Below are 57475 nucleotides of genomic sequence, written 5' to 3' on the forward strand. Positions count from 1 at the left end.
GACGTCGCCGCCACGCTCGCCGAGGGCGTCGGCCCGGCTTTCGCGCCCCTGCTGGGCCGGGACCTGAAGGGGCGCTACGTCGGCACCGACGCCGTCAAGCAGGTCATGAACGTGCTGAGCCAGCTGCCGGGCGACGAGGCGTTCGGCATCCTGCTGGAGCACGCCGACGACAAGCACGCGCGGACCGCCCTGTCGGCGGCGGCCCGCCGCTTCCCCGTGCGGGCCCTGCGCATGCTGGCCGAGGCGTCCCTCGGCGAGGACGGCGGGGCCGCCGTGGCCCGGCAGCTGCTCGTCGCCCACGTCGCCGCCCACCGCGAGCTGGCCGAGGCCGTCCTGCCGTCCCTGCCCGAGGGGGCCGCCGCGGTCGTCGCGCCGCTGACCGACCCGGGCGAGCAGGTGGAGACGGCCCCCGTCGAGGCGCTGCCCGCCGTGCTGGCCGATCCGCCGTGGACGCGCAGGCGCGCCGTGGCGAAGCCGCGCGTCGTCACCGGGCTGGTGCCGGCCGGACGGCAGGGCCTCGTCTGGCTGCCGGGCGAGCGCGAGGAGTGGGGCGCCGCCCGGTCCTGGTACCTGCAGTGGGACGGCCTGAAGGACTGGGATAAGGCCGTGCAGCACCTGCGGGAGGGCCGGCTGGACACCTCCGAGGCCGTCAGGCTCTTCGCCCGGGGACCGGCCGAGCAGTTGGAGCCGCTGCTCGCCGGGTGGAGGCCCGACAACTTCTGGGACGCCGAGAACTGGCTCAGGCCGATCGTGGCCAGGTACGGCCTGCCGGCCCTGCCTCCCGTCCTGCGGGGCGCGGCCGCCCAGCCGGCCGTCCTGGGGCCCCTGCTGCTGCCCTTCCTCACCCCGGAGGCCGCCCGGCGGGCGGCCGACTGGCTGGCGCGGCTGAAGTCCGCCCGCGCCACCGCCCGCGCCTGGTTCGCCCGGCACGGTACCGACGCCGCCCGCCTCCTGGTCCCCGACGCGGTCGGTGCGCCCGGGGCCGCGCGGCGGGCGGCCGAGCAGGCGCTGCGCCTGGTCGCCGCCGACCGCGGCGCGGAGGCGGTGCGCGCGGTCGCCGCCGAGTACGGCCCCGAGGCGGCGGAGGCCGTCGACGCCCTGCTCGCGGCCGACCCGCTGGAGAGCGCCCTGCCCGCGAGGATGCCGGTGGTCGGCGACTGGGCCGACCCCGCCCTGCTGCCGCACCTGATGCTGCGGCAGGGGGGCGCGCTGCCCGCCGGGGCGGTCCGGCACGTCGTCACGATGCTGGCGCTGTCCGAGCCCGGCGACCCGTACCCGGGGGTCGCCGTCGTCAAGGAGGTCTGCGACCCGGAGAGCCTGACCGGCTTCGCCTGGGCTCTGTTCGAGGGCTGGCGGCAGGCGGGCATGCCGTCGAAGGACAGCTGGGCGCTGAACGCCCTGGGCCTGCTCGGCGACGACGGGACGGTGCGCCGGCTCGACCCGCTGGTGCGGGCCTGGCCGGGCCAGGGGGCGCACCACCGCGCCGTGCAGGCCCTGGACGTGCTGGCCGCCATAGGCACCGACACCGCCCTGCTCCACCTGCACGGGATCGCGCAGCGGGTGAAGTTCAAGGCGCTCAAGGCCCGGGCGCAGGAGAAGATCGCCCAGGTCGCCGAGGGGCTCGGGCTGACGGGCGAGCAGCTGGCCGACCGCCTGGTGCCCGACTTCGGCCTCGACGCCGACGGGAGCACGGTGATCGACTACGGGCCGCGCCGCTTCACCGTCGGCTTCGACGAGCAGCTGCGGCCCTACGTCCTCGACGAGGCCGGCAAGCGCCGCAAGTCCCTGCCCGTCCCGGGGTGCGGGACGACGCGGAGCTCGCGCCCGCCGCGCGCAAGCACTTCTCGCAGCTGAAGAAGGAGGTGCGCACCGCCGCCGCCGACCAGGTGCGCCGTTTCGAGGCCGCCATGGTGACGCAGCGCGTCTGGACGGCGGCCGAGTTCCAGGACCTGTTCGTTCGGCACCCGCTGCTGTGGCACCTGGTGCGCCGCCTGGTGTGGCTGGGCGAGTCCGCGGGGAAGGCCACGGCGTTCCGGGTGGCCGAGGACCGCACCTACGCCGACGTGGAGGACGAGACGCTGCTCCTGCCCGGGGACGCGACCGTGCGCCTGGCCCACCCGCTGCACCTGGCCGGCTCCCTGGACGCCTGGTCGGAGCTGTTCGCGGACTACGAGATCCTGCAGCCCTTCCCGCAGCTGGGCCGCCCGGTGCACGCCCTGACCGGGGAGGAGGCCGCCGGCCACCGGCTGACCCGCTTCGAGGGCGCCAAGGTGCCGACGGGCAAACTGCTGGGCCTGCAGCGGCGCGGCTGGGAGCGCGGGACCCCCGAGGACAACGGGGTCGAGCGCTGGCTGTCCCGGCGCCTCGGGCCCGACTGCTACGTGGTCGTCGCGCCGGACGAGGGCATCGCCGTCGGAATGGTCGACACGTTCCCCGAGCAGGTCCTGGAGACCGTCTGGCTGGACACCAGGCCGGGCGACTACTGGCCGTCCCGCGAACACCCCCTGCGCTTCGGGGACCTGGACCCGGTGACCGCCTCCGAGGTGCTCGCCGACCTGACCGAACTGACATCGGCCTGACACCGGCCCGGCGTCGGCCCGGCGGCCGGACGGCCGCGCGCCGTCCGGCCGCCGGGCCCCGGACCGTTCACCCCACAGCACACACCCATCACGAACCCGTCGAAGGAATCCCGTGACCGCCCGGAAGAAGAACTGCAGCGGCCCCCGGCCGAGGTCCGGTACGCCGAGGAGCTCGCCGCGCTGCGGGCGGCCGACACCGCTCCCCGCCCGCCGGGCTGGTACCTGAGCCCGCGCGCCGCCCGCCGCTTCGTCGTCGGCGACGAAACGGCCGGCATCAGCCGCAAGTTCGTCGGCGACCCCTCGCTGGTGGACCGCGCCCTGGTGACCCTGGCCACCAACCGGGGCCTGATGCTGGTGGGTGAGCCGGGCACCGCCAAGTCGCTGCTGTCGGAGCTGATCGCGGCGGCCGTCAGCGGCACCTCGACCCTGACCGTGCAGGGCGGCGCGGCCACCACCGAGGACCAGATCAAGTACTCGTGGAACTACGCGCTGCTGGTCTCCGAGGGCCCCTCGCCCGGTCCCTGGTGCCGGCGCCGATGCTGCGCGGCATGGCCGAGGGGCGCGTCGTGCGCTTCGAGGAGATCACCCGCTGCCCGCTGGAGGTGCAGGACTCCCTGCTCTCCCTGCTGTCCGAACGGGTGGTGGCGATCCCGAAACTGGGCGGGGCCGAGGGCATGGTCTTCGCCCGGCAGGGCTTCAACGTGATCGCGACCGCGAACACCGGGACCGGGGCGTGAACGAGATGAGCTCCGCCCTCAAACGTCGCTTCAACTTCGAGACGGTCTTCCCGATAGCGGACTTCGACACCGAGCTCGCCCTCGTGGAGGCCGAGGCCGGGGCCTGCTGCGCCGCTCCGGGGTGGCCGCCCCGCCGGAGAGGGACGTGCTGGAGGTGCTGGTCACGGTCTTCCGCGAACTGCGCGGCGGGACCACTCCGAGGGGGCGTCCACGGACCGCCTCTCCTCCGTGATGAGCACCGCGGAGGCCGTCTCCGTCGCGCACGCGGCCGGGCTCCGCGGCTGGTTCCTGCGCGGCGAGCCCGGGAACGCCGCCGACCTGGCCGCCTGCCTGGCCGGCACCGCCGCCAAGGACAGCCCGGAGGACCTGGCCCGGCTGCGCCGCTACCTGGAGCAGCGGGTGCCGCGCCGCCGGGGCGCGCAGTGGCAGGCCCTGTACGACGCCCGCGACCTGCTGGCCGGCTGATGCCCGCGACCTTCCTGGGGGTGCGCCACCACTCCCCCGCCTGCGCACGGCTGGTCGCCGAGGCGGTGGAGGAACTGCGGCCCGCGTTCGTCCTGGTGGAGGGGCCCGCGGACTTCAACGACCGGCTGGACGAACTGCTGCTGGGTCACGAACTGCCCGTCGCGGTGTTCAGCCACTACCGCGACGGGCAGCGCGCCGTCAGCTCCTGGACGCCGCTGTGCGACTACTCGCCGGAGTGGGTCGCGGTGAGCTCGGGCCGGGCCGCCGGCGCCGAGGTCCGGTTCATCGACCTGCCGGCGTGGCACCCGGCCTTCGCCGAGCGCACCAACCGCTACGCCGACGCGGAGGCCCGCTACGCCGAGGCGACCGCGCGGCTGTGTCGGCACTTCTCCGTGGACTCCGTCGACGCCCTGTGGGACCGCCTGTTCGAGACCGAGGACGGGGACGCGTCCGGGGACGGGGACGGTCCCGAGTCCGGGTCCGGGTCCGGGTCCGGGTCCGGGGACGGGGACGGGGCGGCGCGGCGGTTGGAGGCGTACTTCGACCTGGTGCGCGGGGAGGCGGAGGCCGACGCCGGCGACCGGGCGCGCGAGGAGTACATGGCCGCGTGGGTCCGTGCCGCCCTGCGCGAGGCCGGGGAGCGCCCCGTCCTCGTGGTGACCGGGGGCTTCCACACACCCGCGCTGCGCGCCCTGGCCGCGCTGCCGGAGCCGTGCGGCGACTCCACGGCCGAGGACGGCGGCCCCGGGCCGGAGGGCGGCGGGTGGCCCGGGGTTCCCGCGCCGCCGGAGGGCGCGCTCGCCGGCAGCTTCCTGGTCCCGTACTCGTTCCGGCGCATGGACGCGTTCACCGGCTACCAGTCGGGGATGCCCTCGCCCGGGTACTACCAGCAGGTGTGGGAGCACGGCCCGCGCGAGGCGGCGGACCGTCTGCTGCGCGCGGTCGCCGAACGGCTGCGGGCACGCAGCCTCCCGGTCTCCACCGCGGACCTGATCGCTGCCCGCACCCAGGCCCGGGGCCTGGCGGCCCTGCGCGGCCACCCGCACCCGACCCGGCTCGACGTCCTGGACGGCCTGGCCGGCGCCCTGGTCTCCGAGGCCCTGGACCAGCCGCTGCCGTGGACCCGGCGCGGGCCCCTCGCCGCCGGGACGCACCCGGTCGTCGCCGAGATGCTGGCGGTGTGCGGCGGAACGGGGGAAGGGCCGGACGGAGGCTGGGGAAGGACCGGCCGGCTGCACCCCGGCACGCCCGCGCCGCCGCTGGTGCACGACGTGGCCGCCCAGCTGGAACGCCTGGGCCTGGACGGCGGGGAGCCCGTCCGCCTGGACCTCACCGACGCCCGTGACCTGGAGCGCAGCCGGGTGCTGCACCGCCTGAGGCTGCTGGGCGTGCCCGGCGCCGTGCGCACGGCGGGCCCGGCGCACGGCGCCGACCCGGTGTTCGAGGAGCGGTGGGAGCCCGGGTCGCGGCAGGGGCGCGAGGCCGCCCTGGTCGAGGCCGGGGCGTTCGGCGCGACCCTGGAGGACGCCGCGGCGGCCGCGCTCGGCGAGCGGGCCGAGGACGCCGGACCGCAGGCGGACCGGCTCGCCGGGATCCTCTTCGACGCGGTCCTGAGCGGCGCCGGGGAACTGTCCGAACGACTGGTCGCGGTGCTGGCCGACGGTGTGCGGGAGCTGAACGACACCGCCGCGCTCGGCGAGGTGCTGGCCACGGCGCTGGGGCTGTGGCGCCACGACCGGGTGTACGGCGTCGCGCGCGGCCCGATGCTCGCCGCCGTGATCGACGGCGCCGTCTCCCGCGTGCTGTGGCTCGTCGAGGGCGTGCGCGCGGGCGCCGGAGCCGGCGCGCCCGGGATCCCGCCGGATTCGGGGACCCCGGCGGTGGCGGTGGTGGCGGCCCCAGTGGCGGCGGCCCCGGCGGCGGCGTGGACCTCGGCCGGTTGCGCGCCGTGGTCGCCGTGCGGGACGCCCTGCTGCACGCCGGGCCGTTGCCGGCCGTCACTCCGGAGGCTGCCGCGGCGAGCGCGCGGCGGATCGCCCGCGATCCGCACGCCCCCGCCGACCTGCGCGGCGCGGCGACCGGCCTGGCCCGGGTGCTGGACGGTCCCGGCGGGGCCGTCGACCACGGCGCGGCCGTCCGCGCGGCGGGCGACCCGCGCACGCTCGGCGACTGGCTCACCGGCCTGTTCGCCGTCGCCCGCGAGGAGGTGACCGCACCGGACAGCGGCGCGGGTGACGGCTCCGAGTCGCTGCTCGACGCGCTGGACGGGATCGTGACCGCCATGTCCGGGCGGACTTCCTGACGGCCTTCCCGCGCTGCGCCAGGCGTTCGCCTTCTTCCCGCCGCGCGAGCGCGAACGGGTCGCGCAGCGCCTGCTGGAGCGGCGCGGCCTGCGCGGCTCCGCGCGACCGCTGCTGCGCACCACCGCCGACCCGCTGCAGATCGCACGGGCGAAGTCCCTGGAGGAGAACGTGGTCAGGCTGCTCGACCGGTACGGCCTGCGGGGTGCGCGATGACCGCGCCCGCCCCCGGCTCCGGGCCCGAAGCCGTACACCTCCCCGAAGCCGGGCCCGCTCCCGAAGCCGGGCCCGCTCCCGAAGCCGGGCCCGCTCCCGGAGCCGTGCCCGCTCCCGGAGCCGTGCCCGTACCCGGAGCCGTGCCCGTACCCGATCCCGGCCTGGAACGCTGGCGGCTGATCCTGGGCGCGCCCGCCGAACGGTGCACCGGCCCCCTGGAGGGCGAGGCGGCCGCACGCGACGCCGCGCTGGAGTGGCTCTACGGACGCGACCCGGACCGGGACCGCCGCGGGGTGCGGCGCGGGCCGGTCACGAAGCGCGAGGGCGGCGACGGGCCGTCCGTGGTGACCGCCGTCGACTGGCTCGACGACGTCCACCGCCTCTTCCCCCGGGAGACGATCGAGCGGCTGGAGCGCGACGCCGTCGAGCACTACGGGATCGACGAGATCGTCACCGACCCCACCGTCCTGGAGCGGGTCGAGCCCAATGCCACCCTGCTGCGCGCCGTGCTGCGCACCAAGCACCTGATGAACCCGGAGGTGCTGCGGCTGGCCCGGCGCATCGTGGAGGCGGTGGTGCGGCAGTTGCTGGAGCGGCTGGAGCCGAAGGTGCGGCGGTCCTTCACCGGCACCCGTTCGCGCCGGCCGAGCAGGCTGCCCCTGGCCCGCGACTTCGACTTCCACGGCACGATCCGCGCCAACCTCGCGCACTACCGGCCCGCCGAGCGGCGCGTCCTGATCGAGCGTCCGCGCTTCCACTCCCGCACCCGCAGGCACCTCGAGCAGTGGCAGCTGGTGCTGCTGGTGGACCAGTCCGGGTCCATGGCGGGCTCCGTCATCACTCGGCGGTCACCGCAGCCTGCCTGTGGGGCCTGCCGGGCCTGAGGACGCACCTGGTCGCCTTCGACACCGACGTGGTGGACCTGACCCGGGACGTGGCCGACCCGGTGGAGCTGCTGATGCGCGTCCAGCTCGGCGGCGGCACCGACATCGCCCGGGCCGTGGACTACGGCGCGAGCCTGGTGGACAACCCGCGCCGCTGCATCGTCGCCCTGGTCACCGACTTCTACGAGGCGGCGACGCCCACCGGCTGGTGCGCACCGTGCGCGCGCTCACCGAGCAGGGCACCACCGTGCTGGGGCTCGCCGCCCTCGACGAGGAGGCCGTCCCCGCCTACGACCGCTTGCTGGCCCAGCGCCTCGCCGACGCCGGCGCGCACGTCGGCGCCATGACGCCGGGCCGGCTCGCCTCGTTCGTCGCCGAGAGGCTGGGCCGATGACCCCCCGCACCGACCTGCTCGCCCTGACCCCGGACACCCTCGCCGCGCTGGCCAACCGGGGCCTGGTCAAACGGGCCGTGAAGGAACTCGACGCGGGGCCGGCCCCGACGTGTCGGACGACGGCGACGGGACGGTGCGCGGCCGGTTCCCCGACGGCACCGAGGCGGTGCTGCCGGCCGGGGCCGACCTGGACGCCGGCAGCTGCACCTGCGGTGCGCCCGGGCTCTGCCGGCACCGCATCGGCCTGGTCCTGGCCTACCGGCGCGCCGCCGCCGGTGACGCAGCCGGTGACGCAGCCGGCACGGTTCCCGCCGTCCCGGCCACGGCAGCCCCGGACACGGCAGCCCCGGAGGTGACGCCGCAGGACGCCACACCGCCGGAGCATGCAGCACCGGCCCCGGCGGCTCAGGACCGGACCGCGCCGGACCGGACCGCGCCGGACAGGGCGGCCACGGACAGGCGGCCACGGACGGACCCGCCGCCCCCGGCGCGCCCGCCCCCGGCGCGCCCGCCCCCGGCGTGCCGTCCGCCGCGGTGGGCGACTGGTCGCCGGGGGACGTCGACGACGAGGCGCTGGCCGCCCTCGTCGGCGCCCGTGCGTTCGCCGCCGCGCGGCGCTCCTTCGACCGCGGGTACACCGCCCACGTCCACCGCCCGGGCGACGGGGAGCCCGCCGCCCGGGTCGAACTGCCCACGTGCACCGTGCGCTTCCCCGTGCCGGAGAGCTGCGGCACGCGATCGTCGACGCCGCCGCCCCGCTGCGCGGTGAGATGACGGCGCTGGCCGTCTGGGCCTTCCGGGCCGCGGACGCGCGCGGGGCGCGCGAACCGCACGCGCACGTCGAGGTGGGCGGCCGTGCCGTGCTGCGCCCGGCCGCGGCGGCGGCGTTCGGGACGGCGGCCGGGGTCGTCGACGAACTGCTCCTGGAGGGCGCCGTGCACGCGGGGCCGGTCCTGGGCGGCTCCCTGTGGCGTGTGCGCGCGGAGCTGTCCGCCGCGTCGCTGCACTGGCCGGCCGAGGCCGCGGAGGAGCTGGCCGAGCAGGTGGAGGCGTACGCCGCGCGCGACGCCCGCCACCACCCCCTGCGCCACGCCCTGCTGCTCGCCGAGCTCCACGCCCGGCACCGGGCCTGCGCCTCCCCGCTCGCCACGGGGGTGGAGGAGGCGGGCGAGACCGCGCTGCGCCGGGTGCGCCTGACCGCGCTGGGCTGCCGGATCAGCGGCAGCCGCCGCACCGGCGCGCCTCCCGTCGGGGGCCGGCCGGGAGCGTCCCCCGACGAGGGCTGGGACAGGACGGCCGAGGTGTTCCTGGCGCACGCCGACGCCCGCACCGTCCTGGTGCTGCGCCGGCGGTGGGAGTCGCCGGAGGGCCCGGCGCCCACGGGGCACGCGCTGGCGTCCCGGCGGTTGCTCGGTACGACGCTGGGCGCGCTGGCGACCGCGAACGTGGTCACCGAGAGCGCGTCGCGGACCGCGAGCCGCGTCGTCTCCCTGGCCCGCAGCCGGATCGCCCCGATGAGCGTCACCCCCGTCGGCGACTCCTGGTCCGGCCTGCCCGAGCCGCTGCTCGTGCGGGACCTGGGCGCCCGTCTCCACCGGCGGGACGGCCTGCCGCCGCGGCCGGTCCGGCCGCGCGTCGCCGCGGAGGACGTCGGCGTGGTCGAGGTCTCCGCGGTCGAGGACGTCGGGTACGACCCGGCGGAGCAGCGGCTGGAGGCCGTGGTCCGCGACGCCGCCGGCAACCGCGCGCTGGTGTCGGCCGCCCACAATCCGCTCGCGCCCGGGGCGCTGGACGCCCTCGCGCACGCGATGGAGGGCCGCAGCGGCGAGGTCCGCTTCGTCAGCGGGTCGCTGAGGCGGTCCGGCGGGCGCATCGTCGTCGAGCCGATCGCGGTGAGGACCGCCGGCACGCTGGTCGTCCCCGACCTGGCCCCCGACCCCGATCCCGCGTCCGGGGACGCCCTCACGCCCACCGGCATCACCCGCCCCCGTCCGATCCGCTCGCGGAGGCCCTGGACACCGCCCTCGCCGCCCTGGCCGACGCCGCCCACCACGGCCTGCGCCACGTCCCCCCGGCGGTGCGCGGCCGCCTGGAGGAGGCCGCCGCGCACCTGGCGCGCACCGGCCTGACGACCGCGGCCGGGCTCGTCCGCGCCTTCCTCTCCGTCCTCCACTCCCGGGGGCCCTCCGCGGCCGTCGGGCCCTGGACGGACGCCCAGCTCCACCTCCTCGTGAGCGTCGAACTCCACGAGGAGGACCTCGGGGCCGGTGGGCGCCGCTGACAGCGTGCGGTCGGTGTCCGGCCGGCCGCTGTGCTGCCGCGCTACCCGGACGTCAGCACGCAGAACTCGTTGCCGTCGGGATCTGCCATCACCACCCGGCCGGCATCGCCCGTGCCGGTGTCGCCCCGGCCGGTGTCGATCCGGGTGGCCCCGAGGGAGAGCAGGCGCTCGATCTCCGCCTGCCGGTCGCCGTGGGCGGGCGGGGCGAGGTCGAAGTGCAGCCGGTCCCGGCCCGCCCTCGGCATCAGCGGCGGACCGCCCCACGTGATCTTCGGGCCGCCGTGCGGCGAGCGGATCGCGGTCTCCTGGTCCTGGTCCCAGACCAGCGGCCAGCCCAGCGCCCGGCTCCAGAAGTACCCGACCTCCTGCGAACCGTCGCAGGCCAGCGCTCCGACGAAGCCGCAGTCGGCAAGGAAGTTGTTGCCCGGCTCGATGACGCAGAACTCGTTGCCCTCGGGGTCGGCAAGCACCACGTGGTCCTCGTCCGGGCCCTGGCCGATGTCGATGTGCCGCGCGCCGAGTGCCAGCGCCTTGTCCACCGTCCGCTGCTGGTCCTCCGGGGACGTGCTCGTCAGGTCGAAGTGCATCCGGTTCTGGCCGGCCTTCCGCTCCCGGGCCGGGGAGAAGCGGAGGCGGAACCCGGTGTCGTCGTCGGGCAGGAGCGTGACGCCGTCGTGCGGGTCCTCGGCCGTCTCCCAGCCCAGGAGCCCGGACCAGAACTGTGCGAGACGCAGCGGCCGATCCGCGGCGAAGCAGACCGCGAACAGTTGAGAAGCCATTCCCCTGTACATCTCCGATCCGCCGGCCGACCACTGTCGACATGACGATCTGTCAGTTGCGTGGGCGGGAAGCATAAGGGCGGACCGGCGTCGCCCGCAGCCGGATTTCGGCGGCAACCGGCGCGATCGGCCACGCGCGCGGCCCCACGCATCCGTTCGGGAAGGGCCGACCCCATCCCGGAGCCCCGACGGGACTTCCCACATCCGGGATAGGATCCCGAATATGGGAACATCCGAAGAAGGACCTCCCGCTCCCGAATCCGGGGGGATGGAGGCACGGCTGGCGGGGCGTCTCGCCGAGCTGCGCGGCGAACGCGACTGGTCGCTGGAGGAGCTGGCGCGGCGCACGGGCGTGAGCCGCTCGACGCTGTCGAGGCTGGAGCGCGCGGAGATCAGCCCGACGGCCGCCCTGCTGGGCAGGTTGTGCGCGGTGTACGGGCGGACGATGTCGCAACTGCTGGCCGAGGTGGAGTCGGAGCCGCCGCAGCTGGTCCGGGCCGGCCGGCAGGCGGTGTGGCGGGACGAGGCCTCGGGCTTCGTCCGGCGGTCGGTCTCCCCGCCCCACCCCGGGCTGCGCGGCGAGGTCGTCGAGGGCACCCTGCGGCCGGGCGCGGACATCTCCTACGACGGGCCGGCCGTCCCCGGCATGGAACAGCACATCTGGGTGCTGGATGGCGCGCTGGAGGTGACCGTCGGCAGCAGTGTGCACGAGCTCGGCGCGGGGGACTGCCTGCGCTTCCGCCTGTGGGACCGTTCGCGGTTCCGCTGCCCGGGGCCCGGCCCGGTCCGCTACGCCCTGGTGATCGTCCTGCCGTGAGGCTCCGGGCGCGCCCCGGCCCGCGGCCGGACCGCGCCGTCCCCAATCACCCGCTTTCCGCGCCGGCGCAAGGAGTCCCGCGTTGCACACCATCACCCGCCTGTCCGCCGACGAGTTCCGCGCCGGCGTGGAGGGCCTGGCCGGCGTCCTCGCCGACACCGTCGCCGGCGGATCCTCCGTCGGCTTCCTCTCCCCCTTCGGCCGGGACGCGGCTGCGGCCTGGTGGCGGACCCGGCAGCCCGCCGTGGACGACGGCAGCCTCGTCGTCTGGGCGGCCCACGGGCCCGGCGGCGTCGCCGACGGCATCGCCGGCACCGTCGGTCTCGCCCTGGAGCCCAAGCCCAACGGCCGGCACCGCGCCGAGGTCGTCAAGCTCATGGTCCACCGCGACGCCCGCGGCCGGGGCCTGGGCCGCGCCCTCCTCGCCACCGCCGAGCAGGCCGCCGCGCGGGCCGGAGCAGGCCTGCTGCTCCTCGACACCGAGACCGGCAGCACCGCGGAGCGCCTCTACCTCGCGTCCGGCTGGACCCGGTACGGCGTCGTCCCCGGTTACGCGACCGACCCGGCCGGCGTCCTGCGCGACTGCAGCTTCTTCTACAAGCAGCTCGCCTGAACGGACTGCGCGGCCCTCCGGACGCAAAGCCGGACGCGGGGCCGGGCGCGGGGCCGGGCGCGGGGCCGGGCGCGGGGCCCGGCGCCGCGCGGGACTACTGGAGGACGAACCGGCTCATGGCTCGGAGCTTGTCGACGACCGCGGCGGGGGCCTTCCGGGGCGAACCCGCGTCGTACGGCGGCCGGGGGTCGTACTCGGTCCCCAGCTGGACGGCCTGCGCGTGCTCGTCGCCGGCGACCTTTCCGACCAGGGTGAGGCCCATGTCGATTCCGGAGGAGACTCCGGCCGCGGTGATGAACTTGCCGTCGGTGACGACGCGTTCGCCGGTCGGTTCGGCGCCGAACGCGGCGAGTCCGTCGAGCGCCAGCCAGTGCGAGGTGGCGCGGCGGCCTCTGAGCAGCCCGGCCGCCGCGAGCAGGAGGGACCCCGTGCACACCGAAGTCGTCCAGGTGCTGGTCGCGTCGGCGGTGCGCAGCCAGTCGAGCAGCGCCCTGTTCTCCATCTGGGCGGACTGGCCCGGGCCGCCGGGCACCACCACGATGTCGGGGGCCGGCACCTCCTCGAGTCCCTTGTCCGCGACGAACGCGAGGTCGCCGCGGTCGTTGCGGACGGGGCCCGGCCGTTCGGCGACGAAGACCGTTTCGGCGCCCGGGATGCGGCAGAGCATCTCGTACGGGCCGACGGCGTCCAGTGCGGTGAGGCGTTCGAAGAGGACGATCGCGATCTGCATGGTCCGTGCCTTTCAGCGGGCGGTTTCCCGCGGTGAGTACGGGTGGAAGCGGCGGCGGTATTCGGCCGGGGACGTGTCCAGGGCTTTGACGAAGGCGCGGCGCATCGCCTCGGGGGTGCCGTAGCCGCAGGCGCGGGAGATCTGCCCCACGCCGTCGGACGTGTCCTCGAGGAGCCGCCGTGCGTGCTCCAGGCGTACGCGCTCGACGTACCTGCCCGGTGTCGTCCCGGTCTCCGACCGGAAGGCGCGGGCGAAGTGCCGGGGGGAGAGGCCGGCGCGGTCCGCGAGGTTCTCGACGGACAGGTCCGCGTCCGGGTGCTCGGTGATCCACTGCTGGACCTGGCGCAGGGGTTCCCGGCGGGCGGTCTGGGCGGCGAGCTGGGCGCTGAACTGGGCCTGGTTGCCGGGGCGCCGGAGGAAGACGACGAGGTGGCGGGCGACGGCGAGCGCGGTGTCCCTGCCGTGGTCCTCCTCGACCAGGGTGAGCGCGAGGTCGATGCCCGCGGTGACCCCGGCGGAGGTCGTGATGTTGCCGTCGCGTACGAGGATCGGCTCCGGGTCGACGTCCACGGCCGGGTGGGTCCTGGCCAGGTGGCCGCAGAGCGACCAGTGCGTCGTCGCCCGGCGGCCGTCGAGCAGCCCGGCGCCGGCCAGCAGCAGCGCGCCGCTGCACACGGACACGATGCGCTCGGCGTGCCGGGCGTGCTCCCGCAGCCAGTCGATCAGCCGGGGGTCGGGGCGGCGGGTGCCGTTGCCGCCCGGGACGAGCAGGGTGTGCGGCGTCCCGGCTTCGGTCAGCGCGCAGTCCGGGACGAGGGTGAGACCGCTGGAGGTGCGGACGGGGGCGCCGTCGAGCGAGGCGGTGCGGATCCCGTACGGATCCCCGCCGAGGCGCCCCGCCCCCGTGAACACCTCCACGGGGCCGGTCACGTCGAGGCTCTGCATGTCGTCGAAGACGACGACCAGCACGGATCGCTGCGTCATGGCGTCCATCCTTCGCCGCGGCCACGACGGCTGCAATGACGAATGTCCCACCTTTTCTGCCGTCCGGGCCCGCCCTGTCCGGGCCGGCACCCGGGCAGGGCGGCCGAGGACCGGCGGCCCCTGGGAATGCGTCCGGGCGTCAGAGCCAGGGCCAGGGTGACGGCGACGGAGAGCACCGCCGTCACCGCCATCGCCGTCGGGGGCGAGGCGTACTGGGCGACGGCCCCCGCGAGGGCGGCGCCGATCCCCTGCCAGGCGAGCATGCCGGAGGAGTGCAGCCCGAGGGCGTGACCGCTCAGTCGGTGCGGGGTCATGGCAGTCAGGCGCTCCTGGAGCAGCAGGCTCGCCGCGTACCCGACCGAGGCGAGGGTGACGGCCGCCACCGCCAGGGGCAGCGCCGGGTCGAGAGCGAAGACCGTGTACGGGGCGGCGAGCAGCAGGAGCAGGGCGGGGGCGAGCCGCTCCCGCAGCCGGCTGGGGAGGAAACGGCCGACCAGGACGTCACCGGCCAGCATCCCGAGCGCGGCGGAGGCGAGGAGGAGTCCCGCGTGCCGGGGCGAGTAGGACACGAAGAGGGCTTCGCAGCCGACGATCAGCCCGTTGGGCACCCACAGGGCGAGGTAGACGCGGCGGCGGGGCCCGGAGGACCACAGCAGCGCGTTGTTCCGCCGGGTTCCGGCGACCGACGGCCGGCCGGCGGCACGCGGCGGGTGACCGGCGAGGCCGAACCGGGCGACGGCTGCGGCGGCGAGGTGCAGGGCGGCGCCGACGAGCAGCGCGCCGCGCGGCGACAGGGCGGCCACGAGCAAGCCGCCGGCCGCGAACCCGCAGGTCTGCACGGCGCCGGCGGACATGTTGAGCACGGAGCGGCCGAGCAGGTATCCGTCCCGGCCGAGGATCTCGTTGAGCAGTCCGTAGCGCACCCCGCCGCCCGGGGAGGCGACCGTCCCCAGGACCAGAAGGACGGCGAAGACCGCCTGCACGGGCAGGCCCGGAACGGCCTGTACGGCGGTGCCGAGGCCGAGGAGCAGTCCCAGGCCCGTCAGCGCGGCGCGCGGCGGGAGCCGGTCGGCCGCCGACAGCAGCGTCAGCGCGCCGGCCACCTGGGCGAGGGAGGGGCCGAACATGGCGAGGGCGGAGAGCAGAGGTGACCCGGTCCGCTCGTGGACGAGCAGGGCCAGGGCCAGGCCGCTCACCGTCTGGGCCGCCACTTGGGCGGAGGCGTTCAGGAAGAGGGGAGTGAACTCCGGTGTCCGGAGGAGTTCCCGGTAGGTCCGCATGTCCGTAAGGCTCGGCGGGCCCGCCGAGGGGTCGTTACTGTTTCGCGGGGAGGCGAAACGATGGGGTGGTGGCTGGTCGACGCGGACACGCTCGCCGGGAGCCGGTTCGTCGTCTCCCCCCTGGCCGAGGCCACCGCGGCGCTGAAGACCCTGGACCGGGCAGCCGCCTCGCACCCGGGCGAACGCGCCTGGCTCGACGCCCACCTGCCCGCCTACCGGGAGCGCCTGGCCGGCGACCCGGTCACCGGGCTCCTCGTACGGGCCGGCCTGGGGCGCGCGTGGAACGCGGACTTCCTCACCCCCACGCCGACGGGTGACGGCGGGCCGACATTCGAGGAGGAGCTGGCGCGGGTGCGGGAGACACCGGCCGAGGAGGCCCGTGCCCACCTGGCCGTGTCGCTGGACGGCCGGTTGCCCGCCCGGCTGGACCGCTCCGACCTGCCCGAGCGCGCCGCCGAAATCCTCCGGTGGGTGTGGGCGGAGACGGTGCTCCCCCATTGGCCGCGGCGCCGGAGGATCATCGAGGCCGACATCGTCGCGCGGACGGCGCAGTTGGGCCGGGGCGGCTGGGCCGCGGCCCTGAACGGCATGCGCCCCGGGATGCGCTGGCTCGGGGAGGGCCGGTTGCAGATCAACACCCGCGACCACCCGCCGCGGGAGGCCTCCGGGGCGCGGTTGCTGTTCGTCCCGGTCACCCCGGACCGGGGCTGGGTGGCGTGGGACACTCCCCCGGCTCCCGGCCCGGGACGCCCCGGGCACCGCCGGTACGCCGTGGTGTACCCGTGCTCGGGCGCGCTGGCCGGAACGGACCGCGCGCCGGTGCCCGAGCCCCTGGGCCGGCTGCTCGGGCCCGCACGGGCGGCCGTCCTCTGCCTCCTCGGCACCCCGATGAGCACGACGCAGCTCGTGGCGCTCACCGGCCAGGGGCTGGGATCGGTCGGCCGCCACCTGAGGGTCCTGCTCGACGCCGGCCTGGTCCGGCGGCGACGCGCCGGGCGGTCCGTCCTGTACTACCGGACGGACACGGGCGAGGTCCTGGTGGGGGCCCGAGGCAACGGTTGAGGGCCCGGGCGCGGGCAGCGGCCTCCGCCACCGGTCGTGGTCGTGGAGGGCGGTGCCGCGCCCGGGCCCGGGCGTCGGGCCGTCAGGGCCCCGGGGCCTCAGTGGTCCGGGGTCCTGACGGCTGCCGTCGGGTCAGGACTTCCCGGAGAGGCGGACGGTGAAGTCGCACCACTCGGTCCACTCCGAGGTGGCGGACTCGTCCTTGACCCGGACCCGCCAGCGGTGGGCGCCGTCCGAGAGCCTGCCCTCGGGGATCTGCAGCACGGCGGTGTGGCCGGCACGGCTCCTGGTGGTCTTGCGGACGACCTGCTTGCCGGCCGGCCCGTCCACCTCGAAGGTCACCTTCCAGCCGGACCCGTTGGCGTTCCCGGGCGGCTGCTCGGGCGTCCCGGGAGGCGCCACCGACTCCAGGGTGGCGGCGAGGACCGGGTTCGCGGCCGTCACCAGCGGCTCTCCTCCCGGGCTCCCGCAGAGCTGGAACGTCTCGTACGGGCCGTCGGAGACCCGCGGGTCGCCGGGGGTCCCCAGGAGCCGGGACGGGTCGGCGGCGGGGGCCTCCTGCACGTCGGCGGCGGGCGCCGCCTGCACGGTGTCCGGACCGGTGACGGCCATGGGGGCGAGGACCGCGACGGCGGCGGCTGCCGCCGCCAGTGCGGCCGCGTGCCGGGGCCGCATCCGCGGCTTGGTGGTCAACAGGCGCATGGCTTCTGTCTCTTCCCTCGTGCGGTCGGCGGGCTACTTGACGTACAGGACGTGGTCGGTGTTCGCGGTCGTGACCCGCTCGCACCGGTAGGAGGACCAGCGGTGCTCGGCGACGAGCTTCCTGCCCACGGCCTCGCAGCCGGCCAGGTTCCGCAGGTCCTCGTACTTCGTCCAGTCCGCGGACTGGTTGGGCTTCAGCTTCGTCACCGCGACGTGCTCGGCCACCCGGTTTCCGGCCGTGACCCCGTCGGTGCCGTCCCAGGAGTAGTGCACGCCCAGCCAGACCCGGCCCTGGGCGTCCTCCGCGGCCGCGCCCGAGAAGCTGGTGAAGGTGCGGGTCACGCCGACGGCGTTGGGGTCGTCGGTGGTGGCGGTGAACGTCATGGAGTCGGTGCGGAACCACTGCTCCATGGCCTTCGCCCACGCGCCGGCGAAGGTGGCGTGGCCGGAGATGTAGGCGGGGAACGCCGGCGAGAAGTGGGCCCCGTTGTAGTCCTGGGACAGCGGCTGCCAGTCGGGGTCGGCCGTGGTGGCGGCGTTGCCGTCGCCGTCGAGCCGGATCGCGGACTCGGGCCGCCACAGGTCCACCTCGGTGCGGTACTTGGCGTCCCAGGCGGTGATGGCGGCGTCTGCCATGGAGAAGGCGGCGAGCGCGAAGAGCTTGACGTTGCCCTCGAGGGAGACGTTGTTGCGGTCGGAGACGATCCGGGTCATCTCGAACAGCTGCCCCGGCGGCTTGTAGGTGCCGTTGAGGTCGTTGGCCCAGAACAGGGCGGCCCGGGTCTGGTCGGCGGTCCGCGTCGTGGACTCCGCGCCGCCGATGTCCTTGACCTCGTTGACCTGGGTGGCGTAGGCCGAGCTGCCGAGCAGGCCGGCCATGGTGGTGTGGCCGGCGGGGCCGGCCGGCCGGAACTGCGAGCCGGAGGTGAGGGCGAACGGCTTGACCAGGCCCCAGTCGGGGGTGTCCCCGGGGGTTCCGTCGGTCGGCCGCCAGAAGCCCGGCGTCTCGCTGCCGTTGTACACGGTGCCGGAGACGGAGCCGTCGGCCTGCCGGGCGTTCAGCATCGCCGCGGCGGCCTGCTGGCCGACGGAGGTGCCGGCGGCGCGCTGCTCGGCGGTGACGGCGGCGGGGATGCTGGACCTGGCGTTCGCGATGTCGTCGTCGAAGTCGAGGTCCGGGTAGAGCGCGTCCAGCACCCCGAAGGCCGCGTGGTCGATGGCGCTGTTGATGTCGGGGACGGCCCCGGTGGAGGGGACCTTGACCAGGTAGGGGGCGCCCAGGCAGCGGGTGGCGCCCTCGGCGCAGCGGGCGGAGTTGGCGGCGTCGTAGATCGCGCCGTGCATCATCGCGCCGGCCCGGCTGAGGGGCCCGGGGGGACCGCCGACCGTGCGGTAGGTGGCCAGCAGCACGTCGTTCCAGTACTCGACGTGGTCCTTCACCGGGTCCGCCGGGGTCTGGTAGGTCACCAGCAGGGACGGGGCGTTGGCGACGTCGTCGCCGGAGGCGAAGATCTTGAACGACTCGTACTCGGTCTCGTTCGTGGCCCGCAGGCCGACGGCGTTCTGCGTCGCGTCGGTCTTCTTGGCCCACTTGCCCACCAGGTCGGTGATGTCGGAGTGGACCCACTGCACGGCGCAGTCGGCGGAGTGGCCGAGGGTCTCGGTGGAGGTGGCGACCTTGGCGCGCCACGCGGGCTGGTTGCTCCAGCGGGTCGAGGACGAGGCGAGGCCGGTGTCCCAGACCTCCCACGACTTCGGCGTGCAGGTGTCGGACCAGACCGCGTACAGGTTCAGCTCGGCGTTGAGGATCTCCTTGCCGAGGATGGCGTCGTACTGCGGGAAGTGCAGGAAGGAACGCGCCTGCTCCTTGCCGTACTCGCGTCCGACGAGCAGGGCGATGGAAGACGACAGGTCCTCGGAGAAGCCCTTGCGCACGGAGGTGTCGAAGTTGCTGCCCAGGTAGACCGCCGGGTCGACGGTGACCGGGTACGTCGTGCCGGGGTCGGCCAGGAAGTCGCGGTCCGGGGAGAGCCGCAGTTCGACTCCGTCCGCGTCGCCGGCGTCCCGCCCGGCGATCTTCAGGCCGACCGGGGCGCGGTGGCCGCCCGTGCGCTTCTTCCCGCCGGCGGAGTCCCACATGACGGGGGCCGGGATCCGGCCGACGGTCCTGTCCTCGCCGTCGGTGAGGGTGACCGAGCCGTCGGCCCCGCGGACGGCGTCCAGGCCCTTCGCCCGCAGCGGCAGCGCGACGTCCTCGACGCGCTCGGCCGCCGAGCGGTCCTTGAGCACCAGGTACTGCTCGAACCCGGTCCGGGTGGCCTCGACGACCAGGTCGGTGGCGGGCATGACGTTCACGTAGGTGGCCCGGTGGCCCTTGAGGACCGGCTCGGGCAGCTTGCCCTTCCAGCCCAGGGTGACGGTCCGCGCGCCGCTGCCGAGGGTGACCAGGTCTCCCCCGGCGGAGCCGGTGCCGCCGGAGAGCTTCAGCCCGCGCGGGTGGGCCTTCGCCCGCACCGAGCCGTCTGCGGCCTCGACCAGGGTGGCGTCGACGTCGACCCAGGCCCCGTTCCTCTTGAACCGGACGGGGCCGGCGTGGGCCTCCATCGTCATGGTGCCGTCCGGGTTGGCCCACACGGTGGTGTTCTCGGTACGGGCGCCGAGGACCTCGACCTGCCGCTCCTGCGCGGCGGCGGCGGTCCGGGCCGAGGCCTCGTCGGGCGCGGTGCCGGCCCCGGCACCCCCTGCCCGCGCCGGAGCGGCCTTCGCGGCCTTCGCGGCCTTCGCGGCCTTCGCGGCCTGTGCGGCCGGTGCGGCCGCGGCCGGCAGGGCCGCTCCCGCTGCCAGGCCGGCCTCGGCCAGCAGCAGTACCGACAGCGGTACCGCGAGGCTCCTCAGCCGCGCCCCCCTGCCGGGACTTTGTCCCGGTCTGCTTCGCGGCAGGCCTGCTTGTCTCTGCACTCTTCTCAACCCCCAGTTTCGACGACGTGCACGAACGAGCCCTTGGACTCTTGCAGGCACCACCCGAAGACTTGACAAGTTCACAACAAGAGATGATGTGACAACAGTCATGCCCGGAATGGGGAACTCCGTTAAGTAAAGGCGTATTTCCGCGCATCCACACCCATCGCGGCCCACTCCCCCGCCCCCGTCCCCACCCCCGGGCCGCACTCCGGGCCGCACTCCGGACCGCGCCCCGGATCGCACCTCCCGCTCACGCCTCCCGGCGCCACCGCTCTCCCGGCCGGAGCCCCTCGCCATGATCACCCGGACGCTCAGCTGGCGTGAGGGCCGTCACCCCGGACACCCGGAACCCCGCGGCACTGAAACCCCGAAACCCCTGGGGAACCGGCCTCGCACCTCCCCTGCCTGCACGGTTGCCCCCTTGCCCGACGGCGGCACGGCCACGGCGTTCCGCCGGGCGACACCCTCTGTGCGACCGGAAAGGCAGTTGGCTAGCATGTGAGCACCGCCTAGCTCGAAAGATGAACCTGTGACTGCGACCGTGGACTCGTTCACCAACTGGAAGAACCGCGAAGAGATCGCGGAATCGATGATCCCGATGATCGGGAAGCTGCACCGGGAGCGGGACGTCACGGTCCTGGTCCACAGCCGATCCTTGGTGAACAAGTCGGTGGTCAGCATCCTCAAGACCCACCGCTTCGCCCGCCAGATAGCGGGCGAGGAGCTCTCGGTCACCGAGACCCTGCCGTTCCTGCAGGCGCTCACCACGCTCGACCTGGGCCCGTCCCAGATCGACATCGGCATGCTCGCCGCGCTGTACAAGAGCGACGACCGCGGCCTGTCGGTGGAGGAGTTCACCACCGAGGCCGTCGCCGGCGCCCTGGGCGACAACAAGATCGAGCGCCGCGAGCCGCGCGACGTCGTCCTCTACGGCTTCGGCCGCATCGGCCGCCTCGTCGCCCGCCTGCTCATCGAGAAGGCCGGCTCCGGGAACGGCCTGCGGCTGCGCGCCATCGTCGTCCGCAAGGCCGCCGGCCAGGACCTCGTCAAGCGCGCCTCGCTGCTGCGCCGCGACTCCATCCACGGCCAGTTCCAGGGCACGATCACCGTCGACGAGGCGAACAGCACGATCCTCGCCAACGGCAACGAGATCAAGGTCATCTACTCCGACGACCCGACGTCGGTCGACTACACGGCGTACGGCATCAACAACGCCATCCTCATCGACAACACCGGCAAGTGGCGCGACCGCGAGGGCCTGTCGAAGCACCTGCGCCCCGGCATCGACAAGGTCGTCCTGACCGCGCCGGGCAAGGGCGACGTCCCCAACATCGTCCACGGCGTCAACCACGACATGATCAAGCCGGACGAGCAGATCCTGTCCTGCGCCTCCTGCACCACCAACGCGATCGTCCCGCCGCTGAAGGCCATGGCCGACGAGTACGGCGTGCTGAGCGGCCACGTGGAGACCGTCCACTCGTTCACCAACGACCAGAACCTGCTGGACAACTACCACAAGGCCGACCGCCGCGGCCGCTCGGCGCCGCTCAACATGGTCATCACCGAGACCGGTGCCGCGTCCGCCGTCGCCAAGGCGCTGCCCGGCCTCAAGGCGAAGATCACCGGCAGCTCGATCCGCGTCCCGGTGCCGGACGTCTCGATCGCGATCCTCAACCTGCGCCTCGGACGCGAGACCACCCGCGAGGAGGTCCTCGACTACCTGCGCAACGTCTCGCTGACCTCGCCGCTCAAGCGCCAGATCGACTTCACCACCGCCCCCGACGCGGTCTCCAGCGACTTCATCGGCTCGCGTCACGCCTCGATCGTCGACGCCGGCCCCACCAAGGTCGAGGGCGACAACGCGATCCTCTACCTGTGGTACGACAACGAGTTCGGCTACTCCTGCCAGGTCATCCGCGTCGTCCAGTACGTCTCCGGGGTGGAGTACCCGACCTTCCCGGCCCCGGCGGTCTGACCCTCACGGCCCGACCGCGGCGGGCCCGAACCGGCGTCCCGACAAGGCGGGGCGGCGACCGGATGCCGACAGGCACCGGTCGCCGCCCCGCCTTGTCGCGCGTTCCGGGCCCTGTGCTCCCTGCCCGTGCACGGACCGGGGGTTCCGCCGTACTGGTGTCACCTGCCCGGATACTGCCCGTACCCCTCTCCGAGGTACGGCGGCGGCGGGGCGTACCGGTGCGCGCGATCCCCCGCTGCGGCGAACCAGGCGTTCGAGCCCCGCAGGATCAGCAGGACGAAGACCGCGATGTATCCCAGGACCGCGAGGGCCGTGGTCAGGTAGACGGCCTGGGGCGCCCACTGCGGGTAGATCTCGGTGAAGCTGGGGAACGGGTCCTGGTACTGCCCCGCACCCACGCTCTCCTTCAGCCGCTGCGACTCCTCCGTGAGCCGGCTGATGGTGGCCTGTGAGACCGCGGTCAGGAGGGCCCGGCCCATGGCCAGTGCCGCGAACAGCGCCGTGGTGACGAGTACCGTGATGCGTGCCCGCGGCCGGGGCAGCCGGATGGCGAGTGCCAGGCCGATCAGGAGCGCTGCGACGGCAACCAGGGCCACGACCAGGATGACGGTCGGCCCCGCGGCAGTGGCCGGGAGCTGGGGGAAGGCCACGTCGATGCCGTACTGAGCGGTTTGCTCCTCCATGGTCCGCCGGTAGTCGTCGAGCCAGCTCAGTACGGCCTGGTACGTCCGGATCTCCACGACGGCGGCTACGAGGGTGACGACCGCGATGCCCACCAGGACCGCCATGGCCGCGGTGACGGCGACCGGCCGGCGTGCGCCCTGGAGCGGCGGTGGCGGCTGGCTGGGAGACGGCGGTAGGTGGCCGGGCGGGGGCAGGTGGCTGGGCGGAGGCAGATGCCTGGGTGGGGGCGACTGACTTATGGGGGCGGGAGGGTGACCGGGTGGTGGGGGAATCGCCGGTGGCGCGGACGGGGGACGCTCGCTCCGGCGGGCCGACGGGGCTGCGCGGAAGTACGCGTGGGAAGCGGGCAGCGCCAACAGGGTGACCGAACCGAGCGTCAGCAGCAGCATTCCGACGGCCACGGTCCGGGTCATGTCGCCGTACCAGGGAACGGAGTCGTAGAAGTCGACGGTGAGCAGAGCGACGTTGAAGCAGACGGACAGTCCGCCGACGCCCCAGGTCGTCACCCGGGCCCCCTGTCGTCCCCGTCCGTCGAGCAGGGACAGCAACAGGCAGACGCCGCCGAACACGATCGTGGACACGGCGAACCCGGTCAGCCCGTATGCGGCCAGGTCCCCTGCGGCGCCGTCGGCGGCTTCTTCGCTCCGCCGGTGGCTGAACTCGGGGACGGCGAAGAACGTGCCGACCGAGGAGACCAGGGCCAGCGCGGCCACCCCGGCGAACAGGTAGCTCGCCGCGAACACGGCGCCCGGTACCGCCGGCGCTGTCGGTGGCGTCGGTTCCGCCAGTGGCGGTTCCACCCTTGTCGTGGTCACCGGCCCGCCCCCGTCGACGAGTTCGCCCGGCGGCGCCACAACAGCGTGCCGCCCGTCACGAACCAGGCGATGAGCGGCGCGGCCCCCAGCACGTAGAACAGCGGCTTCGACGTTGCCGGTTCGGGACTGGCGAAGGCCTCGGCCGGGGGCACGGCGGTGGTCTGGCCGCCGAGCCAGACCTCGCTTCCCTCGCCGCTCGGCTCGTGCAGCGCGTTGCGCGCCGTGGCCGTCAGCCCGGGATGGTCCTCGGTGAACCTGGTCGCGCTCAACCGGTTCTGGTTGATCCGGCTGAAATCCACCCCGCCGTAGATGTAGGTACGGGTGTACACGACGTTGCCCTTGGTGGTGGTGTGCTTCACCTTGAACTCGCCGTCCTTGTACGACTTGACGTAGCGGTCGAAGACCTCACGGGGCGTCCACTTCTCCCGGGAGGCCCATCGGCTGATGTCGCCCTTGCCGATGAGGTCCGAGTACGCGGTGTGCTTGGTGGCGCTGCGCTTGCGGAACCACTCGGCGGCGACCCGGCTGGCGTAGACCCGGCGCAGGTCGGCGTACTCGGGCGCGGAGTTCACCGCTTTCTGGACCTGCGGCAGGATCGTCGTGCGGTACACCGACTCGTTGTGCCGGGTGCTGGCCTCGTCCTGCTGCCCGCAGCCGCTGTCGCCGCCGGCGCCCGGGGTCTTGACGACCTCCGACTCCATCTTCACCAGCAGCGGCGCGTCCAGGATGAACAGCTCGTTGCCGTTGTCGCGGACGGTGGCCGTGTCGGGCACGATCCACTGCCTCATGGACACGCACTTGGCCTCGCCCCGCAGGGAGTCCCAGTACTTCCTGCCGGCCTTGGTGTCGGGGTGGATGAACTTCGCCACCGACTTCTTCATCGCCAGGTCGGCCTCCAGCAGCACCCGCCCGGCGTCGGTCCTGCCGAACTTCTCGTCAATGATCCGGTCGGGCTCGTCCGGGTTGAGGTTGACGGTGAACGCGGAGGGCGGGAGCGCCAGCCAGACGAAGAACGAGTCCGAGGCGAGCTGCGCGGCGCGCCGACCGCCGAAGGACGGCTCGTCGGTCGTCAGGGCGTCGGCCTTGAACGCGTACTGCACACCGGAGCCGTTGTGGTAGGTGTCGGAGACGTAGCGCAGCTCCAGCGTCGAGAAGTCGACGCCGCCCAGGTCCTCGGCCAGCTCGGGGTGGCCGGATTCCGCGGCGAGCTGTTTGTCGACCTCGCGCAGCTCGGCGGCCTCCTCCGGGGTGTCCCCGGAGTCGGCGATCTCCGCCGGTGCCGCGGCCGGGGCCTGGTACTGCTCCGGGGCGCGCAGAATGTCGTCGGCGGAGGCGCCGCCCTGCGGCCCGCCGCCCTGCGGCCCGTCCTTGGGGGTGCCGCCGCCGTCGGGACCGCTTCCGTCGGAACCACTGCCGTCGGGACCGCCGTCGTCCGGGGTCTTGAACTGGTCGCCCGGGTCGGCCGGCGGGCCGCCCGTGTTGATCACCTTCTTCTGCGCCGGCACCACGACGTAGTCGATACCGGCCTCCTTGAGCAGTCTCTTGGACTTCGCGCTCGGCGGTACGGCGAAGAGGTACACCAGCCGCCGGGGATCGGCCTTCCCCCGCTCGGCCTCGACGAACGCCTTGTCCCGTGCCAGTTCCTTCTCACTGATGCCGCTGCCGGACTTGAGTTCGTAGTACAGGCCGAGTTCCACGTTGGCCAAGTCGTAGTAGCGGTTCACCTCGGGGACGTTCAACTCGGTCTGCCAGCCGTGGTTCGCGCCGAGCTTGAGCCGTTCCACCACATGTTGGACGAAGGCCTTGCCCTGGTTGTCGTTGCCCTGATTCGGAATGTACCTCCGGAGCCACTTGTCCCAGGGCGCCACGGGTCTCGGCCGATCGCCCACGGGATTGGCGAGGTACTTGTTCAGCTCCTTGGCCTTGTCCCGCTGGTAGTCCTGCCTTCGTTTCAGGGCGTGCTGCCAGAAACCCGAAATCGTGGCCCTCTTGTCGAGCATCGCCGCCGCGATCTCGTAGCTCTTCGGCTCGGCCCTGCCACGCAGCCACTCGGCGGGGTTCTCGTACTCGTACGTCTGCTTCTTGCCCATCGGAGCCTGGCGGGACCCGCCCGGAAGGGTTTCCGGATCCGGCGCGGGCCCGTCGAAACTGGGCAGCGGCACCGGCTTCGGCGCGGCCACTCCCGTGTCCGCCCACCCGAGCGGCCCGCACAGCGCCGCCAGCGTCACTGCGACCAACCACGTTCGAACCCGACGACGTCCGCGCACGACCAACTCCCCCTGCAGAAAAAGGCGTCGGTCAACCTAGCGCCACATGCCCAACGGGAGACAGGGTCAAGTGAGCCGATCGTAGGCGCGTCGAAGCACACCCGGCGCACGGTCGGCGAGCGCGACCTGGATCAGCAGGAACGGCACCGCCACCGTCCCGTCCGGGATCAGCTGGTCCAGGAAGGGACGCCCGACGAACATGTTGTCCCCGTCCGGCTCACCCGGGTGGTAGCACCACTGCGCGCGCATCACCGGCCGCAGCACCTCTCCGAGGTACCACGAGGCCCCGTCGGCGAACTCCGGGTGCGCCGCCAACTCGTCCGGTCCGGACACCCGTCGCCGCGCCTCCGCCTCGAGCTCGTCCAGGGATGCCTGGCTGAAGTCCCAGAGTCCGGGCCTCTCCGCGTACGTGGCGAGCCAGGCCGGCAGGCCCGCTGCGTGCTTCGCCAGCCACGCGTCCAGGTACGGCGAGTCGAACGTGGCCGTCGGGTCCTGGTCGAGGCCCGGGGTCGGCTCCTTGACCGGCGTCCAGCCGGGGGCGGCGGTCTGCTTCTCGGCGACCGCCCGCTCCAGTTCCCGCAGGCTGCGGCCGAACTCGTCGCCGTCCCGTTGCTGCCGGGCCCGTTCGACCAGCTCCGCCGGGCAGACCGCCGGCAGTCCGAGCTCGGGATCCGGCAGTACGACGGGCAGACCACGCCGCTCGTCCCAGGCCCAGCGCCCGCCGGCCACCGACAGCAGGGCTTCCCCCAGGTATCCGGCGACCCGCTCCATGAAGTCCGCCCCGGGCTCGATCCGGGCGACCAGCTCCGCCTCCAGGCGGGCCAGCGACGCCGGCGAGCGGTCCGTCAGCGAGCCGTCCGGCCACTCGAAGTCCACCAGGCCTGCCAGCCGGGGCTGCATGCCCTCCAGCCAGTCCTCCAAAGGATCCACGGCAACTCCCGCCAGTCGGCCTGCGGGGCTCCGCAGGCTCCGAACCCATCGTCCGCCGCGAACGCCGCCGCGCACAACGACCCGCCGTCGGGCCCTCGGGCATCGGCAGCAGTGCGCACCGCTGCGCGCGCCGTCAGGGACGCCCCCTCGTGGAATCCGGGCTCAGCGCCGGGCTGCGAACTCCACGAACGCCGCCCATTCCCCCGCCGCGAACGACAGCACGGGCCCCGACCGGTCCTTGGAGTCCCGCACATGAACCGCACCGGCAGAGGCGGCCACCTCGACGCACTGCCCGCCCTCGCTACCGCTGTAGCTGCTCTTGTGCCAGGCCAGTTCGCTCGCCGTCCCGGTGCTCTCGTGAACGCTCATGCCTCTCCCAGCAACTCCTCGACGAAGGCCAGTGACTCACGTGGAGTGAGAGCCTGTGCACGGATGATTCCATACCTGGCCTCGAGTTCGCGGACCGTCCTGCGCTCGGTGGTGAGGTGGCTGACGTTCTGCACCTCCACGTAGGCCACCCTGCTGTGCTCGACAGTCTCCATCAGCGTGAAGGGGCCGTCCAAGCCCGCGTGGTCCTCCCGTTCCGTCGGCATGACCTGGATCTCGACGTTCCGTTTCCGGCCGAGCATCAGCAGCTTTTCCCACTGTCCCCGCATGACATCCGGACCGCCGATGGGACGCCTCAGCACGGATGCCTCGATGACGAAGCTCAGCAGAGGAGCAGGGTTCCGAGTGAGAAGTTCCTGACGAGCCATGCGCGCGGCCACCCGTTGTTCGATGGTCTCCTCGTCCACCAAGGGCCGGCGCATGGCGAGCACGGCCCGGGAGTACTCCTCCGTCTGCAGCAGTCCGTTGACCACCTGTGTGTCATATGTGTTCAGTTCGACGGCTTCCGCCTCCAGGCGCGCGAAGTTACGGAAGAAGCCCGGGTAGCGCGTCCGCGCGACCTCGTCCTTCATCGCGCGCAGGACGCCGCCCGCCTCCAGGGCGTCGTCCGCCTTGTCGATGAACTCCGCCCTGGGGATGCGGCGGGCCCGCTCGACCGCCGCCACCAGGTCCTCGCCGTAACCGATCCGCGTGCCCAGTTGGGCCTGGGTCAGCCCCGCCCGCTCCCGGAAGAGCTTCACCTGCGCGCCGAAGCACCTCAGGAAGGCGACCGAATCGTCGCCGTCCATCCGCTCCGGTCGTTCCGTGCCGGTCAACCCCCACACCTCCACAGCCGTCGCACGGGCCGCGCCCCCGCGCGGCTCCTCATCCCCCAACGGCTGTCCGCCCCCGTCAGGACACGGCCGGCACCCCTCACAACCGGCCCGTGCACCCGTACAACGCTCCCCGGTCCGGCCGGACCGCGACCCGAGCCGCGGCAAGGGCCCCGCGCCCCCGGTCGCCCTTCGGCCCGCGGGTCCGACGCCCGAATCCCTCGTGTGCCGGAACCCCGGGCCGCCTCCTCGCCCTCCCCTGCTGCCGGCCAGCGGGGTCAGGGGCGGGCGGAGGCCGTCTCGACAGGAGGCGTTGCCTCCGATTGCCTTCGGAACCGGAAACGGGAAACAGCAGCATTCGCCTTGTTCGTCCGGTGCGCGCTGCCGCAGTCTGTCGTGCGGCCGCTCGCATTCACCCGGACGGACGGTGACGGAGGTTCATGTGCACGCGGTCCACACGTCCGCCGGGTTCGGACAGGAACTCCGCAGGAGGCGGCTCGAAGCGGGCCTGACCCTGGCGGACCTGGCCGGGACGGTCCACTACAGCAAGGCCCAACTGAGCAAGGTCGAACGGGGACTCAAAGCCCCCAGCCGCGAACTCGCCCGCCTGTGCGACGCCGCACTGGAGGCCGACGGCGCGCTCGTGGCGCTCCTCCCCGGCAGGCCCGCCGGGGCGAGAGCCCCGGAAACGAACAGCGATGACGAGGAGGTATGGGTGATGCAGCTGTCCGCGGACGGCCCGAGCTGGTTCCAGCCCGTCGGCAGGCGGCAGGTGATCGCCGCCGGAGCCGCCTCGGCGGTACGGCTGGGCCTGCCAGGCGTGCCGGGCGGCGGACCGGGCGCGCTGCCGGAGGCCGGGGGCGGGAAGCTCCTGGAAGCGGCCCGCGCACTGTTCGACCAGCACCGCCGGCTCGGCCAGACGGTCGGCCCGGAGTTCCTGCTCCCGGGGCTCATCGCGCAGACCCACTCGCTGCGGGCACTGTCCGCCCGGGCCGGTTCGCGCACCCGTCAGGGGCTGCTGGGCCTCGGCTCCCGGTACGCCGAGTACGTCGGCTGGCTGGTACAGGAAACAGGCGACGAGCAGGGCGCCCTGTGGTGGACACAGCGCGCCGTCGACCTGGCCGCGGCCGGCGGTGACCGCGACCTGGCCGGGTACGCCATGGTTCGGCGCGCCCTGGTCACCCTCTACCGCGAGGACGCCGAGCAGACCGTGGCCCTGGCCCGGCAGGCCCAGGACGGCGCGCTCCCGCCGCGGATCCGAGGGCTGGCCGCCCAGCGCGAGGCCCAGGGGCACGCGATCGCGGGCGACCGCACCGCCTGCATGCGCAGCCTGGACCGGGCGCGCGACCTCCTCGCGCGCCACACCCCGGACTCCGACGCGCCCGTCATCGGCACCATGCACCTGCCCGACCCCGTCTCCATGATCACCGGCTGGTGCCTGCACGACCTGGGACGCCCCCGGGAGGCCGCCGCCGTCATGGACGAGCAGCTGGCGAAGGTGCCGCCCCACGCCCTGCGCACCCGGGTTCGCTACGGCGTCCGCCGCGCCCTCGCCCACGCGGCGGCTGGCGAGATCGACCACGCCTGCGCACTGACCACCGAACTGCTCGACGGCGCCGCCGCCGTGAACTCCGCGACCATCACCGCCGACCTGCGCCGCCTCGCACGCGTCCTGGGCCGCCACCCGCGCAACCCGTCGGTGCGAGCTCTCGCCCCGGCGCTCGGCACGGCTTTAGAAGCCATCTCATTTGGCCCGGTAGGCTGCCGGCCGTGGTGGGAATGGTTGAGCGGCTGGTGCCGGACGAGTTGTGGGAGTTGTTCCAGCGGGTGGTGCCGGAGGCGCCGTCGCGGCCCCAAGGCGGCGGCCGGCGCCGGCACGGGGACCGTGAGGTGCTGGCCGCGATCATCTTCGTGGCGACGTCGGGCTGCACGTGGCAGCAACTGCCCGCGGCGTCGTTCGGGCCGTCCGGGGCGACGGCCCACCGCCGGTTTACCGAGTGGACCAAGGCCCGGGTGTGGGCCAAGCTGTACCGCCTGGTCCTGGACGAACTCGGCTCCCGCGGCGAGTTGGACTGGTCCCGGTGCGCGATCGACTCGGTGAACATGCGGGCGATGAAAAAGGGGACCTGACCGGTCCGAATCCTGTTGACCGGGGCAAGTACGGCTCGAAGATCCACCTGATCACCGAACGGACCGGTCTGCCCCTGTCCGTCGGGATCTCCGGTGCCAACACCCACGACAGCCAGGCCCTGATCCCGCTGGTCAAGGGCATCCCCCCGATCCGCTCCCGCCGCGGCCCGCGCCGGCGCAAGCCCGGCAAGCTCCACGCCGACAAGGGCTACGACTACCGCCACCTGCGCCAATGGCTGTCCGGGCGCGGCATCCGGCACCGCATCGCCCGCAAGGGCGTCGAGACCTCGCAGCGGCTCGGTCGGCACCGCTGGACCATCGAACGGACCATGGCCTGGCTCACCGGCTACCGGCGCCTCCACCGCCGCTACGAGCGCAAAGCCGAGCACTTCCTCGCCTTCACCAGCCTCGCCTGCACCCTCATCTGCTACCGCAGACTCGCCAAATGAGATGGCTTCTTAACCACCACCGTCCACCCCTGACACGGGGCAAGCGACACGACAAGGAGACTCCGCCATGCATGAGGTTTTCATCAACTACCGCACCGGCGACGGAGAGATGACGGCCGCCCTGATCGACCGGGCGTTGTGCGACCGCTTCGGGGAGGACAGCGTCTTCCGCGCCTCCCGCTCCCTCGGCGCCGGCAGGGTTTTCGAGGACGAACTGCTCCGCACCGTGCGGCGCAGCCGTCTGCTGCTCGCCGTAGTCGGTCCCCGGTGGGTCGGGCACCCCGGCCTCCGCAAGGACGACGACTGGGTCGGCCGGGAGATCGTCGAGGCCTTCGAGTGGAGTGTGCCGGTCGTCCCCGTCATCGAGGGGCGGAGGACGGAGCGGCTGAACCGCGCCGATCTCCCCGCCGAACTGGCCCGACTCGCCGACCTCCAGTCCCTGCGCCTGGACACCCAGAACGCCCCGGCGGACCTCGCGCGCATCGGCGACCTGGCCGTCGACATGGTGCCGTCCCTGAAAGCCGTCGACCGCACCGCCCGCCGCTCCTCCGAGCACGGTCCCGCTGCTGCCCCCGGGTCCGTGACCAACTCGATCGGGGACGTGCACGGCACCTCCGTGCAGGCCCAGGAGATCACCGGGGGCGTGAACATCGGGGGCGTGAGCACCGGGGACGGGGGCACCGTGGTCAAGGACAGCTCGGGCCCGGTCCACACCGGCAGGGGCGACATCTACCACAACTCCCGCCACGTCTCCGGGGGACGGCACATCCACGGGGACGGAACGGTGTACTTCGAGGGCGACAACCAGGGCGGCATCCACCAGAACTTCGGGAACCCCCGCCGGCGAGAGGAAGACGACCGGTGAGCGACACGCTCAACTCGCAGATCCTGGGCGCGCAGGGCCCGGTTCACGGGGGCAACGGAGACCAGTACAACTACAACTACACCTATGCGTCCGATTCCCGGGTGAAGAATCCCAGGAGCATCGCCGAGGACCAGTTGCTGTGGCTGTGGCGGCGTTTCGTTCCCCCGGAGGGATTCGGCGAGGCCCGCCGAACCCTGGAGAGCCACGGCACCGCTCTGCTGGACGGCCCTCCGGGAAGCGGCAGAACATCGGCCGCCCGTGTCCTCCTCCACGAACTGCGCCGGGAGGCGGGCTCGTTCCACGAACTGCTGCCGGACGAGGAGGACGTTTCCCTCCGGGACCCCGGTCTGGTCGGGGACGGTGATCGGCTGCTCCTGGACCTGTCGGACGCCGACGAGGCCCTGTGGGTCGGCGTGCGGCAGGATCTCTCCTCCCTCCGCAGGAACGCCCTGGAGCGCGGGGCCCGCCTCGTCGTCGTGCTGCCGCGCCGCGGAAGCCGGACCCTTCCGGAAGACCTCAACCAGTACCGGGTGCAGGTCGTACGTCCGCAGGAGCGGGACGTGCTGCTGCGGCACCTGCGCATGGACGGCGTGCCGCTGGACGACGACACCCGGACGCTTCCGGTCCTGTCCCGCTTCCTCCGCTCCGAGCCGCCGATGCGCGAGGTCGCGGGGCTCGCCGACCTCATCCGCCGGGCGCGGGACGCCGCCCGCGCCGGGGAGGGGTTCGCCGACTGGTGCGGGCGGGCCCTCGCCGCGCTGGACGACCAGGGCCCGCAGGTCGCGAAGAAGGTCGCCGGGCTCGGAAAGGGGCCGCAGCGGGCGCTGCTGCTGAGCGCCGCCATGCTGCACGGCGCCCACCCCGATGTCGTGCACTGCGGCGCCGCGTCCCTGCTGACCGAGGTCGATCACCCCGAGAGCGACCGTCCACTTCTGGAGCACCCGGACCTGGCCGCACGCCTCGAGGAGATCTCCGCAGGTCCGGACGCGAACGGCCTGGTCCGCTTCGACGAACTCGACCACGACACGGCGGTCCGCGCCCATTTCTGGGACCACATGCCCGACCTCCGCGAGCCCCTGTGCGCATGGGTGGGCCGCCTCGTGGACCTGGAGATCCCGAAGTTCACCCAGGGGGACCGCGACCGGCTGGCCGAGCGGCTCGCGGAGCAGTACCTGCGCACCGGGCACCCGGGCGGGCTGGCCTCGTTCGTGGAGCGGTGGGCCGCACCGGGCGCCGCGCCCCGGTGCCTGCGGGCGGCTGCGCGGGCGCTCCGGTGCGGCCTGCTGGACGAACGGCACGGCCGGTTCCTGCGGGGAAAGGTCTACGACTGGGCCAAGAACGGCCGGCTGGGCGAAGGCCTCGCGTCCGTCCTCGTCGGGGTGTGCACCGAGGTGGTCGCGGTGCGCCACCCGGACCAGGCCGTGGTGCGCCTGCACCACCTGGCCCGGCGGGAGCGACAGGGCCCGCGTGCCCGCGACGCGCTCCTCGGACTGGTGGAGGAGGACCACCGGCTGCGCCGGTTCCTCCTGCACCGCCTGGCCCTTGCGCTCCCCGGCGGCGCCTGGGCGACGGACCTCGACCTGTTCCTGCAGGCTGCCGACCCGCGGGTGCTGACCGATCCCGGCGCGCGCGTGCGCGCCCTCCTCGAAGAGGCCCCCGTGCGGGACTGGCTGGCCACCGGCTGGGGGGCGGTTCTGCGGCGGTGCCCGCGCCGGACGTGGGAGCCGCACGCGCAACGCTGGCTGCACACGGCCTGCACGGCCGGTGACCACGACGGTCTGCTCCTCGACGTGCTGGTCGCCGCCGCCGCCCCGCAGGGCGACCTCTTCGCCGCCCTGTACGCCACCGCCCGAAGCGGGCAGCGCTCCGCGCCCGGCGGACCGGAGCGCGGCGCCGCGGTCACCGACCGCCTGCTGGCGAAGATCTCCGCCGCGCAGGGCCTGCGGCCCGCGCCGCCACCACCGCCACGCGCACCGCACCACTCACAACAATCGTTCAGGGGGACGTATCCATGACATCCGGCACCAAGACGGTGACGGTCTTCCTCACCGTCATCTGCGGGCTGATCCTCACCGCCTTCGGGGTGGCCGCGCACTGGCCGGGCTGGCTGTGGTCGGCCATGGCCGCCATGCTCCTGGCCGTTCCCGCCCTGGCGGTCAAGGCCGCGGAGCACCGCGGCGGCCCCGTCCCCGCCGAACTCGCGCCGCACCTGACCCCGCCCCCGGTGGAGCGCTGGGAGGAACGGGTGGTCCAGGTGGCGCTGCCGAGCAGCTGGGACGACTACGACTTCCTGTTCTCCGCGACGGTCCGCTGGTGCCCCACCGGGGCCGCCGCCACCGAGCCGGTCGTCAACCCGGCCGGCCTGGCGGTCGACGCGGTCCTGGAGCGGGCCCGCCGGATCACCGAACAGCGCGACCCCGCCCGGGCCTCTCTCGTCCAGCACGAACTGAACGGCGCCCTGGGCAGGATGCGCCCCGACGCCACGGGATACCTGCAGGCCATGGCCGAGGACGTCACCCTCGTCCTGGCCGAGCACGATCGGGAACGGCTGGAGAAGCTGGCTGCGGTACGGAAGGACAAGGCGGTCTGGGAACACCAGCGCAAGCACGAGCAGAGCAAACGCGAGTACCTCGGCCAGGACGTGCTCAAGGACACCGGCAGCGCCGTGGTGTGGTGGCTGGCCAGGAACGACGACCAGGTGGACAAGACCGTCAAGGACATCGGCCTCCTCGCCCAACTGACTTCTGCGGCGAACAACGAGGACGTGCCCGAACGGCTGCAGCACTTCGTGCCCGGCCCGAGGACCTGGGAAGCGGCGGACGCGCAGGCGGACGCGGCGGCGGACACCGCCGACGGCTCCGCCGTCCCCGGGCAGGAACGCGAGGCCTCGGCCGCGGACCACTACGACGCCTTCCTGCGCACGATGGGCTTCCCCGACGGCGACGTGCGGAGGAGCCTGGTCACCCGGCAGGTCGTCGAGGTCATCAAGCAGTACGACCGGATCGAGACCGCCGAGCAGTTGCTGAGCCGGTTCGACGCGCCCGACGGTCCCGGGTTCTCCGACGGTCCCGGGTTCTCCGACGACACCGGCTTCTCCGGACCCGAGGAGCCCGGAGGGCCCGACCGCCCCGACGACCCCGGATTCCCGCCCGACGATGCGGGTGGGGCGTCCGTACCCCGGCCGCCGGCACCGAACGGTCCGGGCGGCGGCCCCGCCCCGGTGGGCCGCACCGCGCCGCACTTCGTGGAGGACGGCCGTGGAAACTGAACTGGCGGCCCTGGCGGCCTCCGGGGCGACGACCCTGGTGGGGTTGATGGTCTCGGACTCCTGGACCCACGTGCGCGACAGGCTGGGACACTTCCTCGCCCGGGACCGCGGAGCCGAGGAAGCGGCGGAAGACCTGGACACCTCCCGCAGGGAACTGGTGGCCGCTCACGAAGCGGGGGACGCGCCGGCGGCGGCCGTTGTCGCAGCCGACTGGCAGACCCGGCTGCTCCGCCTGCTCCGGGCGGACCCCGCGGCGGCCGGAGAGCTGCGCCGCCTCCTCGACTCCCTGGACGCCCCGCCACGGGAGCAGCAGCCGCCCGCCGTGCACAACACCGTCAGCGGAGGAACGCAGTACGGCCCGGTGATCCAGAGCGGCCGCATCACCGGGCTGGTCCTCCACGACCCCGGGACCGCACCGACACCGGACGGGCCCGGCACCGGCGGAAAGGGGTGACGCCTGCGTGGGAGCACGGTGCGCGGTGCGCGGTGCGCGGCCGCACCGTGCTCCCGCGCAACCGGGGCCCTCGCGTCGGGGTGTGCTGCTCCTGCCACGGCCTCAGGGCGAGGCCGGTCCCGGCGGTGAAACCGTCCAGGGGTCCGGTCGCCGCAGCCGCGCGGCGACCTTCGGCGGCCGGGCCCCTGCGCGAACGTCCCGGGAGAAGTCCGGCCGGCCTCACCGCCGGGACGGCCGGGTGGGAATCCCGGAGGACGGCGACGGGGCGGGTGGTGCCCCGCCCCTCCTCTACGCCGGCTCGCCGAAGCCTTCGAGGAGGAGCTTCGCGGTCCTCTCCGCGCCGTCGGTGCGGATTCTGCCCGCCAGTTCCCGGGCCGCGGCACGGGTCCGGGGCGCGAGGGCCGTTGCCAGGGCGGCCGACAGGGAATCGCGGGCCGGCACCGGGCCGTCGTGGGCCGCTCCGACGCCGAGGGCGGCCACCCGGCCCGCCCAGTACGGCTGGTCCACGAGTTGCGGCACCACCACCTGGGGCGCGCCCGCCCGGGCGGCCGCCGTCGTGGTGCCAGCCCCGCCGTGGTGGACGACGGCGGCCACACGGGGGAACAGCGCCTGGTGGTTCACCTCGCCCACGGCCATGCAGTCGTCCCGGTCGTCGACCGGGGCCAGGTCGGCCCAGCCCCGGGAGACGAGTACGCGGCGGCCCCGGGCACGTACCGCCTCTACGGCCACCCGGGCGGTGTCGGTCGGTCCGTGCTGCATGGCCATGCTGCCGAAGCCCACGTAGACCGGCGGTTCGCCGGCCCGCAGGAAGGCCTCCACGTCGGCCGGGAGCGGGCGCTCGTCCGGCAGGATCCAGGCGCCGGTCTGCACCACGTCGAGATCCGCCGGCTCCCGCCACGGGCCGAGTACCGGGTCCGCCGCCAGCAGTGGTCGCCCGGTGATCGCGTAGTCGCGGACGCTGTCCACCGGCGGCAGCCCGACGTTTGCCCTGAGGGTGGCAAGGCCCGGGCCGAAGAGCACGTTCTGGCTCTCGACGTCCAGGTCCCACAGGGTCCGGTTGTCGGTCACGCCTTCGGGGAGGGGGCGGCCCGGCAGCGGGAACGGCGGGTGGTGCGGCGACGGCAGCATCCCCGGGAAGAAGGCCGCGTACGCGTACCGCAGGCCCAGTTTCCCGGCCGCCGTCCTGGCCCCGGTCACGGCCGGGAACAGGCCGGTCGCCACGACCGTGTCCGCTCCCCCGGCCGCCTCGGCCACCGCTTCGTACTGCGCCGCGGCCAGCATGACCACGCGGTCGGCCAGGTCGGCGACCGTGGCCGGCTTCGGCCCGGCCGCCAGAGCGCGCACCGAGTAGGAGACCGGCACCGTCTCCACCCCGACACCGGCCAGCCGGTCGGCGAACTCCTCGTCCTCCGGCGCGCACACCCGAACCTCGGCGCCGAGCCCGCGCAGCGCGACCGCCAGCGCCGCCATCGGCTCGACATCCCCACGTGATCCGTAGGACGACAACACCACTCGCATGTCGGCGGCTCCCCCTTCGACCGAATTCCGTCAACGGCCGCCGATTCTGCGCCATGACGGGGGCCTTGCCGCAAGGCCCCCCATGAGCTATACGTTGAGAGTGGCAAGGAACGGATGCGGCTCCTTGCTTTTCCTTTGTGCGACTGCGCCGATTCCCCAGGTCCTGAACCTGAACGGAGCCCTTCGGAACGGACCCTTCCGGGAAACGCCTGGATTCCGCCCCGCGCACAGCGTCCCGACGACCGGTCCGGGCCCGACAGCCGGGCGCCGGCGCGTCAGTAGTTCAGTTCCGGGCGGCGAACTCCACGAACGCCGCCCACTCGTCCGCCGCGAACGACAGCACGGGCCCCGAGTGGTCCTTGGAGTCCCGCACGTGAACGGTGTTGGCGGAGGCAGCCACCTCGACGCACTGGCCGCCCTCGGCGCTGCTGTAGCTGCTCTTGAACCAGTCCAGTCGCGCCACGGCCTGCGTTGCCTCTTCGACGTTCATCCCTCTCCCAACAACCCCTCGATGAAGGCCGTCGACCCCCTCGGAGTGAGAGCCTGCGCCCGGACGACTCCCTACTGCACTTCCAAATCACGGACCATTGACCGTCCTTGCTGGAGACGATTCACGTTCTGTACCTCGACATAGACACAGTGCCGCTGCGAAAAAGTCTCCGCCAAGGTGAAAGGCCCCGCAAGGCCGGCATGTTCGTCCCGGTCCAGCGGCATCACCCGGATCTCCACGTTCCGCCGTCGGCCAATCTGCAGAAGCTGCCCCAGTTGCTCCTGCACGACGGCTTGACCGCCGACGTTGCGACGCAGGACTGCCTCCTCGACGACGAAGCTCATCACGGGAGCGGGTCGACGGGAGAAGATCTGCTTCCGCACCAGGCGCACCGACATGCGCTGCTCGATCACGTCCTCGCCCAGCGGCGGACGTCACATCGTGCAGACGGCACGCGCGTAGCCCTCCGTCTGCAACAACCCGTTGATCGGATGAGTGTCGTACGCGTGCAGTTCGACGGCTTCCGCCTCCAGGCGCGCGAAGTTGCGGAAGAAACCCGGGTGGCGTGCCCGCGCCGCCCCTCGTCCCCCAACGGCCGTCCGCCCCTCGCCAGGACACGGCCGACGCCCCTCACAACCGGCCCGTGCACCCGTGTAACGGCTCCCGGTCCGGGCCGGGGACGATCGGAAGCGGTTGGAGGAGCCGGTGGCCGCGCGCAAGCACAAGGTCGTCCGGGAACATCGACACGAGCACGACTTGCGCGACCGGTTGCAGCACCTCGTGTCCGGGCCGAGGACCTGAACGGTTCCGGATGCGCCTGCGGGTGCGGCGCTGGGGCCTGTTGTGAAAGTGCTGGCCACGAGCGGCCTGGCGTGCACGGGCGGCGTCGTTGTCAGTGGTGTCGTGCATGATCGGCGCGTCAGTTCTTCTACGGGGATGGGGAAGCACCATGCCGATCACGAACCAGCAGGTAGCAGGGCACGTGTTCCTGCGGCAGATGTATGCGGACTCGTACTTCCCCGATCACGTCGTCGACCGGGGCAGGGCGATCCTGTTGCGGCTGTGCGAGCGGATTGAGGCTGAGCAGCCGTCGAATCTGGAGGCTCTGTATGCGCTCACCCAGGCCGCAACGGAGGAGTTCAACAGTCTGGAAGCGGAGTTCGAGGCAGCCGGGAGTGAGATCGAGACGGTTGCGCGCGAGGTGATCGCCGAGGACTTCTGGTTTGTCGCGTCGGAATACGGGTTCAAGGACGCGGATGTAGAGGAGCTGATCGCCACCCGGGACTGGTGAGCGACGACCGGAAGGCCATCTGCCGGTCAGAGCCATTCGTTGAGGGCTGTGATCGGCACCCGTCGCTAGAGCTCGTAGTCCTGGGCCAGCTCCTCCCAGCGAATGCTGCGCAGCACAAGGTCGGCGTCCTTGCCCGGCGGAACATCCAAGCCGGTCTGGAACCAGATCACGGTGAGAGCGGAACGGTGCAGCACCGGGTCGAGCTCAGGGGCGACCGCTGTCGAGCGGAAGGCGCCGATGCAGGCCACGGAAGGCAGCACCTCAACGGGGCCGAAGGCGCCGGCAGTCTGGTCCGGGTACTTGAGGGAGGGAGGAACCAGATGGACCGGCGTGGAGGGAAACGCACGTTCAGCCTGCCGCTGGAGGCTCCTGACCTTCATGTCGTTGATGGGCTTGCACGGGTAGCCCTCCAGCATCCCTCCATAGGTCGAAGACATTCGCAGCTCGGTGAGCTCGATCAAACGTCCGGACGAGAGGGCTATGTGGCTCAGCGACATGCCGACACCCTATGTGCAAGGTTCACTTCCGATACACGGCCTAGTTCCAGGGGATGTTGAGCCAGGGGCTTGCCGGGTCGGTGGTGAGGAGGCGGTGGGCGGCGAGCATGTCCTGGTACCACTCCCCGAACTCCTCCTCGTCGAAGTGCAGGCAGCGCCCGAGGACGTACGCGGCGGAGAACTCCTCCCACGAGCGGTAGTTCGTCCGGCTGACGCTGCCGGCCCGGACGACGGCCCGCTCGGCTTCCTGCAGGGTGCAGTAGCGGGCGCCGAGCCCCCAGCGGGCCATCGACACGGCCCGGCCGTAGTCCCACGCCTCCACCGTGCGGACGAACTTCCCCTGCGCCAGCAGTCCGTCGGCGCGGAACCGCGCCTCGTACCGGGCGATGCGGCCGATCAGCCGCTGCACCCCGGCGACTTGCGCCTCCATCTCGGCGTCGCTGCGGTGCCGCGGCACGGTGACCCCCTCGGGGGTGATCCGGGGCTCGGCCGCCGCGGCGGCGTTGCGCCGCAGGATGCGTTCGGCCACCTGCCGCCAGTGCTCCACCTCGACGGCGCCCGCGAAGTCCAGGGCGAGGGAGCGCCGCACCTCGAGGACGAAATCCCAGACGGGGCTGGTCAACCCGGCTTTGAGGAGCAGGTTCTGGACGTGCTGCCAGCCCTCGCGGTCGGTGATCTCCCACCACTCCTCGAGCCGCTTCTTCTCGTGGTTGTAGCCGCCGCCGTGGTAGGCCATGGCGTTCCAGAAATCACCGTTCCTGACGGACAGCAGCGCCCCGCACGCCAGGCCGTGCGCCACCGGCCCGTGCAGCGGGGCACCCACGTACAGGGTGCGGATCCGGCCGCGGGGACGGCCGGACCCGGCGGCCCGGGCGGCGTGCCGGGACCAGACCGCCCGGTGCTCGGGCGCGGTCGGGAAGTACGCCTCGCAGGGGCTGCCGGGGTTGACCACCAGCCACGGCGGGTCGTCCTGCCTCCACGTCCGCGCGTACCAGTCCAGGTCGTTGGCGAGATGGACGACGGCCTCGGCGGGAGCGGGGAGCATGCCCGCGGTGAAGACCGCCAGGCACTGGGACCGGGTCCGGTGGTCCCAGTACGGGTGGAACGCCGTCGTGCCGGGATGGGCGTCGGCGCGTGCGCGGGAGTTGGCCACGAAGAGGTCCGTGCGGGCCAGCACGTCGAAGTAGGCGGCCCAGTCGCCGCGCGTCTTCGCCTCGTACAGTTCCCGCTCGTCGTCGCTCGGCGCCTGCCACGGCACCGCCTGCGTCACCGGGGCGCCCTGCCCGCCCTGCCCGTAACCGTTCTGCCCGTGACTTCCCTGCCCGTGACTTCCCTGCGAGGGCCCGGCGGCAGGCCCCACCCCGTTCCACAAACCCATGCGGGAACTCTACGGAGGATCCGAGGGGCCGTCCGACGGGCCCTTCCGGGAATGCGGCTCCGTCCGTCCCGGGGCCGTCGAGGTCGTTGGTGCGCGCGTGCTGTGCGCGTGCTGCGCGCGACGACCGGCCGCGGCGGGGGTGGGTTCAGGTCCGGCGGCGGGCGTCGAAGCGGGTGGAGCGGGTGGTCATCTTCTCCAGCAGGGCGATGAGCGTCGTCTGCTCGTCCTCGCTGAGGGCGCCCGCCCACTCCTGTTCGCGGACGTTGTGGGCGCTGAAGGCATCGGTGATGGTTTCCCGTCCCCGCTCGGTCAGGCCGAGGTGGACGGCGCGGCCGTCGTGCGGAGCGCGCTCCTTGACGACCAGGCCGTCCCGTTCGAGGGTGCCGACGAGGGCGGAGACCGCCGCGCGGCTCATCCCGGACAGCTCCGCGACCTTCTTCGCCTCCACCTGGCCGGTCAGCCAGATGACGAAGAGGACTCGGAAACCGGGCCAGGACAAGCCGCGCGGCCGGTGGACGGTGGACTCCAGGTCGTAGACCAGCATGTTCGCGGCACGGTGGAGGGTGAGCACCAGGCGCATCGCGCGCCGGTCCACGTCCGGCAGTTCCCGTGCGGTGCGCGTGATCGCGTGGTCCACGAAGGACCAGAAATCGAGATGCCGGGGGTCGGTCTGCTCCTGGGTCACACCTGGAGTGTAGGACGGGCCTCCGGTCCGTCCCCGGCCTCGGCTGCTGCCTCGGCCCCGGCGGCAGCCCCGGTGGCTCCGGTCCCGGCAGCCCCGGTGGCCCCTGCTCCGGCCCCGGTCCCGGCGGCCCGCTGCGGGCCGCGGGTGAGCACGAACAGGCAGCACAGGCTGAACGAGGCGATGGCGACGAGGTAGAGGGTGATGGGCCAGGTCTCCTGGTCGATGCCGTACAGGGCGGTGGCGACGGTGGGGGCGATGCCGCCGCCGAGGATCGCACCGAGCTGGTAACCCAGCGAGCTGCCGCTGTAGCGGAGTTCGGCGGGGAACAGCTCGGAGAAGAGGGCGGCCTGCGGGCCGTAGGTGAAGCCGAGCATGACCGCGGTCAGCACGAGCGCGAGCAGCACCATCGGTGTGGAGGCGGTGTCCACGAGCGGGAAGAGGACCGCCGCGGCGACGAGCAGCCCGACGGAGCCCGCGAGGAAGACCCGGCGGCGGCCGAGCCGGTCGGACAGTGCCGCGCCCCAGGCCGTGGTGGCCAGCCAGACTGCGGCGGCGACGAGAATCAGGGTCAGCATGGTGTTGCGGCTGATGCCGAGCACCGTGGTGCCGTAGGACAGTGTGTACGCCATGAAGACGTAGCCGATCGCGTTGTTGGCGACGAACGTCCCTCCGGCGAGCAGCACGTCCCGCCACTGGTGGCGCAGGACCTCGACGACGGGCAGCCGGGGCGCCTTCTGCTCCGGGGCCGCCTGCCGCGCCGCGGTGAACTCGGGGCTCTCCTCCACCTTGGCCCTGATCACCAGGCCCACCGCGATCAGGACGGAGCTGGCCAGGAACGGGATGCGCCAGCCCCAGTCGGCGAAGGCCTCCGCGCCGAGCCCCTGCGAGGTGGCGAGGAAGACGAGGTTGGCGAGGATCAGGCCGCCGGGCACGCCCATCTGCGGGAAGCTGCCGTAGAAGCCGCGCCGGCCGGCCGGTGCGTGTTCCACCGCCATGAGGACCGCGCCGCTCCATTCACCGCCCACGCCGAGGCCCTGCACGAAGCGCAGGAGCACCAGCAGGACCGGCGCCCAGACGCCGATGGTGCTGTAGGTGGGCAGCAGGCCGATGCCCGTGGTGGCGAGTCCCATCACGGCCAGCGAGAGCACCAGCATCGACTTGCGGCCGACGCGGTCCCCGAAGTGCCCCATGACGATTCCGCCGAGGGGCCGGGCGGCGAAGCCCACGGAGTACGTCGCGAAGGAGGCGAGGGTGCCTGCGGCGGGTGAGAACTGCGGGAAGAACTGGGGGCCGAAGACCAGTGCCGCGGCCATGCCGTAGATGAAGTAGTCGTACCACTCGACGGCGGTGCCGATGAAGCTGGCACCGAGGACGCGGCGCGGGTTCGGCGGGCTCTTCCGGGCAGGTGGAACCGTAGGGGTTCGGGCCATGGTTGTGCTCCTGGAGCAGAGGGCGTGGAACGGGAACCGAGCCGTCCGCCCACGGTTCGACAGGCGGCACAGGGTCCCCGCCCGGGCGCTCCCTGCCGCGAGCTCACAAGCTAAGTGAGCTGGGCCACTCTGACAAGGTTCCGGGAGCAGTTCTGTTCCAGGGGTTCACAGGACCGGCGGGCGGGGGTACCGTCCCCGACTAATCAAAGCTTTGATTAGTTCTGCGGGGCTCCGCTCGGCCGATCGCCGCAGAACACGGCTCTCCCGGCCCGCCCGCCGGGAGAGCCGTTCCCCCCAAGCCCCACCGCGCCCCCACCGCATCCCCACCCGTCCCTTCCGAACAGGTGAGTACACGCATGCCCGCCACCACCGCTCCGGCGCGAGCCGGACTCCCACCGCCCGGCCCCGGCCCCGGCGCCCTGCGCGCCTGCATGTCCCGCTTCGCCACCGGGGTCACCGTGGTGACCTTCGACGACGACGGCCGGCCGCGCGGCGCCACCATGAACTCCTTCACCTCGGTCTCCACCGACCCGCCGCTGGTACTGGTGAGCGTCGCCCGCCGGGCCCGCTGCCACGACCTGCTGCCCGGCCGGCCCTTCTGCGTCAACATCCTCGGGGCCGAGCAGGAGCCGCTGGCCAGGCTGTTCGCCGGGAGCGGCGCGCACACCGAACCCCGTTGGGCGCCCGGGGCCCGGGTGCCCCGCCTGGACAACCCGCTCGCCTGGGTCGAGTGCGAGCCGTGGCGCTCGTACGACGGCGGCGACCACACCCTCGTCCTCGGCCGCGTCACCGACCTCGGCCACCGCGACGGCGACGCCCTGACCTACGCCTGGAGCCGCTTCGGCACCGCGGCCGAGTCCACCGACGGCATCGAGCACCTCATCTGAAGCCGCCGGCCGCACGGCCCCGGCCGATACCTCCCGGCCCCCGGCCGCCCCGGCCTCCCCTCCCCCTCCCATCCGCCCGTCAAGGAGAATCCCCATGGCCGCACGCACCGGCGAAGAGTTCGTCGAGCGACTGTCCCACTCCCGCCCCACCGTGCACATCCAGGGCGAGACGATCACCGGCGGCGTCCAGGACCACCCCGCCTTCCGCAACGTGGTCCGCACCTACGCGGAGCTGTACGACCTGCAGCACTCCCCCGAGCACAAGGACGTCCTCACCTACACCTCGCCCACCTCCGGCGAACCGGTCGGCACCTCCTTCCTCACCCCGAGGACCGCGGACGACCTGGTCAAGCGGCGCGGCGCCTTCAAGGTCTGGGCCGACCACAGCATGGGCATGCTCGGCCGCACCGGCGACTACATGAACAGCTCGCTGATGGCCCTCGCCTCGGCCGCCGACTGGTTCGCCCAGGCCGACCCCGCGTTCGGCGAGAACATCCGCCGCTACTACGAGAAGGTCCGCGAGGAGGACCTCCTGTGCACCCACACGCTGATCCCGCCGCAGGTCAACCGCGCGGTGGCGGGCACGCAGCAGGCCGGCGGCGGACTCGCGGCCCGCATCGTCAAGGAGGACGACAACGGCGTGGTCGTCCGCGGCGCCCGGATGCTGGCCACCATCGCCCCGTTCGCCGACGAGATGCTCGTCTTCCCCTCGACCGTCCTGCGCGGCACGCCCGAGGACAAGCCGTACTCGTACGCCTTCGCCGTGCCCAACGACGCCCCGGGGCTGCGCTACATCGCCCGCGAGCCGCTGGACTACGACCGGCCGCGCCACGACCACCCGCTCGGTTCCCGGTTCGAGGAGTCGGACGCCGTGGTCGTCTTCGACGACGTGCACGTCCCGTACGAGCGCTGCTTCGTGCTCGGCGACCCCGAACTGTGCAACGGCTTCTACGCCCGGACCTCCTCCGTGGTGCACATGACCCACCAGGTGGTCACCCGCACCAGCGCCAAGACCGAGTACGTCCTCGGCCTGGTCTCGCTGCTCACCGAGGCCATCGGCATCGAGCAGTTCCAGCACGTCCAGGAGGACGTCGCCGAGGTCATCGCCACCCTGGAGATGCTGCGGGCCTTCCTGCGCGCCGCCGAGGCCGACGCCGAGGTCAACGAGTACGGCGTGCTCACCCCCGCCTTCGCCCCGCTCAACGCGGCCCGCAACCTCTACCCCAAGCTGTACCAGCGCTTCCCGCAGATCCTGCGCAAGCTCGGCGCCTCCGGGCTGATGGCCACCCCCACCGAGGCCGACCTCACCGGGCCCGCCGCCGCCGACATCGAGGCGTACCTGCAGTCCGCCACGCTCACCGGCTCCGAGCGCGTCAAGCTCTTCCGCCTGGTGTGGGACACCTGCATCTCCGCCTTCTCCAGCCGCCAGGCGCTGTACGAGTACTACTTCTTCGGCGACCCGGTCCGGATGGCCGGCGCCTACGTCAAGGCGTACGACCGCGAACCGTACAAGGCCAGGGTCCGGGCCTTCCTCGACCGCGCCTGAACCGGACCCGCACCGGACCCGAACCGGAGTCGTCATGGCACATCCCCTGGGGAAAACCCCGTCGAAGATCATCGCCGTCCACCTCAACTACCCCAGCCGGGCCCGGGAACGCGGACGGGTCCCGGACCGGCCGTCCTACTTCCTCAAACCCCCCTCCTCGCTGTCCGGCGCCGGGGATCCGATCGTCCGCCCGCGCGGCTGCGAACTCCTCGGCTTCGAGGGGGAGATCGCCCTGGTCGTCGGGGAGCGGGCACGGCGCGTGCGCCCCGAGGACGGCTGGAGCCACGTCCGCTGGGTCACCGCCGCCAACGACGCGGGCGTGTACGACCTGCGCCGCGCCGACCGCGGCTCGAACCTGCGCTCCAAGGGCGCCGACGGCTTCACCCCCGTGGGGCCGCGGCTGCTGGACGCACGCGCCCTCGACCCGGACGCCCTGCGGGTGCGGACCCGGGTCAACGGGGAGCTGGTGCAGGACGACACCAGCGACACCCTCCTGTTCCCCTTCGGGGAGCTGATCGCCGACCTGTCGCGGCTGGTCACCCTGGAGCCGGGCGACGTGATCCTCACCGGCACCCCGGCCGGCGCCTCGGTGGTCTCCCCCGGCGACGTGGTGGAGGTCGAGGTCGACGGATGCGGCCTGACCACGGGCCCGCTGCGCAACCCCGTCGAGGAGGCCGGCCACGACCTGGAGCCGTGGGGCGCCATGCCCGCGGCCGACCCGGCCGAACGCGCCGCCGCGTGGGGGGACGCCCGCCCGCCCGAGCCGCTGCTCGACGCCCGCCTCGCGGAAGGACTGCGGTCGGTGGCCGTCGCCACGCTCAGCGCCCAGCTGCGCAGACGCGGCCTGCTCCACATGAGCATCGACGGCGTGCGCCCCACCCGGCCCGGCGACACGATGGTCGGCGTCGCCCACACCCTGCGCTACCTGCCGCTGCGCGAGGACCTGTTCGAACGCCACGGCAACGGCACGAACGCCCAGAAGCGGGCGGTCGAGGAACTGCGGCCCGGCCACGTCCTGGTGATGGACGCCCGGCGCGACACCAGCGCCGGAACCATCGGCGACATCCTCGCGCTGCGCGCGGCGCGGCGCGGCGCGGCCGGCGTCGTCACCGACGGGGGGCTGCGCGACAGCGCCGCCGTCGCCGCGCTCGACCTGCCCGTCTACCACGGCGGGGAACACCCCTCGGTCCTCGGCAGGCGGCACGTGCCGTGGGACACGGGGGTGCCCGTCGCCTGCGGCGGGGCCCTGGTCCAGCCCGGGGACCTGCTGGTCGGGGACGCGGACGGCGTGGTCGTCGTGCCGCCGCACCTCGCCGCGGAACTCGTCGCCGACTGCCGCGAACAGGAACTGCAGGAGCGGTTCATCACCGAACAGGTCCTGGCCGGGCACGGCATCGACGGCCTCTACCCGCTCGGCCCCGGCTGGCGCGGACCGTACGAGCAATGGCGCGAGCAGCGCACCCGGCACGAGCAGCCCACCCGTCAAGGAGACCCGGCATGAAGTTCCGCAGCGACCCGGCCGCCGTGCGCGGCTCCATCGCCCCCGTCGTAACCCCGTTCACCGACACGGGCGCCGTCGACCACGCATCCCTGCGGGCCCTGGTCCGCTTCCAGCTGGAGTCCGGCTCGCACGGCATCTCGCTGGGCGGCTCGACGGGGGAGCCCGGCGCGCAGACCGCGGCCGAGCGGATCGCGGCGATGCGCGTCGCCGCCGAGGAGATCGCCGACACGGTGCCGTTCCTGCCGGGCACGGGCTCGCACAAGCTCGAGGAGACCCTGGAGATCACGGCCGCCGCGCAGGAACTGGGCGCGGACGCCGCGCTGGTGATCACCCCCTACTACGCGCGGCCCACGCAGGAAGGGCTCTACCGCTGGTACGCCACCGTGGCACGGGAGTTCCCCGACCTGCCCCTGGTGATCTACAACGTGCCCTCGCGCACCGCCGTGGACGTGGCCCCGGAGACGGTGAAGCGGCTGTTCACCGACTTCGACAACATCGTCGGCATCAAGGAGACGACGAAGGACTTCGAGCACTTCTCCCGCGTCCTGCACGCCTGCGGACGCTCGCTGCTCGTCTGGTCCGGCATCGAGCTGCTGTGCCTGCCGCTGCTGGCGCTGGGCGGCGCCGGGTTCGTCAGCGCGGTAGCCAACATCGCGCCGGGCGCGGTGGCCCGGATGTACGAACTGTGGGAGGAGGGCGACTTCGAAGCCGCCCGCGACCTGCACTACCGCCTGCACCCCCTGGTCGACCTGCTCTTCGTCGAGACCAACCCCGCCCCCGCCAAGTGGGTGCTCCACCGGCAGGGCCGCATCGCGTCCGCCCACGTCCGCCCGCCGCTCGCGCCGCCCACCGCGGCGGGAACGGCCCGCATCCGCACGCTGCTCGCCGAGGGCGGCGACCTCACCCACCAGATCTGAGGGACGGCACCATGACACAGAGCACCCCGAGCACCCCGACGGGGCTGCCGGAGCACATCCCGCACTGGATCGGCGGCGAGGAGGTCCCCGGCCACGACGGCCGCACCTTCGACGTCTGCGACCCCGTCTCCAACACCCCCTACGCGCGGGCCGCCGCCGGAGGCCCGCCGGAGATCGACCGGGCCGTGGCCGCCGCCGGGGCCGCATTCCCCGGCTGGGCGGCGCTGTCCCACCGGGAACGCGCCCGCATCCTGTACCGGACGGCCGACGCCGTCGAGGCCCGGCACGAACAGCTCGCGCAGTTCGAGTCCCACGACACCGGCCTGCCGATCGCCCAGGCCAGGGGGCAGGCCCGGCGCGCCGCCGAGAACTTCCGCTACTTCGCGGACGTCGTCGTCGCCCTCGGCGAGGAGGCGTTCCGCCAGGGCGGCGACCAGTTCAGCTACGTGGTGCGCACCCCCGCCGGGGTCGCCGGGCTGATCACCCCGTGGAACACCCCGTTCATGCTGGAGAGCTGGAAGCTCGCCCCGGCCCTGGCCGCCGGCTGCACCGTGGTCCTGAAGCCGGCCGAGTGGACCCCGCTGTCCGCGAGCCTGTGGCCGGAGATCCTCACCGAGGCGGGCGTGCCGGCCGGAGTCGTCAACATCGTGCACGGCACCGGCGAGGAGGCCGGGCAGGCCCTCGTCGACCACCCCGGTGTGCCGCTGCTCTCCTTCACCGGCTCCACCGCGACCGGCCGGCACATCGTCCGCAGCTCCGCACAGCACCTCAAGACGCTGTCGATGGAGCTGGGCGGCAAGTCCCCCGTCGTCGTCTTCGCCGACGCCGACCTCGAAGCCGCCCTGGACTCCGTCGTCTTCGGCGTCTTCTCGCTCAACGGCGAACGCTGCACGGCGGGTTCCCGGGTCCTGGTCGAGCGCCCGGTGTACGAGGAGTTCACCCGGCGCCTCGCCGAGCGGGCCGAGCGGGTCAGGGTCGGCCCGCCGGCCGACCCCGCCACCGAGGTCGGCGCACTGGTCCACCCCGAGCACTACGCCCGCGTGCTCGACTACGTGGACACCGGGAGGAAGGAGGCCCGCCTCGTCGCCGGCGGCACCCGCCCCGCGCACCTGGCGGAGGGCAACTACCTGCAGCCGACGGTCTTCGCCGACGTCGCGCGCGACGCCCGGATCTTCCAGGAGGAGATCTTCGGCCCGGTCGTGGCCGTCGCCCCCTTCGACGACGAGGCCGAGGCGGTCGAGCTGGCCAACGCCACCCAGTACGGCCTGGCCGCCTACGTGTGGACGTCCGACATCAAGCGCGGCCACCGCGTCGCGCACGCCGTCGAGTCCGGCATGGTCTGGATCAACTCCCACAACGTGCGCGACCTGCGCACCCCCTTCGGGGGCGTGAAGGCGTCCGGGCTCGGCCGCGAGGGCGGCGCCCACAGCATCGACTTCTACACCGAGTCGAAGATCGTGCACGTCGCCCTCGGCGACGTGCACACCCCCCGCTTCGGAGGCACCGCATGAGCACCGCGCCCCCCGCCGCGCCCGACGTCGTCCGCTCCGCCTACGCCCGACTCGTCGTCACCGACCTGCCCCGGGCCCGCTGGTTCTGGGTCGACATGCTCGGCTTCCACGTGCAGTACGAGGACGCGGACTCCCTGTACCTGCGCGGCACCGACGACCTGACCCACCACTGTCTGGTGCTGCGCCGGGGCCCGACCGCCGCCCTCGACCACATCGCGTACCGGGTCCGCACCCCCGAGGACGTGGACCGCGCGGAGGAGTTCTTCACCCGGCTGGGCCGGCCCGTGCGCCGCGTCCCGGCGGGCAGCGGCACCCTCGGCGTCGGCGACGCCGTCCGGGTCGTCGACCCCCTCGGCTTCCCGGTGGAGTTCTTCCACGACATCGAACGCGCCGAACGCCTCATCCAGCGCTACGACCTCCGGCACGGCGCGGAGATCGCCCGCCTCGACCACTTCAACCTGTGCACCCCGGACGTCCCGGCCGCGTACGAGCACTACCGCACGCTGGGCTTCGGCTGCTCGGAGACCATCGAGGGCGACGAACACGAGCTGTACGCGGCCTGGATGTACCGCAAGCAGACCGTCCACGACGTGGCCTTCACCGGCGGCGCGGGCCCCCGGCTGCACCACGTCGGAGTCGCCACCCACGAGTCCCACCAGGTCCTGCGCACCGCCGACGTCTTCGGCGCGCTGCGCAAGGAGCACCACATCGAACGCGGCCCGGGACGGCACGGCGTCTCCAACGCGTTCTACCTCTACCTGCGCGACCCGGACGGACACCGGGTGGAGATCTACACCTCCGACTACTACACCGGCGACCCCGACCACGAGACGTACCGCTGGAACGTCCACGACGACCGCCGCCGCGACTTCTGGGGCAACGCGGTCGTCGAGTCCTGGTACAAGGAGGCCGCCCCCGTCCTCGACCTGGACGGCAGACCGCAACCGGTCACCGACACCGTCCTCGACGAGTCCGCCGTAAGGGTCGGCGCCGACGGCCTGGGCTGACGCCGCCACCCCCCGGTGCCGCCCGCTCGACCACAGCCCCCTCGGCCCCTCGGCCCTTCGGCCACCGGGAAGCCCGTCTGCCGCCGCGTTCCGCTGCGCGGCGGCAGACGGGCTTCCCGCGCGTCCTCACCGGAACCCCGGCAGAGCGGTCCGCCCCACAGTCCCCTCCCCGGACCGCTCCCCCGCCGCCGAAGCGTCGACCACACCTTGCTCTGCGGCCGCGGCCCGCGTTTAACCATTGGTGCCCGCGGCGCCGGTTGCGCCAGCCTGGGGCCATGCCCCAGAAGACCCCGGACCGAGAGCCGGTCCTTCAGGAACTGCACGCCTCCCTCGGGCGGCGCAGGCGCCCCGAGGACGTCGCCCGGCTCGTCCTGCAACTGCTCGACGAGGGACCGGGCGGCGGCCCGCCGCTCGACGGCCGCACCCGGCGAGCACTGGAGAAGGCGGCCCGCGGCTCCCTGCAGAACCTGTGGCACGGCTACACCTCGATGCTGGAGGACTTCACGCGGCCCGTCGGCGCCCAGCGCCAACTCGCCCGGGCCGCCGAGCTGTTCCCCTCCCTGCCCGAGCTGCCCGATTCGGCCGGTGACGACCCCGAGCAGATCGAGGCCGCGATCCGGACCGCCGGGCAGGAGATCGCCAAGCGCTTCGGAGCGAGCGACTTCCTCAGCGACCGGCTCAACCGGGCGCAGCGCAAGGAGGTCGGCCTGGGAGAGATGTCCAAGCGGCAGTACAACAAGCGGTTCCGGCTGCTGCGCCGCATGGAGGCGGACCTGGCGCAGCTCCTCACCGAGCAGCGCAAGCTCGAGGTGACGGTGATCGGAAAGAGCGGCCTCGCCTCCCGTCTGCTGTACGAGGAGTTCGCGGCCGACCCCGGCACCGCGGCCTTCGTCGCCTACCTCACCGCGCGCGCCAACCTGCGCAGCGAGTTCACGGTCTCCGGGCAGCAGCGCCCCTACGACGAGGTGGCGCACGCCCTCTTCCGGCGGCTGCGCAACGATCCCGCCCGCACCAACTGGTACGCGGTCGCGCACGTCCACCCGACCACCGAAGTACTCGACCGCTTGACGGACGGGCAGCGCGGCCGGCTGCTCGCGTTCTGGTACCGCTTCCTGCTGGACGTCGCCGAACTGCTCGAGACCGCGTGGAAGCGGCAGCCGCTGGACCGGTCCACGATGATCGTGCGCCGCGGCGACGACTCCACGAGCTGGAACCAGGCCGCCCGCGCCTGGACCAAGGCCCGCGCCAACTGGTTCGCGCTGCTGCACGCCATGGGCGCCGAGGAGGTCGCCGAGCGACTGTGCCCCGGCAAGGTGCTGCTCCTGGTCGCCGCCGACGTGGCCGCCTGGCACCGGCAGACCGGCGGCGGCCTCCACCCGGACACCGGGGTGTGGGCCGACCTGCCGCTGCCGTGGCAGGTGCTGCGCGGCGAGACCGGCTGCCCCCGGTCGCTCGTCGAGGAGGTGTGCCAGCGCCACGGCGTCGACCCGGTCGCGGGAGGCTGGACCGAGCCGCGCAAGGCCGTGCGGCCCGCGCCCTTCCGGCCCACCCCCGAACTCGTGCACGGCGTGGAGGTCGGAGACCCGCTGCTGGCCTCCGTCCTGCGCTCGGCCGGCTTCTTCTCCGGCAGGCCCCCGCGCCCCGCGGCGCAGGAACTCGCACCCGACCGAGGCGCCTGACGACCGGGGCCGCCCCGGGTACCTGTGTGCCCGAGACTGCCCGGCTCCGCGAGCCGCGCAGAGGCCGGCCGGGTCTACCGCCCCGCGCCCAATCCGGTTGACCGGCAACGGCCCCCACCGACAGGATCGGGGCACCGACGAGGAAGCTCAGTGGTGGAGCTCCCGGCTCTTTAACCGGGTGGACGCAGGTTCGAGCCCTGCCCTCGTCGGGGCGCCGTACGGGCGTCGGGAAGCTCAGTGGTGGAGCGCCCGGCTCGAGACCGGGTGGACGCAGGTTCGAGCCCTGCCCCGACCGCCCGTACGGCACCGCGGAGAGGTCTCGAGGTGCATCCGAGCGCCCGGGCATGCCCGGGTCGGCCAGGTGGCGGCACCTGGGCAGAACTCAGACGAGGAGCCGGATCGCGGGAGCTTCTTTGCTGGTGGCGAGCGGACGGTCGCAGTGGCTGCAGATCTCGTGCAGCGGCCTGCTCACGTTGGTCTGGATGCCGAACGCTCCGTCCTGCCGGGCCCGGGGGCAGTAGTACCCGAGATACAGACGGACCCATGGGGGGCACGACAGTGCGGTGGCCGTCCGGTCGCGCTTCTCGTCGTGGAACGGTGCCCACCAGTAATCAACGACGGCCCGCAGTGTCGTCCGCTCCCGCTCGTCGGTGACGTCGAACGCGGCGATGCGGGCCGCGGTGGGGTGCTCGGGGTACTTCTCGTCCGCGGAGCACAGAGCTTGCTCCTGCCCGTATCGGAAAAAGGTGGTGCGACCGGTGCGTTGGCAGACGAAGCAGTCCAGGCTCAGCTCCAGCCTCTCCTGCCAGTGCACGTTGTGGAAGCCCTCACCTGTCGGGAGGCCGGACAGTTGAACGGTGATCTCAACGCTTCTCAGCATCGTGCGATCATTCCAGACCGCCGCCGAGGGGTTGTGTCGCACAACCGTGCACGTATGCCCTCCGCGCCCACCGAACAGCGGGTTGCGTCCGAGAGTGCTTCCCACCCCTGGTCCGCTCCCCGGACGGCCTCGGTCCGTTCCCGGGCACTCCGGCTCCCGTCGCAGGCGCTCAGAAGGTCCTGTCACCAGGGTGAAGCCTTCCGGCGGCCTCAAGATCAGCGGGCAGGGCGCTCAGCCGAGGAGGAGCCCTCAGCTCGTCGAGAACGACGACATGCAGCATCTCGCCGATCCGCTGAAGGAGGGCGTCCCGCTACTGCTCGGGAAGCCTCGCGTCGAAGGAGCAGTCCTCGTATCCGTCCTCCGCAGAGATGCCGACTGGGTTGAGTGGCCTATCTCGTCTCACCTCTGGCACTGAGCTCTTTCAGAGTGGCCGCTGATCGGGTGACCGGCCGGCGTCCCGCAACGCACGAGGCTCCTGTGCCGTTGAGAGAGGTGTTCGACGTCTCAACTCATCAGCCCAGGAGCCTCGTTGGTTCCCTATCCTGCCTCACTCGACCTGCCTCACGCCCTGGTCGAGTGGGTAACCATGCTCATCGTCACCCGTGAGGGTGACCGCCGCTGCAAGCTCCGGCCGCATCAGCGTGCTCTCGTCGCCCTGATCTACCTCCGCCGGCACGACCCGCTCACGTACATCGCCGCCGGCTTCGGCATATCCGTCGGCACCGCCCACGCCTACGTCACCGCCGTCGTCGGCCACCTCGCCCGCCGGGCGCCCGGACTGCTGCGGGTCCTGCGGGAAGCCGATCCCGATCACGTCCTGCTCGACGGAACGCTCGCCGAGTGCGACCGGGTCGGCGACAGCCGGGCCGACTTCTCCCAGAAGCACCGCCGCCACGGCGTGAACGTGCAGGTCGTCGCTGATCCCGCGGGCAAGCTGCTGTGGATCTCGCCCGCCCTGCCCGGCCGCACCCACGACCTGACCGCGGCCCGCACCCACCGCATCATCCGGATCTGCGAACGCCAAGGCGTGCCCGTCCTCGCCGACCGCGCCTACATCGGCGCCGGCTCCTGGGTGACCACACCGATCAGACGCCTTCCGCACCAGGACCTCACCGCGACCCAGCGGACGATCAACCGGGCCCTGTCGGCGGCACGAGCACCCGTCGAACGGAGTGTCGCGCGACTGAAGTCCTGGCGCATCTTCCGCAGAGCTCGCTGCAGTCCCAACCGCATGACCGCCATCGCCGCCGCCATCCTCACCCTGGAGAGGCAACGCTGAAAGAGCTCCTTACCTTCTTGGCGGGCCGGTTCCGCTCATTCGTACGATCGGGAGGCCCAGGGGTGCCGGGTGTGGCTCAAAAAGCTCATGCCGATCGTGTGGCTTTCAGTGATTGGCCGCCCGGCGCCCCGCGACGACACGGCCACTCATTGGGATGCGCGAACCTCATCGCTTCGTAAGGACACGTCGGCGTGGTCGTCTGCCGGGACCAGGAACACGGATCCTCGAGGAGGCACGAGTGCCGCAACTGTGGGCAGGAACGGACGCGGGCAAGAGCGAGCATCACTGCACGGTGATCGACGCCGAGGGCGAGCGAAGGCTGTCGCGACGGGTGGCCAACGACGAGACGACTCTGCTCGAGCTGATCGGTGAGGTCCTCGGGTTGAGCGAGGGCGAGCCGGTGACCTGGGCCATCGATCTGAACGCAGGCGGTGCCGCACTGCTGATCGCCCTGCTGGCCGCCCACGGGCAGAAAGTCCTCTACATCCCGGGCCGGACCGTCCACCACGCCTCCGGCTCCTACCGGGGCGACGGCAAGACCGACGCCAAGGACGCCTACGTCATCGCCGACCAGGCCCGCATGCGCCGTGACCTGCACCCTCTGCAGGAACAGGACGAGATCGCCGTCGACCTGCGGATCCTCACCGCCCGCCGCTACGACCTGGCCGCCGACCGCACCCGCGCGATCAACCGGCTGCGCGCCCAGCTCCTGGAGTACTTCCCCGCCCTGGAACGCGCATTCAACTACAGCACCTCCAAGGCCGCGCTCGTCCTGCTCACCGGCTACCAGACGCCGACCGCCCTGCGCCGGACCGGCCAGTCCCGCCTGACCGGCTGGCTGGCGAACCGCAAGGTGCGCAACGCCCAGGCGGTGGCGGTCACCGCGCTGGAGGCGGCGCGGGCCCAGCACACGGTGATTCCCGGCGAGAGGACCGCGGCGGCCATGGTCCGCACCCTGGCCGCCGCGGTGATGGCCCTGGACAAGGAGATCGCCCGCACCGACGCGCTGATCGAGGAGCGGTTCCGCGAGCACGCGCACGCTGCGGCGATCACCAGCATGCCGGGCATGGGCAGCCTCCTCGGTGCCGAGTTCATCGCCTGCACCGGCGGGAACCTGGACGCCATCGGCAGCTCCGGCCGCCTGGCCGGCATCGCCGGCCTGGCCCCGGTGCCCAAGGACTCCGGCCGCATCAGCGGCAACATGCGCCGGCCCCGCCGCTACCACCGCCGTCTTCTGCGCGTCTTCTACCTGTCGGCCCAGGTCGCCGCCCGGTGCTGTCCGGCCTCCAGGGCCTTCTACGAACGCAAGAGGAACGAGGGCAAGTCGCACAAGCAGGCCGTCCTCGCCCTCGCCCGGCGCCGCCTCGACGTCCTGTGGGCCCTCATCCGCGACCAGCGGACCTTCACCGCCGAGCCGCCTCGACGCGGCCTTGCCGCGGCATAAAACGGTCACCGTCCGCTACCGCAGCCCTTGACAAACCTGATTGGGAATCACTGAGCTTGTCCAGAAGAAAGCATAAATTTCCCTTGATTTCCGCAAACACCCGCCGGCCCACGAGCGCCTATTCACATTGGATCCGACCCGGAGCGCAACCACAGGGGCCGGCGACGTCCACGTCACAGTTCTCCGGTGCTCGACAGGAACGCCCGACAGAGCGCGCTGCCGATTCCCGGAAAAATCCCGCAAACCGTATCCGCCGCCTTACGTCGTTCCGTACGCCTCCGGGACGGAGTTAAGAACATCCCACACGGCTAGGCCATCCGCTCCCGCTCCGGTGAGGGTGACCTTCCCGGAGTGCACGGTGTCCAACTGGTCGACTTGCTTCCCGTACCACTCGATGCCGTCCAGAATGAGCGTGGCCGCTGCGGACTGCGATCGACCTTGCAGGGCGAGGCGCTGGAACACCATACCCAGATGTGCCGTCCCCTCGATGCAGCGCACCACACACACGGCCGTACTGTCCGCCCCGCCGGAACCGCCCGGCACCACAGACTCGATGGAAAGGATACTCAGGGTCACCTTCTCAGACACGTCGACTGGCCTCCTCGATGAATTGCTCGATCTGCCCGGGAGTGAGCTTGGGGATATCGTATTCAAGGAGTGGATCAATATCCCCATTGCCTATCTTGCGCGGCACGTGGATACCCATCTCGGAGAGGATCTCCCGAGCAACGGATGACGGCACTTGTAGGGACGCACGGGAAGAGAGTTCCCCAGGGCTCAGCTCGACAGGCCACTCTGCCTCCCTCGCGATGTACCCCTGATGGACCGGGACCCCATCCAGTGCGCCGCGCGGATAGACCTCGACCACCGCATCACCGAACCGCTCAGCCTGCGTCGCGAACACGGTGGCGACACCCGGATCAGACGATGTCGGTGTGATGCCGTGGCGCTGCACACCAGGGCTTCCTTCAAACCCTCTGGTGGTCCCGCGGAATAGGTGCGGAGTACAGGGAGAGAGGCCAAGTGGATCTACCCGCGTGTGGGGGTTGTGGACGTAGGTGGTGGGGCTGGGGGCGGGGGTGAGGCCGAGGGGGTCGGGGGTGAGGTAGCGGGCGGTTTCGGGGTCGTAGTGGCGGAAGTAGTTGTGGTGGAGGCCGGTTTCGGGGTCGAAGTACTGGCCGGGGAAGCGTAAGGGGGTGTAGGCGGTGGCGGTGCGGTTCCAGACGGTGGTGCCCCACAGGGTGGTGCGGGTGCGCCAGGCGATCTCGCCGTCCTCGTCGACGAGTTCGGTGGGGGTGCCGACCAGGTCGATGACGATCGCGTAGAAGCGGGAGTCGATCTCGTCCTGGGGGGCGGTGGCGGCGTCCGTGCCCGGGCCGGGGTCAGGGCCGTTGCCGGGGGCGTGTTCGGGGCCACGGCCCAAGGCGGCGGGGCCGGTTTTGCGTTCGGTCTGGGTGAGGGGGCGCAGGCCCTGGTGGTCCCAGGTGAGGGTGGTGGCGGGGCGCGCAGGAACGTGCCCAGCGTCGAGGGCGCGCGCATCCCGCCGAACAGCCGGCCCGTCGCCCCGGTGCGCAGCCGGCCGGTGTCGTCGATGGAGTCGGCCCCGCGCACATCGCCGCCACCAGGGTCATCGCCTTCGCCTCCGGGTTCGCCCGGCACTGTTCGCGGCACCGTCGATCCGCACAGTGTCGCCGACCAGGCCCGGCAGGCCCAGCCGTTCGGCGAGCCGGACCAGCGGCACCAGCCCCGCGTCCGCGATCAGGTTCGGCTCGTCGAAAGCGGCCGAGACCGCCGCGGGGGCGTGAGAGGATTGCACTTGAGAGATACCTTGCTGATCGTGCTCGACGGAACCCTAGAAAAGTCCCATCACCGCAGGTCACAAGGCATCTCTTCGTTACGGCCTCCCTCCAGCACCGAGGTCAACCGGTGGATTCGGGCTCAACCGTCACAATGATCATTTCGTTGAGAAAACCTCGCTGTGCGGGATTCTGGACGTGTTCGTCGTCGGCAGTAACTCCGATGCTCCAGACACGGCGGATCAGCCTCGATCGTTCATGAGTATCCGTCAGTAAACTGACGGATACTCATGAACGATCGAGACTGGGGGCGATCACCGAGAGAACATGTTCATCCAGAACAAGATTCGCTCCTCTTGCGTATCCGCGAGGAACATCTCGTATCCCCCCGCGTCTCCAGTTACCCCAATCATTGTCAATTCGTCATCCGGTGATTCTTCTAAGAATGACACCAGTCGCTGGGTCTGTTCCCTCAGGGCCGATCCTTCCTGGGTTCTGTCCAAACGGCGGCGGTAAGAACGAAGAAGGTCCGCCCGGGTGACGGCTCCGGTTTGAACATTCCACCCTTTCCCTGCCGCTCGCATGACGTCCTCTGGGCACTTTCCATCCCGAACCGCCACGGTAAGCAGCTCCTCTAGCCTGGTCTTCTCCATGGTCCTCCGTTGATGCTGACTTCAGCGCCGCGCACTGGCCCGCGGATCGTGACTTCACCTTCATCGTAGGGGTAGGAGATGCCCGGAACACGGGAGTAACCAGGTCCATCTCCGTTTGGAATACGCAAGACCACACCAGGCCCGTTCCCTCGATAGCTCTCCTCCAGCGCCATACCCTCATAGTCCGTAGTCCACGAAGTGAACTCACTGTTGGTGTTTCCGCCAGCATGAAGCTGTGGGTCGGAGTGGCCGCCAAGAGGTTCAGC

The 57475-nt window shown here is 72.8% G+C and carries 46 protein-coding genes, 2 tRNA genes and 5 pseudogenes (2 of these 53 cut by a window edge); 30 read left to right on the forward strand and 23 right to left on the reverse strand.

The features are described from left to right. The 8 genes and pseudogenes from GQS52_RS03230 to GQS52_RS26995 form a co-directional block, all read left to right on the forward strand. Positions 1 to 1854, forward strand: the 3' portion of a protein-coding gene (locus tag GQS52_RS03230) for a DUF4132 domain-containing protein (RefSeq protein WP_259371214.1). Its footprint begins 846 nt before the window's first position; only the last 1854 of its 2700 coding nucleotides appear in the window; its start codon lies off the left edge, out of view; its stop codon occupies positions 1852 to 1854. Then, positions 1800 to 2579 carry a DUF4132 domain-containing protein gene (locus GQS52_RS27335; RefSeq protein WP_259370544.1) on the forward strand — a complete coding sequence of 260 codons (780 nt, stop codon included), beginning with the start codon at positions 1800 to 1802 and terminating at the stop codon, positions 2577 to 2579. The genes GQS52_RS03230 and GQS52_RS27335 overlap by 55 nt, the downstream gene beginning before the upstream one ends. 132 nt (positions 2580 to 2711) lie before the next feature. Continuing rightward, positions 2712 to 3781, forward strand: a pseudogene (locus GQS52_RS03235) (AAA family ATPase). After that, positions 3781 to 5991 carry a DUF5682 family protein gene (locus GQS52_RS03240; RefSeq protein ID WP_259370545.1) on the forward strand — a complete coding sequence of 737 codons (2211 nt, stop codon included), beginning with the start codon at positions 3781 to 3783 and terminating at the stop codon, positions 5989 to 5991. The pseudogene GQS52_RS03235 and the gene GQS52_RS03240 overlap by 1 nt, the downstream one beginning before the upstream one ends. 833 nt (positions 5992 to 6824) lie before the next feature. Beyond that, positions 6825 to 7575, forward strand: a pseudogene (locus GQS52_RS27340) (VWA domain-containing protein). Positions 7576 to 8109: 534 nt separating this feature from the next. Beyond that, the gene (locus tag GQS52_RS26985; protein ID WP_220472735.1) at positions 8110 to 8349 is read left to right on the forward strand and encodes a hypothetical protein; all 240 of its coding nucleotides are present in this window, start codon (positions 8110 to 8112) and stop codon (positions 8347 to 8349) included. After that, a complete protein-coding gene (locus tag GQS52_RS26990) occupies positions 8271 to 9704 on the forward strand; it encodes a hypothetical protein (RefSeq protein WP_220472736.1) in 1434 nt (477 codons plus the stop codon). Before GQS52_RS26985 ends, GQS52_RS26990 begins: the two co-directional genes overlap by 79 nt. Beyond that, positions 9653 to 9856 carry a hypothetical protein gene (locus tag GQS52_RS26995; protein WP_220472737.1) on the forward strand — a complete coding sequence of 68 codons (204 nt, stop codon included), beginning with the start codon at positions 9653 to 9655 and terminating at the stop codon, positions 9854 to 9856. Before GQS52_RS26990 ends, GQS52_RS26995 begins: the two co-directional genes overlap by 52 nt. A 41-nt stretch (positions 9857 to 9897) precedes the next feature. Here the strand turns inward: GQS52_RS26995 and GQS52_RS03255 are convergent, their stop codons facing one another. After that, positions 9898 to 10635, reverse strand: a complete 738-nt coding sequence (locus tag GQS52_RS03255) for a VOC family protein (protein WP_182311569.1) — start codon at positions 10633 to 10635, stop codon at positions 9898 to 9900. 223 nt (positions 10636 to 10858) lie between these two features. Between GQS52_RS03255 and GQS52_RS03260 the strand changes: the two genes are divergently transcribed. Next, positions 10859 to 11452, forward strand: a complete 594-nt coding sequence (locus GQS52_RS03260; RefSeq protein WP_182311570.1) for an XRE family transcriptional regulator — start codon at positions 10859 to 10861, stop codon at positions 11450 to 11452. Between the two features lie 82 nt (positions 11453 to 11534). Beyond that, positions 11535 to 12065, forward strand: a complete 531-nt coding sequence (locus GQS52_RS03265) for a GNAT family N-acetyltransferase (protein WP_182311571.1) — start codon at positions 11535 to 11537, stop codon at positions 12063 to 12065. A gap of 94 nt (positions 12066 to 12159) precedes the next feature. Here GQS52_RS03265 and GQS52_RS03270 read toward each other — a convergent pair whose 3' ends face one another. Genes GQS52_RS03270 through GQS52_RS03280 form a run of 3 tightly spaced genes read right to left on the reverse strand, consistent with a single transcriptional unit; the run spans position 12160 to position 15059 of the window. Next, positions 12160 to 12795 (reverse strand): DJ-1/PfpI family protein, encoded by a 636-nt coding sequence (locus GQS52_RS03270; protein WP_182311572.1) that lies wholly within the window; start codon positions 12793 to 12795, stop codon positions 12160 to 12162. Positions 12796 to 12807: 12 nt separating this feature from the next. After that, a complete protein-coding gene (locus GQS52_RS03275; RefSeq protein ID WP_182311573.1) occupies positions 12808 to 13779 on the reverse strand; it encodes a GlxA family transcriptional regulator in 972 nt (323 codons plus the stop codon). Beyond that, positions 13776 to 15059 carry an MFS transporter gene (locus GQS52_RS03280; protein WP_259370546.1) on the reverse strand — a complete coding sequence of 428 codons (1284 nt, stop codon included), beginning with the start codon at positions 15057 to 15059 and terminating at the stop codon, positions 13776 to 13778. Before GQS52_RS03280 ends, GQS52_RS03275 begins: the two co-directional genes overlap by 4 nt. 60 nt (positions 15060 to 15119) lie before the next feature. On the opposite strand from GQS52_RS03280, the gene GQS52_RS03285 reads away from it, so the two are divergent. Continuing rightward, complete coding sequence (locus GQS52_RS03285) at positions 15120 to 16121, forward strand: helix-turn-helix domain-containing protein (RefSeq protein ID WP_182311574.1); 1002 nt, start codon at positions 15120 to 15122, stop codon at positions 16119 to 16121. A gap of 132 nt (positions 16122 to 16253) precedes the next feature. On the opposite strand, the gene GQS52_RS03290 is transcribed toward GQS52_RS03285, so the two are convergent. After that, positions 16254 to 16823 carry a hypothetical protein gene (locus GQS52_RS03290; protein ID WP_182311575.1) on the reverse strand — a complete coding sequence of 190 codons (570 nt, stop codon included), beginning with the start codon at positions 16821 to 16823 and terminating at the stop codon, positions 16254 to 16256. A 33-nt stretch (positions 16824 to 16856) separates the two neighbouring features. After that, positions 16857 to 19781, reverse strand: a complete 2925-nt coding sequence (locus GQS52_RS03295; RefSeq protein WP_182311576.1) for a DNRLRE domain-containing protein — start codon at positions 19779 to 19781, stop codon at positions 16857 to 16859. 532 nt (positions 19782 to 20313) lie between these two features. On the opposite strand from GQS52_RS03295, the gene GQS52_RS03300 reads away from it, so the two are divergent. Next, positions 20314 to 21759, forward strand: coding sequence for a glyceraldehyde-3-phosphate dehydrogenase (locus tag GQS52_RS03300; RefSeq protein WP_182311577.1), 1446 nt, complete (start codon positions 20314 to 20316; stop codon positions 21757 to 21759). A gap of 158 nt (positions 21760 to 21917) precedes the next feature. Here the strand turns inward: GQS52_RS03300 and GQS52_RS03305 are convergent, their stop codons facing one another. The 5 genes from GQS52_RS03305 to GQS52_RS03325 form a co-directional block, all read right to left on the reverse strand. Next, complete coding sequence (locus GQS52_RS03305; protein ID WP_182311578.1) at positions 21918 to 23186, reverse strand: hypothetical protein; 1269 nt, start codon at positions 23184 to 23186, stop codon at positions 21918 to 21920. A gap of 68 nt (positions 23187 to 23254) precedes the next feature. Beyond that, on the reverse strand, positions 23255 to 25348 hold the full coding sequence (locus GQS52_RS03310; RefSeq protein ID WP_182311579.1) for a hypothetical protein: 2094 nt from the start codon (positions 25346 to 25348) through the stop codon (positions 23255 to 23257). A gap of 243 nt (positions 25349 to 25591) precedes the next feature. Further along, positions 25592 to 26455 (reverse strand): hypothetical protein, encoded by an 864-nt coding sequence (locus GQS52_RS03315; protein WP_182311580.1) that lies wholly within the window; start codon positions 26453 to 26455, stop codon positions 25592 to 25594. Positions 26456 to 26617: 162 nt separating this feature from the next. Next, positions 26618 to 26824 carry a DUF397 domain-containing protein gene (locus GQS52_RS03320; RefSeq protein WP_182311581.1) on the reverse strand — a complete coding sequence of 69 codons (207 nt, stop codon included), beginning with the start codon at positions 26822 to 26824 and terminating at the stop codon, positions 26618 to 26620. After that, the gene (locus tag GQS52_RS03325) at positions 26821 to 27630 is read right to left on the reverse strand and encodes a helix-turn-helix transcriptional regulator (protein ID WP_182316181.1); all 810 of its coding nucleotides are present in this window, start codon (positions 27628 to 27630) and stop codon (positions 26821 to 26823) included. The genes GQS52_RS03320 and GQS52_RS03325 overlap by 4 nt, the downstream gene beginning before the upstream one ends. 466 nt (positions 27631 to 28096) lie before the next feature. Here GQS52_RS03325 and GQS52_RS03330 point away from each other — a divergent pair. From GQS52_RS03330 to GQS52_RS03355, 6 genes and pseudogenes are all read left to right on the forward strand, one after another. Further along, positions 28097 to 29389 (forward strand): annotated as a pseudogene (locus GQS52_RS03330) (helix-turn-helix transcriptional regulator); the annotation flags it as partial. Between the two features lie 44 nt (positions 29390 to 29433). After that, a protein-coding gene (locus GQS52_RS03335) for an IS5 family transposase (RefSeq protein ID WP_182316116.1) occupies positions 29434 to 30233 on the forward strand; the annotation gives its coding sequence in 2 pieces (ribosomal slippage) (positions 29434 to 29773 and positions 29773 to 30233; 801 coding nt in all). 67 nt (positions 30234 to 30300) lie between these two features. After that, positions 30301 to 31098 (forward strand): toll/interleukin-1 receptor domain-containing protein, encoded by a 798-nt coding sequence (locus tag GQS52_RS03340; protein ID WP_182311582.1) that lies wholly within the window; start codon positions 30301 to 30303, stop codon positions 31096 to 31098. Continuing rightward, positions 31095 to 33113, forward strand: coding sequence for a hypothetical protein (locus GQS52_RS03345; protein WP_182311583.1), 2019 nt, complete (start codon positions 31095 to 31097; stop codon positions 33111 to 33113). The genes GQS52_RS03340 and GQS52_RS03345 overlap by 4 nt, the downstream gene beginning before the upstream one ends. Next, positions 33110 to 34366, forward strand: a complete 1257-nt coding sequence (locus tag GQS52_RS03350; RefSeq protein WP_182311584.1) for a hypothetical protein — start codon at positions 33110 to 33112, stop codon at positions 34364 to 34366. Before GQS52_RS03345 ends, GQS52_RS03350 begins: the two co-directional genes overlap by 4 nt. Further along, positions 34356 to 34820 carry a hypothetical protein gene (locus tag GQS52_RS03355; RefSeq protein ID WP_182311585.1) on the forward strand — a complete coding sequence of 155 codons (465 nt, stop codon included), beginning with the start codon at positions 34356 to 34358 and terminating at the stop codon, positions 34818 to 34820. Before GQS52_RS03350 ends, GQS52_RS03355 begins: the two co-directional genes overlap by 11 nt. Before the next feature lie 288 nt (positions 34821 to 35108). On the opposite strand, the gene GQS52_RS03360 is transcribed toward GQS52_RS03355, so the two are convergent. The 3 genes and pseudogenes from GQS52_RS03360 to GQS52_RS27000 form a co-directional block, all read right to left on the reverse strand. Further along, complete coding sequence (locus GQS52_RS03360) at positions 35109 to 36338, reverse strand: glycosyltransferase (protein ID WP_182311586.1); 1230 nt, start codon at positions 36336 to 36338, stop codon at positions 35109 to 35111. Positions 36339 to 36621: 283 nt separating this feature from the next. After that, a complete protein-coding gene (locus GQS52_RS03365) occupies positions 36622 to 36828 on the reverse strand; it encodes a DUF397 domain-containing protein (RefSeq protein ID WP_182311587.1) in 207 nt (68 codons plus the stop codon). 71 nt (positions 36829 to 36899) lie between these two features. Beyond that, positions 36900 to 37706, reverse strand: a pseudogene (locus GQS52_RS27000) (DUF5753 domain-containing protein). Between the two features lie 71 nt (positions 37707 to 37777). Here GQS52_RS27000 and GQS52_RS03375 point away from each other — a divergent pair. After that, positions 37778 to 38119 carry a DUF5713 family protein gene (locus GQS52_RS03375; RefSeq protein WP_182311589.1) on the forward strand — a complete coding sequence of 114 codons (342 nt, stop codon included), beginning with the start codon at positions 37778 to 37780 and terminating at the stop codon, positions 38117 to 38119. 65 nt (positions 38120 to 38184) lie between these two features. Here GQS52_RS03375 and GQS52_RS03380 read toward each other — a convergent pair whose 3' ends face one another. The 4 genes from GQS52_RS03380 to GQS52_RS03395 all read right to left on the reverse strand — a co-directional run bounded on the left by GQS52_RS03380 (position 38185) and on the right by GQS52_RS03395 (position 42109). Then, complete coding sequence (locus GQS52_RS03380) at positions 38185 to 38616, reverse strand: hypothetical protein (RefSeq protein WP_182311590.1); 432 nt, start codon at positions 38614 to 38616, stop codon at positions 38185 to 38187. 40 nt (positions 38617 to 38656) lie between these two features. Beyond that, entirely contained in the window at positions 38657 to 39886 is a 1230-nt protein-coding gene (locus GQS52_RS03385; protein WP_259370547.1) for a DUF1266 domain-containing protein, read from the reverse strand. A gap of 253 nt (positions 39887 to 40139) precedes the next feature. Beyond that, the gene (locus tag GQS52_RS03390; protein WP_259370548.1) at positions 40140 to 40679 is read right to left on the reverse strand and encodes a MarR family winged helix-turn-helix transcriptional regulator; all 540 of its coding nucleotides are present in this window, start codon (positions 40677 to 40679) and stop codon (positions 40140 to 40142) included. Beyond that, entirely contained in the window at positions 40676 to 42109 is a 1434-nt protein-coding gene (locus GQS52_RS03395; protein ID WP_182311592.1) for an MFS transporter, read from the reverse strand. Before GQS52_RS03395 ends, GQS52_RS03390 begins: the two co-directional genes overlap by 4 nt. Before the next feature lie 356 nt (positions 42110 to 42465). On the opposite strand from GQS52_RS03395, the gene GQS52_RS03400 reads away from it, so the two are divergent. The 9 genes from GQS52_RS03400 to GQS52_RS03440 all read left to right on the forward strand — a co-directional run bounded on the left by GQS52_RS03400 (position 42466) and on the right by GQS52_RS03440 (position 51452). After that, entirely contained in the window at positions 42466 to 42996 is a 531-nt protein-coding gene (locus tag GQS52_RS03400) for a flavin reductase family protein (RefSeq protein WP_182311593.1), read from the forward strand. 94 nt (positions 42997 to 43090) lie between these two features. After that, positions 43091 to 44542, forward strand: coding sequence for a 4-hydroxyphenylacetate 3-monooxygenase, oxygenase component (hpaB, locus tag GQS52_RS03405; RefSeq protein ID WP_182311594.1), 1452 nt, complete (start codon positions 43091 to 43093; stop codon positions 44540 to 44542). A 34-nt stretch (positions 44543 to 44576) separates the two neighbouring features. Beyond that, positions 44577 to 46043, forward strand: a complete 1467-nt coding sequence (locus GQS52_RS03410) for a fumarylacetoacetate hydrolase family protein (RefSeq protein ID WP_182311595.1) — start codon at positions 44577 to 44579, stop codon at positions 46041 to 46043. Next, the gene (gene dapA, locus GQS52_RS03415) at positions 46040 to 46960 is read left to right on the forward strand and encodes a 4-hydroxy-tetrahydrodipicolinate synthase (protein WP_182311596.1); all 921 of its coding nucleotides are present in this window, start codon (positions 46040 to 46042) and stop codon (positions 46958 to 46960) included. The genes GQS52_RS03410 and dapA overlap by 4 nt, the downstream gene beginning before the upstream one ends. 11 nt (positions 46961 to 46971) lie before the next feature. Further along, complete coding sequence (hpaE, locus tag GQS52_RS03420) at positions 46972 to 48471, forward strand: 5-carboxymethyl-2-hydroxymuconate semialdehyde dehydrogenase (RefSeq protein ID WP_182311597.1); 1500 nt, start codon at positions 46972 to 46974, stop codon at positions 48469 to 48471. After that, complete coding sequence (gene hpaD / locus GQS52_RS03425) at positions 48468 to 49478, forward strand: 3,4-dihydroxyphenylacetate 2,3-dioxygenase (RefSeq protein ID WP_182311598.1); 1011 nt, start codon at positions 48468 to 48470, stop codon at positions 49476 to 49478. The genes hpaE and hpaD overlap by 4 nt, the downstream gene beginning before the upstream one ends. A 275-nt stretch (positions 49479 to 49753) precedes the next feature. Continuing rightward, complete coding sequence (locus GQS52_RS03430) at positions 49754 to 51157, forward strand: hypothetical protein (RefSeq protein WP_182311599.1); 1404 nt, start codon at positions 49754 to 49756, stop codon at positions 51155 to 51157. Between the two features lie 136 nt (positions 51158 to 51293). After that, positions 51294 to 51366, forward strand: a tRNA-Lys gene (locus GQS52_RS03435). A gap of 15 nt (positions 51367 to 51381) precedes the next feature. Then, positions 51382 to 51452 (forward strand) — tRNA-Ser (locus GQS52_RS03440). A gap of 87 nt (positions 51453 to 51539) precedes the next feature. On the opposite strand, the gene GQS52_RS03445 is transcribed toward GQS52_RS03440, so the two are convergent. Next, a complete protein-coding gene (locus GQS52_RS03445) occupies positions 51540 to 52037 on the reverse strand; it encodes a hypothetical protein (protein WP_182311600.1) in 498 nt (165 codons plus the stop codon). A 529-nt stretch (positions 52038 to 52566) separates the two neighbouring features. Between GQS52_RS03445 and GQS52_RS03450 the strand changes: the two genes are divergently transcribed. Further along, positions 52567 to 53316 carry a transposase family protein gene (locus tag GQS52_RS03450; protein WP_182311601.1) on the forward strand — a complete coding sequence of 250 codons (750 nt, stop codon included), beginning with the start codon at positions 52567 to 52569 and terminating at the stop codon, positions 53314 to 53316. Positions 53317 to 53554: 238 nt separating this feature from the next. Next, on the forward strand, positions 53555 to 54760 hold the full coding sequence (locus GQS52_RS03455; protein ID WP_182311602.1) for an IS110 family transposase: 1206 nt from the start codon (positions 53555 to 53557) through the stop codon (positions 54758 to 54760). 258 nt (positions 54761 to 55018) lie between these two features. On the opposite strand, the gene GQS52_RS03460 is transcribed toward GQS52_RS03455, so the two are convergent. From GQS52_RS03460 to GQS52_RS03475, 4 genes and pseudogenes are all read right to left on the reverse strand, one after another. After that, complete coding sequence (locus tag GQS52_RS03460) at positions 55019 to 55348, reverse strand: hypothetical protein (RefSeq protein ID WP_182311603.1); 330 nt, start codon at positions 55346 to 55348, stop codon at positions 55019 to 55021. Beyond that, positions 55341 to 56252 (reverse strand): annotated as a pseudogene (locus GQS52_RS27345) (RHS repeat-associated core domain-containing protein); the annotation flags it as partial. The gene GQS52_RS03460 and the pseudogene GQS52_RS27345, both read right to left, overlap by 8 nt. Positions 56253 to 56387: 135 nt before the next feature. After that, on the reverse strand, positions 56388 to 56576 hold the full coding sequence (locus GQS52_RS03470; RefSeq protein ID WP_182311604.1) for a hypothetical protein: 189 nt from the start codon (positions 56574 to 56576) through the stop codon (positions 56388 to 56390). Positions 56577 to 57190: 614 nt separating this feature from the next. After that, positions 57191 to 57475, reverse strand: the final stretch of a protein-coding gene (locus GQS52_RS03475; RefSeq protein ID WP_182311605.1) for a putative T7SS-secreted protein. 4530 nt of this gene lie beyond the right edge of the window; 285 of the gene's 4815 nt are visible here — the last part of the coding sequence; its start codon lies off the right edge, out of view; the stop codon is at positions 57191 to 57193.

Origin of the sequence: Streptomyces sp. SCUT-3, assembly GCF_014083985.1 — a bacterium.
GTDB classification, from domain to species: Bacteria; Actinomycetota; Actinomycetes; order Streptomycetales; family Streptomycetaceae; genus Streptomyces_H; species Streptomyces_H thermolineatus.

Coding starts and splice junctions, on each gene's coding strand:
- GQS52_RS03410 (WP_182311595.1), top strand. CDS start 44,577: ATGGCACATCCCCTGGGGAAAACCCCGTCGAAGATCATCGCCGTCCAC.
- hpaB (WP_182311594.1), top strand. CDS start 43,091: ATGGCCGCACGCACCGGCGAAGAGTTCGTCGAGCGACTGTCCCACTCC.
- GQS52_RS03260 (WP_182311570.1), top strand. CDS start 10,859: ATGGGAACATCCGAAGAAGGACCTCCCGCTCCCGAATCCGGGGGGATG.
- hpaD (WP_182311598.1), top strand. CDS start 48,468: ATGAGCACCGCGCCCCCCGCCGCGCCCGACGTCGTCCGCTCCGCCTAC.
- GQS52_RS03255 (WP_182311569.1), bottom strand. CDS start 10,635: ATGGCTTCTCAACTGTTCGCGGTCTGCTTCGCCGCGGATCGGCCGCTG.
- GQS52_RS03430 (WP_182311599.1), top strand. CDS start 49,754: ATGCCCCAGAAGACCCCGGACCGAGAGCCGGTCCTTCAGGAACTGCAC.
- GQS52_RS03380 (WP_182311590.1), bottom strand. CDS start 38,616: ATGTCGCTGAGCCACATAGCCCTCTCGTCCGGACGTTTGATCGAGCTC.
- GQS52_RS03275 (WP_182311573.1), bottom strand. CDS start 13,779: ATGACGCAGCGATCCGTGCTGGTCGTCGTCTTCGACGACATGCAGAGC.
- dapA (WP_182311596.1), top strand. CDS start 46,040: ATGAAGTTCCGCAGCGACCCGGCCGCCGTGCGCGGCTCCATCGCCCCC.
- hpaE (WP_182311597.1), top strand. CDS start 46,972: ATGACACAGAGCACCCCGAGCACCCCGACGGGGCTGCCGGAGCACATC.
- GQS52_RS03340 (WP_182311582.1), top strand. CDS start 30,301: ATGCATGAGGTTTTCATCAACTACCGCACCGGCGACGGAGAGATGACG.
- GQS52_RS03365 (WP_182311587.1), bottom strand. CDS start 36,828: ATGAACGTCGAAGAGGCAACGCAGGCCGTGGCGCGACTGGACTGGTTC.
- GQS52_RS03320 (WP_182311581.1), bottom strand. CDS start 26,824: ATGAGCGTTCACGAGAGCACCGGGACGGCGAGCGAACTGGCCTGGCAC.
- GQS52_RS03270 (WP_182311572.1), bottom strand. CDS start 12,795: ATGCAGATCGCGATCGTCCTCTTCGAACGCCTCACCGCACTGGACGCC.
- GQS52_RS03445 (WP_182311600.1), bottom strand. CDS start 52,037: ATGCTGAGAAGCGTTGAGATCACCGTTCAACTGTCCGGCCTCCCGACA.
- GQS52_RS03285 (WP_182311574.1), top strand. CDS start 15,120: ATGGGGTGGTGGCTGGTCGACGCGGACACGCTCGCCGGGAGCCGGTTC.
- GQS52_RS03290 (WP_182311575.1), bottom strand. CDS start 16,823: ATGCGCCTGTTGACCACCAAGCCGCGGATGCGGCCCCGGCACGCGGCC.
- GQS52_RS03240 (WP_259370545.1), top strand. CDS start 3,781: ATGCCCGCGACCTTCCTGGGGGTGCGCCACCACTCCCCCGCCTGCGCA.
- GQS52_RS03350 (WP_182311584.1), top strand. CDS start 33,110: ATGACATCCGGCACCAAGACGGTGACGGTCTTCCTCACCGTCATCTGC.
- GQS52_RS03310 (WP_182311579.1), bottom strand. CDS start 25,348: ATGGGCAAGAAGCAGACGTACGAGTACGAGAACCCCGCCGAGTGGCTG.
- GQS52_RS03375 (WP_182311589.1), top strand. CDS start 37,778: ATGCCGATCACGAACCAGCAGGTAGCAGGGCACGTGTTCCTGCGGCAG.
- GQS52_RS03395 (WP_182311592.1), bottom strand. CDS start 42,109: ATGGCCCGAACCCCTACGGTTCCACCTGCCCGGAAGAGCCCGCCGAAC.
- GQS52_RS03360 (WP_182311586.1), bottom strand. CDS start 36,338: ATGCGAGTGGTGTTGTCGTCCTACGGATCACGTGGGGATGTCGAGCCG.
- GQS52_RS03280 (WP_259370546.1), bottom strand. CDS start 15,059: ATGCGGACCTACCGGGAACTCCTCCGGACACCGGAGTTCACTCCCCTC.
- GQS52_RS03325 (WP_182316181.1), bottom strand. CDS start 27,630: ATGGACGGCGACGATTCGGTCGCCTTCCTGAGGTGCTTCGGCGCGCAG.
- GQS52_RS03400 (WP_182311593.1), top strand. CDS start 42,466: ATGCCCGCCACCACCGCTCCGGCGCGAGCCGGACTCCCACCGCCCGGC.